The organism is Bacteroides caecigallinarum (genome assembly GCF_016901995.1).
In the GTDB taxonomy this organism is placed as follows: domain Bacteria; phylum Bacteroidota; class Bacteroidia; order Bacteroidales; family Bacteroidaceae; genus Phocaeicola; species Phocaeicola cellulolyticus.
Genome location: NZ_JACJLE010000013.1, coordinates 1 through 57,671 on the forward strand (window position 1 = coordinate 1; position 57,671 = coordinate 57,671).

47 protein-coding genes (1 of these 47 running past the window's edge) are annotated in these 57,671 nt (G+C 40.4%); 25 read left to right on the forward strand and 22 right to left on the reverse strand.

The features are described 5' to 3' along the window. Window positions 1-365: 365 nt before the first annotated feature. Both H6A61_RS04765 and H6A61_RS04770 read right to left on the reverse strand, forming a co-directional pair. The gene (locus tag H6A61_RS04765) at window positions 366-2,069 is read right to left on the reverse strand and encodes a DUF6377 domain-containing protein (protein ID WP_239469113.1); all 1,704 of its coding nucleotides are present in this window, start codon (window positions 2,067-2,069) and stop codon (window positions 366-368) included. A gap of 93 nt (window positions 2,070-2,162) precedes the next feature. Then, window positions 2,163-3,014, reverse strand: a complete 852-nt coding sequence (locus tag H6A61_RS04770) for a patatin-like phospholipase family protein (RefSeq protein ID WP_204391514.1) — start codon at window positions 3,012-3,014, stop codon at window positions 2,163-2,165. A gap of 139 nt (window positions 3,015-3,153) precedes the next feature. On the opposite strand from H6A61_RS04770, the gene H6A61_RS04775 reads away from it, so the two are divergent. From H6A61_RS04775 to dnaK, 7 genes are all read left to right on the forward strand, one after another. Beyond that, window positions 3,154-4,545 carry an aminopeptidase P family protein gene (locus H6A61_RS04775; RefSeq protein ID WP_204391516.1) on the forward strand — a complete coding sequence of 464 codons (1,392 nt, stop codon included), beginning with the start codon at window positions 3,154-3,156 and terminating at the stop codon, window positions 4,543-4,545. A 22-nt stretch (window positions 4,546-4,567) separates the two neighbouring features. Beyond that, entirely contained in the window at window positions 4,568-5,767 is a 1,200-nt protein-coding gene (locus H6A61_RS04780) for an aminopeptidase C (RefSeq protein ID WP_204391518.1), read from the forward strand. A gap of 194 nt (window positions 5,768-5,961) precedes the next feature. After that, entirely contained in the window at window positions 5,962-7,683 is a 1,722-nt protein-coding gene (gene recJ / locus H6A61_RS04785; protein ID WP_204391519.1) for a single-stranded-DNA-specific exonuclease RecJ, read from the forward strand. Beyond that, entirely contained in the window at window positions 7,684-9,591 is a 1,908-nt protein-coding gene (locus tag H6A61_RS04790) for a RecQ family ATP-dependent DNA helicase (protein WP_204391522.1), read from the forward strand. It abuts the gene before it with no gap. Window positions 9,592-9,697: 106 nt separating this feature from the next. Then, window positions 9,698-10,276 (forward strand): helix-turn-helix domain-containing protein, encoded by a 579-nt coding sequence (locus tag H6A61_RS04795; RefSeq protein ID WP_204391524.1) that lies wholly within the window; start codon window positions 9,698-9,700, stop codon window positions 10,274-10,276. A gap of 16 nt (window positions 10,277-10,292) precedes the next feature. After that, entirely contained in the window at window positions 10,293-11,945 is a 1,653-nt protein-coding gene (locus tag H6A61_RS04800) for an AMP-binding protein (RefSeq protein ID WP_204391526.1), read from the forward strand. A gap of 394 nt (window positions 11,946-12,339) precedes the next feature. After that, a complete protein-coding gene (gene dnaK / locus H6A61_RS04805; protein WP_204391528.1) occupies window positions 12,340-14,253 on the forward strand; it encodes a molecular chaperone DnaK in 1,914 nt (637 codons plus the stop codon). Between the two features lie 857 nt (window positions 14,254-15,110). On the opposite strand, the gene H6A61_RS04810 is transcribed toward dnaK, so the two are convergent. The 3 genes from H6A61_RS04810 to H6A61_RS04820 all read right to left on the reverse strand — a co-directional run bounded on the left by H6A61_RS04810 (window position 15,111) and on the right by H6A61_RS04820 (window position 18,014). After that, window positions 15,111-15,656, reverse strand: a complete 546-nt coding sequence (locus H6A61_RS04810; protein ID WP_117694957.1) for a Panacea domain-containing protein — start codon at window positions 15,654-15,656, stop codon at window positions 15,111-15,113. A gap of 534 nt (window positions 15,657-16,190) precedes the next feature. After that, a complete protein-coding gene (locus tag H6A61_RS04815; protein WP_117694942.1) occupies window positions 16,191-16,841 on the reverse strand; it encodes a hypothetical protein in 651 nt (216 codons plus the stop codon). 3 nt (window positions 16,842-16,844) lie between these two features. After that, on the reverse strand, window positions 16,845-18,014 hold the full coding sequence (locus H6A61_RS04820) for an ATP-binding protein (protein ID WP_204391530.1): 1,170 nt from the start codon (window positions 18,012-18,014) through the stop codon (window positions 16,845-16,847). A gap of 218 nt (window positions 18,015-18,232) precedes the next feature. Here H6A61_RS04820 and H6A61_RS04825 point away from each other — a divergent pair, with 218 nt between their 5' ends. Next, a complete protein-coding gene (locus H6A61_RS04825; protein ID WP_154045024.1) occupies window positions 18,233-18,823 on the forward strand; it encodes a Panacea domain-containing protein in 591 nt (196 codons plus the stop codon). Window positions 18,824-19,075: 252 nt separating this feature from the next. On the opposite strand, the gene H6A61_RS04830 is transcribed toward H6A61_RS04825, so the two are convergent. Beyond that, entirely contained in the window at window positions 19,076-20,293 is a 1,218-nt protein-coding gene (locus H6A61_RS04830; RefSeq protein WP_204391539.1) for a transposase, read from the reverse strand. A 345-nt stretch (window positions 20,294-20,638) separates the two neighbouring features. On the opposite strand from H6A61_RS04830, the gene H6A61_RS04835 reads away from it, so the two are divergent. From H6A61_RS04835 to H6A61_RS04845, 3 genes are all read left to right on the forward strand, one after another. Continuing rightward, on the forward strand, window positions 20,639-20,797 hold the full coding sequence (locus H6A61_RS04835; protein ID WP_204391542.1) for a hypothetical protein: 159 nt from the start codon (window positions 20,639-20,641) through the stop codon (window positions 20,795-20,797). Window positions 20,798-21,471: 674 nt separating this feature from the next. Beyond that, window positions 21,472-21,609, forward strand: a complete 138-nt coding sequence (locus tag H6A61_RS04840) for a hypothetical protein (protein WP_204391544.1) — start codon at window positions 21,472-21,474, stop codon at window positions 21,607-21,609. Between the two features lie 29 nt (window positions 21,610-21,638). Continuing rightward, entirely contained in the window at window positions 21,639-22,577 is a 939-nt protein-coding gene (locus H6A61_RS04845) for a hypothetical protein (RefSeq protein WP_154045025.1), read from the forward strand. A 289-nt stretch (window positions 22,578-22,866) separates the two neighbouring features. Here H6A61_RS04845 and H6A61_RS04850 read toward each other — a convergent pair whose 3' ends face one another. From H6A61_RS04850 to H6A61_RS04860, 3 genes are read right to left on the reverse strand one after another with little or no spacing between them, the layout of a single operon-like run. Continuing rightward, entirely contained in the window at window positions 22,867-23,142 is a 276-nt protein-coding gene (locus tag H6A61_RS04850; RefSeq protein WP_204391546.1) for a hypothetical protein, read from the reverse strand. A gap of 5 nt (window positions 23,143-23,147) precedes the next feature. Next, on the reverse strand, window positions 23,148-25,448 hold the full coding sequence (locus H6A61_RS04855) for a hypothetical protein (protein ID WP_154045027.1): 2,301 nt from the start codon (window positions 25,446-25,448) through the stop codon (window positions 23,148-23,150). A gap of 18 nt (window positions 25,449-25,466) precedes the next feature. Next, window positions 25,467-26,765, reverse strand: coding sequence for an AAA family ATPase (locus H6A61_RS04860; RefSeq protein ID WP_154045028.1), 1,299 nt, complete (start codon window positions 26,763-26,765; stop codon window positions 25,467-25,469). A gap of 368 nt (window positions 26,766-27,133) precedes the next feature. Here H6A61_RS04860 and H6A61_RS04865 point away from each other — a divergent pair, with 368 nt between their 5' ends. Next, entirely contained in the window at window positions 27,134-27,412 is a 279-nt protein-coding gene (locus H6A61_RS04865; protein ID WP_204391548.1) for a hypothetical protein, read from the forward strand. Between the two features lie 13 nt (window positions 27,413-27,425). Next, on the forward strand, window positions 27,426-27,737 hold the full coding sequence (locus tag H6A61_RS04870) for a DUF2188 domain-containing protein (RefSeq protein WP_021970564.1): 312 nt from the start codon (window positions 27,426-27,428) through the stop codon (window positions 27,735-27,737). A gap of 1,501 nt (window positions 27,738-29,238) precedes the next feature. Here the strand turns inward: H6A61_RS04870 and H6A61_RS04875 are convergent. From H6A61_RS04875 to H6A61_RS04890, 4 genes are all read right to left on the reverse strand, one after another. Next, window positions 29,239-31,335, reverse strand: coding sequence for an Eco57I restriction-modification methylase domain-containing protein (locus H6A61_RS04875; protein WP_204391557.1), 2,097 nt, complete (start codon window positions 31,333-31,335; stop codon window positions 29,239-29,241). Window positions 31,336-31,337: 2 nt separating this feature from the next. After that, complete coding sequence (locus H6A61_RS04880; RefSeq protein ID WP_204391567.1) at window positions 31,338-32,429, reverse strand: AccI family restriction endonuclease; 1,092 nt, start codon at window positions 32,427-32,429, stop codon at window positions 31,338-31,340. 231 nt (window positions 32,430-32,660) lie between these two features. Next, complete coding sequence (gene yaaA / locus H6A61_RS04885; protein ID WP_204391569.1) at window positions 32,661-33,425, reverse strand: peroxide stress protein YaaA; 765 nt, start codon at window positions 33,423-33,425, stop codon at window positions 32,661-32,663. Window positions 33,426-33,532: 107 nt separating this feature from the next. Beyond that, window positions 33,533-33,895 carry a hypothetical protein gene (locus H6A61_RS04890; RefSeq protein ID WP_204391571.1) on the reverse strand — a complete coding sequence of 121 codons (363 nt, stop codon included), beginning with the start codon at window positions 33,893-33,895 and terminating at the stop codon, window positions 33,533-33,535. Between the two features lie 260 nt (window positions 33,896-34,155). Between H6A61_RS04890 and H6A61_RS04895 the strand changes: the two genes are divergently transcribed. The 5 genes from H6A61_RS04895 (at window position 34,156) to H6A61_RS04915 (ending at window position 39,313) form a co-directional block, all read left to right on the forward strand. Further along, window positions 34,156-34,905 carry a polyprenol monophosphomannose synthase gene (locus H6A61_RS04895; RefSeq protein ID WP_204391573.1) on the forward strand — a complete coding sequence of 250 codons (750 nt, stop codon included), beginning with the start codon at window positions 34,156-34,158 and terminating at the stop codon, window positions 34,903-34,905. 70 nt (window positions 34,906-34,975) lie between these two features. After that, the gene (locus H6A61_RS04900; protein WP_204391575.1) at window positions 34,976-36,316 is read left to right on the forward strand and encodes a dihydroorotase; all 1,341 of its coding nucleotides are present in this window, start codon (window positions 34,976-34,978) and stop codon (window positions 36,314-36,316) included. Window positions 36,317-36,437: 121 nt separating this feature from the next. Then, window positions 36,438-37,340 (forward strand): vitamin B12 dependent-methionine synthase activation domain-containing protein, encoded by a 903-nt coding sequence (locus H6A61_RS04905; RefSeq protein ID WP_204391577.1) that lies wholly within the window; start codon window positions 36,438-36,440, stop codon window positions 37,338-37,340. A 45-nt stretch (window positions 37,341-37,385) separates the two neighbouring features. After that, entirely contained in the window at window positions 37,386-38,537 is a 1,152-nt protein-coding gene (locus tag H6A61_RS04910) for a metallophosphoesterase (RefSeq protein ID WP_204391579.1), read from the forward strand. 23 nt (window positions 38,538-38,560) lie between these two features. Then, window positions 38,561-39,313 (forward strand): lysophospholipid acyltransferase family protein, encoded by a 753-nt coding sequence (locus H6A61_RS04915; protein WP_204391581.1) that lies wholly within the window; start codon window positions 38,561-38,563, stop codon window positions 39,311-39,313. Window positions 39,314-39,402: 89 nt separating this feature from the next. Here H6A61_RS04915 and H6A61_RS04920 read toward each other — a convergent pair whose 3' ends face one another. After that, entirely contained in the window at window positions 39,403-40,782 is a 1,380-nt protein-coding gene (locus H6A61_RS04920; protein ID WP_204391584.1) for a threonine/serine ThrE exporter family protein, read from the reverse strand. 285 nt (window positions 40,783-41,067) lie between these two features. Here H6A61_RS04920 and H6A61_RS04925 point away from each other — a divergent pair, with 285 nt between their 5' ends. From H6A61_RS04925 to H6A61_RS04935, 3 genes are read left to right on the forward strand one after another with little or no spacing between them, the layout of a single operon-like run. Next, window positions 41,068-42,282: an efflux RND transporter periplasmic adaptor subunit gene (locus tag H6A61_RS04925; protein WP_204391586.1), complete on the forward strand. Its 1,215-nt coding sequence runs from the start codon at window positions 41,068-41,070 to the stop codon at window positions 42,280-42,282. Between the two features lie 37 nt (window positions 42,283-42,319). Continuing rightward, on the forward strand, window positions 42,320-45,445 hold the full coding sequence (locus H6A61_RS04930; protein ID WP_204391587.1) for an efflux RND transporter permease subunit: 3,126 nt from the start codon (window positions 42,320-42,322) through the stop codon (window positions 45,443-45,445). A gap of 21 nt (window positions 45,446-45,466) precedes the next feature. After that, window positions 45,467-46,843: an efflux transporter outer membrane subunit gene (locus H6A61_RS04935; protein ID WP_430746779.1), complete on the forward strand. Its 1,377-nt coding sequence runs from the start codon at window positions 45,467-45,469 to the stop codon at window positions 46,841-46,843. 96 nt (window positions 46,844-46,939) lie between these two features. Here the strand turns inward: H6A61_RS04935 and H6A61_RS04940 are convergent, their stop codons facing one another. Then, window positions 46,940-49,261 carry a TonB-dependent receptor gene (locus H6A61_RS04940; protein WP_154044003.1) on the reverse strand — a complete coding sequence of 774 codons (2,322 nt, stop codon included), beginning with the start codon at window positions 49,259-49,261 and terminating at the stop codon, window positions 46,940-46,942. Window positions 49,262-49,363: 102 nt separating this feature from the next. After that, window positions 49,364-49,723: a hypothetical protein gene (locus tag H6A61_RS04945; RefSeq protein ID WP_204391591.1), complete on the reverse strand. Its 360-nt coding sequence runs from the start codon at window positions 49,721-49,723 to the stop codon at window positions 49,364-49,366. A gap of 257 nt (window positions 49,724-49,980) precedes the next feature. Between H6A61_RS04945 and H6A61_RS04950 the strand changes: the two genes are divergently transcribed. Both H6A61_RS04950 and H6A61_RS04955 read left to right on the forward strand, forming a co-directional pair. Then, the gene (locus tag H6A61_RS04950) at window positions 49,981-50,466 is read left to right on the forward strand and encodes a GNAT family N-acetyltransferase (RefSeq protein ID WP_154044007.1); all 486 of its coding nucleotides are present in this window, start codon (window positions 49,981-49,983) and stop codon (window positions 50,464-50,466) included. Window positions 50,467-50,494: 28 nt separating this feature from the next. After that, a complete protein-coding gene (locus H6A61_RS04955) occupies window positions 50,495-51,085 on the forward strand; it encodes a YqgE/AlgH family protein (protein ID WP_204391593.1) in 591 nt (196 codons plus the stop codon). 10 nt (window positions 51,086-51,095) lie between these two features. Here the strand turns inward: H6A61_RS04955 and H6A61_RS04960 are convergent, their stop codons facing one another. The 3 genes from H6A61_RS04960 to recR are packed head-to-tail and all read right to left on the reverse strand — an operon-like array spanning window position 51,096 to window position 52,704. Further along, the gene (locus H6A61_RS04960) at window positions 51,096-51,611 is read right to left on the reverse strand and encodes a GNAT family N-acetyltransferase (RefSeq protein ID WP_204391595.1); all 516 of its coding nucleotides are present in this window, start codon (window positions 51,609-51,611) and stop codon (window positions 51,096-51,098) included. Next, complete coding sequence (locus H6A61_RS04965; RefSeq protein WP_204391597.1) at window positions 51,608-52,072, reverse strand: hypothetical protein; 465 nt, start codon at window positions 52,070-52,072, stop codon at window positions 51,608-51,610. Before H6A61_RS04965 ends, H6A61_RS04960 begins: the two co-directional genes overlap by 4 nt. A gap of 14 nt (window positions 52,073-52,086) precedes the next feature. Beyond that, window positions 52,087-52,704, reverse strand: a complete 618-nt coding sequence (recR, locus tag H6A61_RS04970) for a recombination mediator RecR (RefSeq protein WP_154044011.1) — start codon at window positions 52,702-52,704, stop codon at window positions 52,087-52,089. 87 nt (window positions 52,705-52,791) lie between these two features. Between recR and H6A61_RS04975 the strand changes: the two genes are divergently transcribed. Both H6A61_RS04975 and yihA read left to right on the forward strand, forming a co-directional pair. Then, window positions 52,792-54,252: a sodium:solute symporter gene (locus H6A61_RS04975; protein WP_204391599.1), complete on the forward strand. Its 1,461-nt coding sequence runs from the start codon at window positions 52,792-52,794 to the stop codon at window positions 54,250-54,252. A gap of 36 nt (window positions 54,253-54,288) precedes the next feature. Continuing rightward, window positions 54,289-54,894: a ribosome biogenesis GTP-binding protein YihA/YsxC gene (gene yihA / locus H6A61_RS04980; RefSeq protein WP_154044013.1), complete on the forward strand. Its 606-nt coding sequence runs from the start codon at window positions 54,289-54,291 to the stop codon at window positions 54,892-54,894. Between the two features lie 90 nt (window positions 54,895-54,984). Here yihA and H6A61_RS04985 read toward each other — a convergent pair whose 3' ends face one another. The 3 genes from H6A61_RS04985 to H6A61_RS04995 all read right to left on the reverse strand — a co-directional run. Beyond that, window positions 54,985-55,524 carry a hypothetical protein gene (locus H6A61_RS04985; protein WP_204391601.1) on the reverse strand — a complete coding sequence of 180 codons (540 nt, stop codon included), beginning with the start codon at window positions 55,522-55,524 and terminating at the stop codon, window positions 54,985-54,987. A 3-nt stretch (window positions 55,525-55,527) separates the two neighbouring features. Further along, window positions 55,528-57,393, reverse strand: coding sequence for a ribosomal protection-like ABC-F family protein (gene abc-f / locus H6A61_RS04990; protein ID WP_204391603.1), 1,866 nt, complete (start codon window positions 57,391-57,393; stop codon window positions 55,528-55,530). A 111-nt stretch (window positions 57,394-57,504) separates the two neighbouring features. After that, window positions 57,505-57,671 carry the end of a DUF3805 domain-containing protein gene (locus H6A61_RS04995; RefSeq protein WP_204391606.1) on the reverse strand. 658 nt of this gene lie beyond the right edge of the window, so the window shows 167 of its 825 coding nt (coding positions 659-825); its start codon lies beyond the right edge, outside the window; the stop codon is at window positions 57,505-57,507.

The window sequence follows — 57,671 nt, forward strand, 5'->3', positions numbered from 1 at the left end:
GTCCTTTAATCTGATTGATTTGACTTTGCCCATAGAGGTAGCTTTGAGGATTATGAGGCAAAGGTAGCAAATCTATATGATATAAACTAATTATGAACATCTACTTAATAATAAGTATATTCCAATATACATTTCTATATTTACATTTTCATACATCTAAGTTTTCATAAATAAAATTTTTATTTCAAAGTTAACATTAAACAGTTTTTTTCTCTCTGGTTGCAAAAGTAACAAGTAATAATATACAATATAACACTCAGTAAAAACTGCAAGTAAACAAAAAAGATGTTATACTATTGAATATCAATAATATAACATCTCTACAAAGTAAACTTTTTAAAGTCTTCCATTGAAAACAAGAAGGTCTATTTCTGCATTTTACCCAATGAACGGACAGTTTCGGCAAACTCTTCTTTAGGTATAATGGCTTTGTTGCGTGTCCTCAAACGATTATTATAAACTGTCTGAGGAGAACAATGCAAGAATTCGGCTATCTTCACGCTATCGCTTATACCTAACCGTACAAGTGCATATATTCTAAGTTCAGTATTGAGCAATTCTCCTTCTTTAAGCACCACTCTTTCTTCCGGTCGCAATAGTGAATTGAAATCTTCAACGAAATCCGGATATACATGAAGGAAAATTGCATCGAAACTGTGATAGAATTCTTTAAGTTCACTCTGAACTATTGTTGTACTTGAAGTCAGTGATTTTATATCATCTATCTGTCCAGCCTTTAACTTTCTGTTAATGCTCTTTCTGTATTCTTCCAGTTTACTTATATAGCTTGAGCATATTGAAAATACGTAACCTATATATTCCTCTTTCACATAATTGGATTCCTGAAGCTTACTGTTACTTATCTTCAATTTCTCGTTTACTTCGCTCAGCTCTTTGTTTACATCTGCAAGCATCTGATGTGCTTCGGAAAGTTCATCTACATTACGGTTAAGCAAACGATTGCTTTCATCCAATTCTTTTCGTGACTTGACAAGCCTTCTATACTGGACATATATAAACAATATAGAAATCAGCAAAACTACCGACATTATACTCATTGCATAAAGCGATGAACGAAGTTTGCTTTCCTGCTCGGCATTCCTTTGTTGGTAAGCATATCGTAATTTATCCATAACTGATGAAATGTTTGCAAACCTTACCCTATTTGGATATAATAATGCTGTCTTAAGACAATATCCGATATATGTATATCCCCTGTCTATATCGTTATATGAATATAGTATGTTTGATAATTCTTCCAAAGAAGCTATATCTCGATTGCTTATCTTTATATCTGCAATTGCCGAATAAACCAGATATTTTATATAATTGTATTCATCACCTTCATTAAAAAACATAATAGCCAGATGGTATGAATTAATTGCATCGGTTCGCGACGACAGTCTTGATTTTTCCACTATTTTCTGAAGTTTAACCTTAATACTGTCTCCAAATGCAGACCTCGGATAGTCTTTATGTAATGAAGCATAAAAGCTATAATACGACGGATTGTCAGGAGTTATAAATTCCTGTGCTTCGCGTTTTAATTCCGCTACGCGCTCATAATAGGCTCTGGTAAGTTCCGGACGTTCTCCTATATATTGTCCCAAATGAGAATACAGATATATTTTACTGTCATAATATCTGAACATCAAGTCTTTATTCAAGTTTTTAATATCTATATCTTCAATAACTCCTTCTGCCTCACTAAGCAAACCTGTAGCAGCAAGTAAGAAAACTTTATTCAGAAGCCATTCCTGCTCCCAGTCTTTTCTTCCAAGTTCTTGGGAAATACTGATGTTATCAGTTACATAGACCATTGCAGAATCTACATTATAAACATAATATTCATCATAGAACATCTTGTTAAGCCACAATCTTTCCTCCGGTTTTAAAGCCGAAGACTTCCTTTTCCTCAGTTCCTCTAATCTGGCTTCTTTCTCCGCTACAAATTTATCACTGCATGCCAATACAGAATCAAGCCTTAATAACAATTGTTCCAATTCAGAATTAATAGAATAGGCTTCCACCGAAACCAATAACAATAGCAACATCAAGATATTTCTCATCACTTATCTTAAATCTTAAAAGTTAGCAAACTCGGTATATAATCAGACAGCACCATATAGTGCTGTCTATTCTAAGCTCATTTCACATATGAATTAATCCTGCATCAAAGGTTTAAGTACCTTTTCTGCACAAAGATATCCTTCCTCATAAAGTTCCATCAGTTTCTTTATATCCTTCTCGATACGGTTTACAACGACTTTCTTTTCCGGACGGATTGCTATAATCTTTCCATCATCTTCCATTTTTTCTACCATCTCCAGCTGTTCATTATATACACGGCAACGGTTACTCAATAGTACACGCAAACGAGGATATCTGGTATATATGAAATGAGGAACCTTTATGTCTTTCTCCGTCTTACGGTAACCACGATTACGGGTAAGAACGACAACATTCTTCTCATATCCCTGCTCTATGGCTCTCAACACAGGAATGGAATCTATTATTCCTCCATCAAGCATTGGACGTCCATCCACATAAACTATCGGACATACATAAGGCAAACTACTTGAGGCCTTAGCTATACGCAACAATCGTTCCTTATCATGCTTTTCTTCAAGATAACAAGCCCTACCGGTTACACAATTCGTTGTGACCATCTCAAACCGGTTAGGATTCTTCATATAAGCATCGTAATCGTACGGAAGAATTTCTTCAGGAAACAGTTCGTACAGAAGCTTCTGATTTAAAATACTGCGCTGATGAAAAAGATATTTAAAGCTTATATAGTTATACTTTTCAAGCATATCTATATTACTGTATTTGGCACGACCTCGCTGATGCGACATATACGAAAGTCCGTTGCAAGCACCGGCAGACACTCCTACCGCATAAGGGAATTCGATATTGTTATCCATCATAAAATCAAGCACGCCACAGGTAAATACACCACGCATGCCACCGCCTTCAAGCACTAAGCCCATTTTACTAAAATCTACTTTCATAACATATTTCTTTTAAAACAGACACGCCAAATGCAAATATATGTTTTTTAAATACATTCAGATAGAAAATAAGACATTTTTTTCTTACTTTTGCAACATAAATAACATATTCTATAAATTACTGTATAATATTACTGTTATGTTTGAAACCTTAACATATCAAAAAAGACGCCAAGCCTTGAGGGAAAGAATGAGCAACGGTCTTATCCTTATCCTTGGAAACAACGAGGCTCCGGCAAACTATCCTGACAATACATACAAATTCAGACAGGACAGTTCGTTCCTATATTTTTTCGGACATTCCCACCCGGGATATGCCGGAGTTATTGACATAGACAATAACGAAGAGTATTTTTTCGGCAATGATGTCGATATGGACGACATTATATGGATGGGACCTCAGCCTAGCATAAAAGAACTGGCTGCAAGAGTAGGTGTAAGCAAAAGCTTCCCATTCGACAAACTGAAGGATGTTATAGGAAAAGCTTTATCACAACGCAGAAAAATCCATTTCCTGCCTCCATACCGTTATGACAACATGATGCTTCTGGAAGACCTGACAGGTATTAAGGCATCTATGGTTAAAACTCATGCCTCTGTAGAATTAATCAAGGCCGTCGTGTCATTAAGGGCTGTAAAGGAGCAATGCGAGATTGAAGAAATTGACAAAGCGTGCAACATTGGTTATGAAATGCACACCACAGCTATACGTCTGTGCAAGCCTGGAGTATCGGAACAATACATAGCAGGTATCCTGGAAGGTATCGCAGCTTCATACGGAAGCATGACTTCATTCGCCACTATCCTCACTCAGAACGGACAGACATTGCATAACCACGACCACAGCCACATTCTGCAGGAAGGAAGACTGATGCTTACAGATGCCGGTGCAGAGAATATAAACAACTATTGCTCTGACCACACGCGTACTGTCCCTGTAGGAGGAAAATTCACCCAGCGCCAGAAAGATATTTATAACATTGTTTATGCATGTCATGAGAAAGCCCTGGAACTGGCAAAACCTGGAATAACATACAAGTCTGTACATCTTGACGTATGCAAGGTTCTGGCTCAGGGACTCAAAGATCTTGGACTGATGAAGGGCGATGTGAACGAAGCTGTTGCAGCAGGTGCACATGCTCTGTTCATGCCTCACGGACTTGGACATATGATGGGACTTGACGTTCACGACATGGAAGACCTGGGACAGATATATGTGGGATATGATGATGAAGTACGTCCATCCGACCAGTTCGGTCTGGCATCTCTGCGTATGGGACGCCGTCTGCAACCGGGATTTGTCATGACCGATGAGCCGGGATGCTATTTCATTCCAGCGCTGATTGACAAATGGAAAGCAGAAGGAATGCATACCGACTTCCTAAACTACGATGTTATAGAAAAGTATAAAGACTTTGGCGGTATCCGTCTGGAAGACGATATACTCATCACTCCTGACGGTTCAAGATTTACAGGAGAAAAGCGTATTCCTATCAAGGTGGAAGACGTAGAGGAAATCATGAAGAATTAATACTATAAATCCAATTAATAACATGAACAAATTTATCACACTGGCTGCACTTGGACTTTGTTTCAGCAGCATCAACGCTCAGGAAGCGAAAGAGGAGAAAAAAGCTGAAGAAGGCTTTGTGTTTACAACTATCAAGGAAAACCCTATCACATCTATCAAGAACCAGAACCGTTCAAGCACTTGCTGGTCGTTCTCGTCTGTAGCATTCCTTGAATCTGAATTGCTACGTCAAGGTAAAGGCGAATTCGACCTTTCTGAAATGTTCATCGTTCACCACACAATGGAAGATCGTGCCGTAAACTACGTACGTTATCACGGTGATGCTTCGTTCTCTCCTGGCGGTAGCTTTGAAGATATGGTAGTTTGCTACGAAAAATATGGTATGGTACCACAGGATGCAATGCCTGGTATCATGTACGGCGACTCACTTCCTGTACACAACGAACTTGACGCTGTAGCAGGAGCATATGTTGAGGCAATCGGTAAAGGCAAGTTCTCAAAACTTACTCCGGTATGGAAGAACGGTCTGCGCTCTATTTATGACACATATCTTGGTGAATGTCCGAAAGAATTTAATTACAACGGCAAGACTTACACTCCAAGAACATTTGCCGACGAAGTTCTGAAACTGAACATGAACGACTATATCTCTTTGACTTCTTATACTCACCATCCTTTCTACATTCAGTTCAACGTAGAGGTACAGGACAACTGGCGTAATGCTCTTTCATACAACCTGCCTGTAGAAGAGTTGATGGAAGTTATGGACAATGCCGTAAGAAAAGGATATACATTCGCATGGGGTTCTGACGTAAGCGAACAGGGATTCACCCGCGACGGTATCGCCGTATTCCCGGATGCTTCCAAGGGTGCAGAACTTACTGGTTCAGATATGGCTCACTGGTTGGGACTTAGCGCAGCCGACAAGCGTAAGGAACTTACAAGCAAACCTCTTCCTGAAGTAACTGTAACACAGGAAATGCGTCAGACAGCTTTCGACAACTGGGAAACTACTGACGACCACGGTATGCTTATCTACGGTTTGGCTAAAGACCAGAACGGAAAAGAATACTTCATGGTAAAGAACTCTTGGGGTGAAGCTGGAAAATACAAAGGTATATGGTATGCTTCAAAGGCATTCGTTGCTTACAAAACTATGAACATCCTTGTACACAAAGATGCAATCCCTTCAAAAATTGCCAAGAAATTAGGCCTGAAATAATCGTAATATAGACTGATTACAAATAATATGATGCCGGTTTAGTTAATTTTTATACTAAACCGGCATTTTTATTCTTTCTTTTTCCTAACTTTACAAATTGAATTGAACAGGCATACCAAGTAATGCCACACAAAAAGACAGGAACATTATGTTCCACCCCATCATACTCAGGAAAAAAGAAAAAAAATAATATAATGAGATACAAATGGAATTATCAACCTCCTACTCTAGAGCAAAGAGAAGAAGCCAGGGCTCTGGCAAAGGAAATAGGTATTAGTCCGATCCTTTGCCACTTATTGCGACAGAGGGGCATAAAAACAGCCGATGCGGTAAAGAAGTTTTTCCGTCCGCAACTGCACGACCTGCACGATCCGTTCCTTATGAACGACATGGATGCGGCTGTGAAAAGGCTCAACAGCGCAATGGGCAGGAAAGAGCGTATCCTGATATATGGCGATTACGATGTTGACGGCACTACAGCCGTGGCATTAGTCTATAAATTTTTACAGCAGTTCTACTCAAACATTGATTATTACATTCCTGACAGATACAACGAAGGATATGGAGTAACGACAAAAGGAGTTGACTATGCATACGAAACAGGAGTAAAACTTGTGATTGTGCTCGACTGCGGAATAAAAGCCGTAGAAGAAATTGCGTATGCCAAAGAAAAAGGTATTGACTTCATAATTTGTGACCATCACGTACCCGACGATGTACTGCCTGATGCTGTAGCCATACTCAACCCCAAAAGAGCAGACTCTACATATCCATACGAACACCTTTCAGGATGCGGCGTGGGATTCAAGTTCATGCAGGCATTTGCATTGAACAACGGTATAGAATTTCACCAACTCACCCCATTGCTCGACCTTGTAGCAGTAAGTATCGCTTCGGACATCGTTCCTATCATGGGCGAAAACAGAATACTGGCATACCACGGACTGAGACAGCTCAATGCCAATCCTTGCATGGGACTGAAAGCCATAATAGACGTGTGCGGACTCACTGACAAGGAAATAAACATGAGCGACATAGTGTTCAAGATCGGTCCGAGAATAAACGCCTCGGGAAGAATACAAAAAGGAAAGGAAGCTGTTGACCTGCTCATTGAGAAGGACTATAAACAGGCACACGAGAAAGGCAATCTGATAAACGGATATAACGAACAGCGCAAGGATCTGGACAAGACTATGACCGAAGAGGCAAACAAGATTGTCGATTCTCTTGAAAACCTTTCGGAAAGAAGAAGCATTGTGATATACAACGAGGAATGGCACAAAGGGGTAATAGGTATTGTAGCTTCAAGACTTACAGAAATTTACTATCGCCCAGCAGTGGTGCTCACCCGTACCGAAGGTCTTGCCACAGGCTCGGCACGTTCAGTCTCAGGATTCGACGTTTATAGTGCAATTGAGCATTGCCGCGACCTGCTTGAAAACTTCGGCGGACACACATATGCTGCCGGACTGTCCATGAAAGTGGAGAATGTGGAAGAATTCACAAGACGATTCGAGGAATATGTGACAAACCATATATTACCTGAACAGACAAGCGCTACAATCGATATTGACGCACAACTGGACTTCCGCGACATAACTCCTAAATTCTTCTTCGACCTGAAGAAATTCAACCCATTCGGACCGGAAAACCACAAACCGGTGTTTGCCACACTTAATGTTTACGACTATGGCACAAGTAAAGTGGTGGGACGCGAACAGGAGCATATAAAACTTGAACTAGTTGACAACAAATCGAACAATGTGATGAACGGAATTGCTTTCGGACAAAGCTCACAGGTGAGATACATCAAGACAAAGCAATCGTTCAACATCTGCTACACGATAGAAGAGAACTCACACAAGCGCGGTGACATTCAGTTACAGATAGAAGACATTAAGCCAAGCGGATTTTAAATGACAGACGATTACCGTAAAATACTGAAAGACTATTGGGGATATGACAATTTCCGTGGAATACAGGAGGATATTATCCGAAGCATAGGAAGCGGACGCGACACACTTGGACTGATGCCTACGGGAGGTGGAAAATCCATTACATTCCAGGTTCCAGCCATGGCGAAAGACGGACTGTGTATTGTCATAACTCCACTGATAGCCTTGATGAAAGACCAGGTGAGAAACCTTCGCGACCGCGGCATAAAAGCCATTGCCATATATTCCGGCATGACTCGCGAAGAAATCATCATAGCTCTTGAGAACTGTATTTTCGGCAATTACAAATTCCTTTATATCTCGCCTGAAAGACTTGACACGGAGATTTTCCGCATCAAACTCCGCAGCATGAAAGTCAGCTTGATAACTGTTGACGAATCGCACTGTATCTCTCAATGGGGTTATGACTTCCGCCCCGCATATCTCAAAATTTCAGAAATAAGAAACCTGCTGCCAGGCGTTCCCGTTCTGGCACTGACAGCCACAGCCACTCCCGAAGTGGTTAAGGACATACAGCAGCGTCTTGCCTTTAAAGAGGAGAATGTGTTCCGCATGAGTTTCGAACGCAAGAACCTTGCATACATTGTCCGCAGAACAGAGAGCAAGCAGGAAGAACTCCTTCATATTCTGAAACACGTAGATGGCTCAGCCATAGTATATGCCCACAACCGCAAACGTACAAAAGAGTACGCCCAGCTATTGAACGAAAACGGAATTACGGCTACTTTCTATCATGCCGGACTCAACAACGAAACAAAAGACCAGCGACAGAAATCGTGGGTGAAAGGAGAAACCAGAGTTATGGTTGCCACCAACGCATTCGGTATGGGTATAGACAAGCCTGATGTAAGACTAGTAGTGCACGTTGATATACCGGATTCTCCGGAAGCATATTTCCAAGAGGCAGGTCGTGGCGGACGAGACGGTAAAAAAGCTTATGCAGTATTGCTTTATGCAAGAAGTGACAAAGCCACCCTGAAGAAAAGAATAACAGACACATTTCCCGAAAAAGACTATATCCGTACAGTTTACGAGCATCTGAACTATTATTACCAGATGGCAATGGGCGACGGACTTAGTTGCACCAGAGAGTTCAACATTGATGAGTTCTGCCGTAACTTCAAGCACTTCCCTATCCAGGTAGATAGCGCATTGAAAATACTTACCCGTGCGGGATATCTGGAATACACAGACGAGCAGGACAACAATTCTCGTCTGATGTTTACTCTGACAAAGGAGGAGCTTTACCGCATACATGAGACAAGCCCCGAAACCGAAAAGCTGATAAACATCATACTCCGTTCATACACAGGAGTATTCACCGAATATGCCTATATAAACGAAGAGACTCTGTCACTGCGCACCGGCATGACACGCCAGCAGGTATATGACACACTTATCTCACTCACCCGCCGACGCATTCTCCATTATATACCGGGAAAGAAAACTCCTTATATTATATATACGCGCGAAAGGCAGGAAGCCGACCGTCTGATATTCACAAAAGAAGTATATGAAGACAGAAAGAAAAGCTTCATCCGCCGCATTGAGGCCATGACTGAATATGCCGAAACTGAAGACAAATGCCGAAGCCGTATGCTCTTGCTATATTTTGGAGAGAAAAACGAACATAACTGCGGACAGTGCGACGTATGCCTTTCGTCACATTCATCAGGAATCAAGCAGGGAGTGTTCGACGAGATATCAAGAGCCATAGAAGAAACTCTCAAAGAAAAGGACATGACAACATCCGCACTCATGGAAAAACTTGAATCATACGACAAAGAGAATGTTACAAAAGTATTGTCATACCTTCTTGCTGAAGAAATCATACATCAGAAAAACGGTATGCTTTCATTGCCAAAATAATCTTATCTAACATATTCAAGCTACAAAAAGTAAGAAAAAACCATTGTGTTATAAAATTTTGACTATATTTGCGCTTACAAACATATAAATCAAAACTTTTTTTACCATGGATTACACTAATATCATCGGCGAAAAAATCAAATCGCTCAGAAACATAAAAGAGATCAGTATAGAAGAATTGGCAGAAAATACAGGTTTGACTACTGAACAAATCACACGCATTGAAGAAAATATCGATATTCCGTCGCTGGCACCGCTAATCAAGATAGCACGTGCCCTTGGTGTACGCTTGGGTACATTCCTTGACGACCAGGACAGCGAATCCGGTCCGGTGGTATGCCGCAAAGGTGAAGCTGACGACACTATAAGTTTCTCAAACAATGCTACTGACTCACGCCAGCACATGCACTATCACTCACTTTCACGCAGTAAGACCGACCGCCACATGGAGCCTTTCATCATAGACATTGATGAGAACGATGAAACCGTGTTCAACCAGTCGGCTCACGAGGGCGAAGAATTCATAATGGTAGTGAAAGGTATGGTGGAAATCACTTACGGAAAGAACGCTTACGTTCTTGAAGAAGGCGACACAATTTATTACGACTCTATCGTGCCTCATCATGTTCATGCCTACGAAGGTCAGGCAGCACGTATTCTTGCAGTTATCTATACACCAATCTAATCAAAAGCCGGAAACCATGTTACAGTTATCAGAAAGAACACTTGGCGACTGGCTCGAACATTGGGCCGAAGTCACCCCCGACAAAGAATATATAGTCTATTCCGACCGCAACCTGCGCTTCACATGGAGCCAGTTCAACAAGCGCGTGGACAATATGGCAAAGGGTCTGCTCGCCATCGGAGTGAAAAAAGGAACTCACGTAGGTATATGGGCAGGAAATGTGCCAGACTGGCTGACATTCCTGTATGCATGTGCCAAGATTGGTGCAGTGGCAGTCACAGTAAACACCAACTACAAACAGGCAGAGCTTGAATATCTGTGCCAGAACTCTGACATGCACACCCTATGTATCGTAAACGGAGAGAAAGACAGCGATTTCGTCCAGATGACATACAATATGCTCCCGGAACTGAAAACCTTCAGTCGCGGACACATGAAGAGCAAACGTTTCCCATGTATGCGTAATGTTGTCTATATCGGTCAGGAAAAATTCAGAGGAATGTATAACACTCCGGAAATTCTTCTTCTAGGAAACAACATAGACGATGAGGTTCTTGAAAACGCAAAAAAGCAAGTAAGCTGTCACGACACAGTAAATATGCAATACACATCAGGTACAACAGGATTCCCGAAAGGAGTAATGTTGAGCCACTATAACATCACAAACAACGGCTACCTGACAGGTGAACACATGAAGTTTACATCAGACGACAAACTATGTGTATGTGTACCGCTGTTCCACTGCTTCGGTGTAGTGCTTGCCACAATGAACTGCCTCACACACGGATGTACACAGGTAATGCTGGAACGCTTCGACCCGCTGCTCGTCCTTGCATCAGTGCATAAAGAACGCTGTACGGCACTATACGGTGTACCTACAATGTTCATCGCCGAACTCCACCACCCTATGTTCGATATGTTCGACCTCAGCAGTCTGCGCACCGGTATCATGGCAGGTTCTCTCTGCCCTGTGGAACTGATGCGTCAGGTTGAAGAAAAGATGTTTATGCGCGTCACCAGCGTTTACGGTCTGACAGAAGCATCGCCGGGTATGACACACACTCGCATAGACGACCCGTTTGAAGTGCGCTGTACAACAGTAGGACGTGATTTCGAATTCACCGAAGTGAAAGTTCTTGACCCGGAAACAGGTGAAGAATGTCCTGTAGGCGTGCAGGGAGAAATGTGTAACCGCGGATATAATACCATGCAGGGTTACTACAAGAACCCTGAAGCTACAGCTGAAGTCATCGACAAGAATGGTTTCCTTCATTCAGGCGATCTTGGTGTGAAAGACGAAAACGGCAACTACCGCATAACAGGACGTATCAAAGATATGATTATCCGTGGAGGTGAGAATATCTATCCGCGCGAAATCGAAGAATTCCTCTATCAGATGCCTGGCATAAAGGACGTGCAGGTAGCTGGAATTCCGTCGAAGAAATATGGAGAGGCAGTAGGCGCATTCATCATCCTGCACGAAGGATGCGAAATGAACGAATTCGACGTTCGCGAATTCTGTCAGGGCAAGATTGCAAGATACAAAATACCGAAATATATCTTCTTCGTAGATGGTTTCCCTCTGACAGGAAGCGGAAAGATTCAGAAATTCAAGCTGAAAGACATAGGTTTGGAACTCTGCAAACAGAAAGGTATAGAAATAATCTGACATTATATATTATTATATAGATAGTATATGGAGCCACAGTGGCATAGTTACCACAGTGGCTCCATTTTTTTGTTTCTACCGAAACAATACCTCGTTCTTCCACATAAAAACATGTTTTCGTGCTGACATTTTCTATAAATATAACAGATAAAATACTTTTATCTCCAGCAAAAGAGCCTCTTCTACCCTATATATTTTATCAATGTATATAGTTTAAAAGATGACAGGAATCATGTTTTGTCAGTAATATTAAGATAAATTTCAGCCAAAATGTCAGTTTTTGTCTGTGCCAAAACATTTTTATGCCGTGGCACACGGTTTGTTTATAATACAGCGTAACGCAAAAGTTACAGAAATAACTTAATTAGATAATAATAAAAAAACAGATAAAATTATGGGAAAGATTATTGGTATTGACTTAGGTACAACAAACTCATGTGTAGCAGTGTTCGAAGGTAACGAACCAGTTGTAATCGCTAACAGCGAAGGTAAGCGTACTACTCCATCAGTAGTAGGTTTCGTTGACGGCGGCGAACGTAAAATCGGTGACCCTGCAAAACGTCAGGCTATCACAAACCCAACTCGTACAGTTTACTCAATCAAACGTTTCATGGGTGAAACTTACGAACAGGTAGCAAAAGAAATAGAACGTGTTCCATATAAAGTAGTTCGTGGCGAAAACAATACTCCACGTGTTGACATCGACGGACGTCTTTACACTCCACAGGAAATCTCAGCTATGATTCTTCAGAAAATGAAGAAAACTGCTGAAGACTATCTTGGACAGGAAGTTACAGAAGCTGTTATCACAGTTCCGGCATACTTCTCAGACTCACAGCGTCAGGCTACAAAAGAAGCTGGTCAGATTGCAGGTCTTGAAGTAAAACGTATTGTAAACGAACCGACAGCAGCAGCACTTGCATACGGTGTTGACAAATCAAACAAGGATATGAAGGTTGCAGTGTTCGACCTTGGTGGTGGTACATTCGATATCTCAATCCTTGAATTCGGTGGCGGTGTGTTCGAAGTACTTTCTACAAACGGTGATACTCACCTTGGAGGTGATGACTTCGACCAGGTAATCATCGACTGGTTGGTTCAGGAATTCAAGAACGACGAAGGTGCTGACTTGACTCAGGACCCAATGGCAATGCAGCGTTTGAAAGAAGCAGCAGAAAAGGCAAAAATAGAATTGTCTTCTTCTACTTCTACAGAAATCAACTTGCCTTACATCATGCCTGTAGCTGGTGTTCCAAAGCACTTGGTTAAGACATTGAGCCGTGCTAAATTCGAACAGTTGGCACACAACTTGATCCAGGCTTGTCTTGAACCATGTAAGAAAGCTATGAGCGATGCAGGTTTGAGCAACTCAGATATCGACGAAGTAATCCTTGTAGGTGGTTCTTCACGTATCCCTGCAGTTCAGAAACTTGTAGAAGACTTCTTCGGTAAAGTTCCTTCTAAGGGTGTTAACCCAGACGAAGTAGTTGCAGTAGGTGCAGCAGTTCAGGGTGCCGTATTGACAGACGAAATCAAGGGTGTTGTTCTTCTTGACGTAACTCCATTGTCAATGGGTATCGAAACAATGGGTGGTGTGATGACAAAACTTATCGACGCCAACACTACTATCCCTTGCAAGAAGAGTGAAGTGTTCTCTACAGCAGCCGACAACCAGACAGAAGTAACAATCCACGTACTTCAGGGTGAACGTCCTATGGCAGCACAGAACAAATCAATCGGTCAGTTCAACCTGACAGGTATCGCTCCAGCTCGTCGTGGTGTTCCTCAGATTGAAGTAACATTCGATATCGATGCCAACGGTATCTTGAAAGTATCTGCTAAGGATAAGGCTACAGGTAAGGAACAGGCTATCCGTATCGAAGCTTCATCAGGTTTGAGCAAGGAAGAAATCGAACGTATGAAGGCTGAAGCTGAAGCAAACGCAGAAGCTGATAAGAAAGAAAAGGAACGTATCGACAAATTGAACCAGGCTGACAGCTTGATCTTCTCTACAGAAAATCAGTTGAAAGACCTTGGCGATAAGATCCCTGCAGACAAGAAAGCTCCTATCGAAGCTTCTCTTCAGAAACTGAAAGACGCTCACAAGGCTCAGGATTTGGCTGGTATCGACGCTGCAAGTGCAGAACTCCAGTCAGCTTTCCAGGCAGCAAGCGCTGAAATGTATGCTCAGTCAGGCGCACAGGGCGGTGCTCAGGCAGGTCCTAACGCAGGTCAGGCAAACAATGGTGGTGCTAATGACAAGCATGGCGACAATGTTCAAGATGCTGATTTTGAGGAAGTCAAGTAAGTAACGATAAATAAACAATAAACATCCATAAGAAAAGGTGTGGAAATCAGACGATTCCACACCTTTTTTTGTTTTTATATTTGGTGTTTTTCTATCTATGTTTATTGTTTTTTATGGAATAAATGTACCATATTTGTACCGTAACTTAATGGTAGATAATGTGACACTTAAAAAATCTATAGTCTGAAAATCAAGGATATACACAAGTGGTTTTTCCTTTATCAATATTGAAAAAGAATATTGGGATACATTTTTGATTCATTGTTCCTAAAATATATGTAATTCACTTATTAGTACCATATTTGTACCGCAACAAATTAGTAGATAATGTGCAACAAATGAATATATAAATACTTAAATAACAGTAAGTTATAAGTTTTCATATTTTCTCATCAAAGAATTGCTGAAATAAAATCAGATTGTTCTCTAATTCTAATCAAATATTACTTATTTTCTAGCTTAATAGCTTCATATATGCATCTGATAAGTCTTTGTTGTTTATCGATTTTTATCTGTAATTATTTATGTTTAATTAGCTATCGCGTGTCTTTACATTTTACGCTGCGGATTGAGTATTTTAACTGGTGAATTTGTGATTGCTTTTCTGTGCATTTTCGCAGTCAGCTATGAAGGAGATAAAATATCTGACAGAATTGCGACTAGATTCTTGATTTGAGACTCGAAGCTTTTGGTACGGTGCAGATCCAAGACCAAAGTGGTGTGGCAAGACAGCAACTGCTGAATCTCGGGCTGCAAGTGTTATAAAGTTGAGACGGAAGATTTATCTAGTACTGAAAGGACAAAGCCATCGCTATTGCTTAAAGGCACTACCTCAGTCTAATTTACGTCTTCAGATTTTAGGATAAAGCATTTTTTACTATCTGTTTTTCACGGATATAGTCTACCATTTCCTTTGTTGCCTTTCCTGCTCTTGCTATGTCTATAATAGTAATACAATTTTTTTGAGGAGCATCCGGAATGCACGTCATGACTTCCTCCCATGCTGAGTCATGTAGCATGTCGGAAGTTATGTCCTTATATTGGGCAATAGCGTCATCTAGACAACGCCTGTTTGAGCCTGAAATGTAGTCCATATTAGGTGTGGCAGAAGTATAAACCTTCTTGTCATGCACTTTTATGTTGATAAGAAATTCATCAAAATTACCCTCCAGCTGCATTCTCTCTGCTATTTGTAGTGCCTTGTAAATGTAGGTAGGAACAGGGCCATGCTTCAATGCCTTAAAAGAGTCTTCTATAAGCACTTTCCCATATTTGAGAAGATGATCCTGCTGAGCAAAATAAAGTATTTTAAATAACTTTATAAACTCTACTCCATGAGGGAAACTTTGCATGATATATAGTAATACCGCTCTCATTTTAGCTATTTGTATCTTTTCTTTCATCTTAATCAAATCTATAATTGGCAAAATGTAACTAATATTTCTGTTTAGATGATAATTCATTGGAATAGACTGCCAACCTTTTATTATTTCTTCTCTTTTTTCCTTCCAAATTAAATGTTTTGTTATGCAGATATTTGAGCAGGGCGCAACCATACTAGCCGACAATCAGGAGATATAGAATGCTTTTATAACATATTCATTATAATCACTTTCTGTTTCAACTGCTCAAAGTCTTTCCTGTTTCATTACTGGTATCTTTATTAGATTGGACTTTTCCTATGATTTAATTCATTCATTTATCAGAGAAGAATATAATGCTTTCGGCAATTCATAAACCGCCATAAACGCAAGAATGATGTCCTTAGTTTTTACATAAGCGATACTTTCCAAACTGATAAGTCCTTTTATTAGTGGGTGGTCTCAGTTACAGATAGGCAATACACTTTAGAATCTGGATATTCTTGTCTTTTCTCCATCCATTGTTCCTGTATATATGGTTTACTCTGATAACTATCAGAGTATTTCTTGTTATTTTTAGCAAACTTTGTACTCGTTATCGTATATTCTCTGTTCAAAGACAAAGTCATGTATCAGTAGCTCATGAGCCCGGATATTGGCGAATATTTTCTGTGGTTTTCGGAAAGCCCGTAATGATTTTGACATGATTCCATTAGGTCTCGTATCTGTCAGTCGGCATGAAAAAAGAGCCACTTTTTTTTCATAGTCGTCCAAAAAGTTGTTTACGCTATAGAATTTTTCAATGGAGATTTCTAGTTGTTTTTTTGCGTATGCCAGTTTTCCTTCCTTTTCTTCCCCTGTTTTGGGAGAAGTGAAAGGCATGATGTATTGTTTTTCGCTTTCAGTCAACTCATTGAATATGATGAAATCATATCCGGCTATCGGATTGATGATAAAGTCACATTTACGTCCCATACCGGCATCTGTATCGCGAAAGATGTTTATATAGTGTTCGAAATCTATGATTTCTACATCTGTTTCCGAATTGTTGTTAATGACGGATACGCCATTACCTGTATATTGTACAATTTGCAGTTGTCCGTCTCGTATTTCGAATTTGCCTTTAGGCCGTTGTTCTCTTCGGACTTGCATGGTGTCTTCTTTCCATTCCTGTCCGAAATGTGCGGGATAGTCCTTTTTGAGGAAGTCAATCAGTGCGCTGTCCATACATTATTCCTCCATGCTTTCGTATTCGTCAAAGATTCTTTCCATCGTGTCGGACATGTCGTAGGTATTGATTACATACTCTTCCGTTTCGTTATCCGTTGCCATCAGAGATGTCAGAGTGCCTTCATGTACACGATATACGGCAATATTATCCTTTTCCAGGAATGGATAGTTTTCCCTTGCCTTTTCAAAGTATCCGGCACGAAGCAGTACGTTCAGATGGTTTACGATATAAGGGCTGTGTGTGGCTATCATCAGCCCCAGCTTGCGGTCTTCATTGTTTTTGTGGAACGCTTCATCAATAAGATTGCTTATGAGGGCCCTCTGTGCCTCTGGATCAAGACTCAGTTCAGCTTCTTCTATATGGATATGCACATACTTCTCCAAATCGCTTTGGTTGATTTGGGGAGTGAATTTTTCAAGTCTGTCTTGTTTGTACAGATAGTCCAGCACAGAGCGCTTGAAAGCATCCTTGAATGAGAATTCTTTTGCAAAATAGCGAACAATGGTGACCAATGGAGCAGATGTCTGAATACCGGAAGAAGCATATCTCAGTTCCATAGGTTTGGTGCCTTCCTGTAATGACTCTATCATAAACTGTTTAGGCTTATTGCCGGACTTCTGGACTTTCATCTTCAGATTCAGATAGTCCAGTTGCTGTTCTTTGATGACATCTGTCGCGTTGTTGAAGTCGTTGAATGTCTCGTGAAAGAAGAAGCCGAGGCTTGCCCCTTTAAGCGTAGCCACTTTGGATGCCCATGTAGGAATTACGCTTCGTGTTTCTGATATATACGATTCCTTGAAGAATACCAGGTCGTTGTTTGGAATGTTGATGTCCGACTGCAAAGTCTTGTTGGTATAGGACAGGGTATATTGATTCCCGTTTATTTCTACGGTATAATATATCTCGGTTTCTACCGTTATCATGCTTTCCAGGCCGTCCTGAAGCAGAGAGTTGAAACGTAGTTTGAATGGCGAACGGGTAATCTTCGCATTTTTCAGATACGACCGGATGTTTATCATTTTATAGATATATCTCATAAGTACAATAATTTTCATGATTGTACTCTTACCACTGGCAGACTTACCGATAAATACGGTCAGTGGCTTGATATCTCTTATTTCCACTTCTTTAAGCGGGCCTAAGTTCTTTATGATTATAGATTCTTTCATGATTTTGAAGTTGCTTTCTAATAGGCAAAGATACGGATAATTAATGGATTACGGGTGTGTGAAGGCTGATTTTTCAATATTTATTTTGTTCGCTTCTATCTAAAACTTTTTTATTGTTTATTTGACCACATGTGTCGACGTACATTTGTACAGTTAATTGCTTGTTTTCTTGTCCGTTTTAAGGTTAAAGCTATCTTTGTAACCAAAATACATTGATTATGTGTAAATTCTCTGAATATACTAAACAGAAGCTTGGTAATACGATTGTGTATATAGCGCGTAAAAAATCTAATCTCAGCAAGACACAACTACTGATACTTTTGTATTTGATGGAGGAACGTATGGCACTGAAATATCATATCCCGTTCATAGGCATACCGTTTGAAGTATGGCAGATCGGTCCTGTAGCAAAGGATGTGTTCGTCGATCTTTCTGACAGTCCGTATCTTCTGAAAAATTTCGTAAAAACTGATTTTAAGGATGGAGGTACTTTCATTGAAGCAATAGCCGATTTTGATGACAATGAATTCTCAGAATGTGAAATCGAGATGATGGACGAGATATTGGCAAAATATGGAAATATGACTGCATCTGATTTGGTTTCGGAAACCCATAAGGAAGGTACTCTTTGGTATCGGACAGCAGTACGTACTGGATTATTGGAGGCATTCAATAAATATGAATGCAACAATTCCGACCAGCAAATTGACTTTACAGAAGAAATGACTGATTGTGCAGCAGAGGATTATCGTGAGAGTTTGAATATACGACAGACGGCTAATCTCTTAAATACTGAATCTCATATTTGAGGAAAGTGATTTGTTGTTTTTTCGTCCTTTTTTGTTCAGAAAGCAAGATTGCGTTCTTCAAAGTATGTAAAGCTATTTAGATATAATTTTTTAATAATGATTACTGCAGATTAATCCCAGTGGAATACCATTTGTGAACTTAAGAAATTCTTTGTATATGCCCGATTTTTTCACTTTTTATGACGATATTTATTGCTTCATCATTTTACCTGTGTTCATATTTAACAATAGTTCGTTAAAAATTAGCCTAGCCTAAGCGGCTCTGGCAGTAAATAAAATGAGTTCTTTGAAAAGTTTGTCAATTAATTGCGTGTTTGGTTCAATCCCAGACACGCAAATAAATCGTTCAAGCATGTAAGCATTGTGTATGACTGACTTGCATGATGATATGGAATATTTTATTCCCATCTTCTTACATGCAGCCTTGGCGAGGTTTATCGCTGCAAGTGATGCATTAAAGTGGAATGCCAGTTTCCTGAAGTCTGTAGACTGACAGTTTGTTATTCCTGCATGTTGCTTGGCATCCCGAAAGCAGAATTCGAGTTGGAAACGTGTCCTGTAAAAGTCCAGTACATCCTGTGCGTTCTGTATTTCGTTTGTAGAGAAATACAGCTGCCATTTGTCCGTTCTTCCATCCATGGGATACCATACAGCTAGGCTCACAAAGCGTTTGAGTGCTTTGGAGTATGCTTTCAGTCCGTAAAGTTTATCCTTGTTTACTTTGTATTCGGTACATCTTGTAATGTCCAGATATTCAAAGTCAATCTTTCCGTCATACAATTTTGGACGTCCGCGTTTTCCTGTCCCATTTTCTAAGGTGGGATAAAACAACGCTGCATCATTTCTGAAACGGCTTATAACGTGGAATCCGTTCTCGCATAATGGTTTGATGAAAGTTGCCTTTGAAAAGAACGCATCACATACGACAGTGTCGGAAATCCGTTTCAGATGTTCCTGTATGCTGATAAGGTAAGAACTGTACCAGTCTACAAGATTCTTCCCGCGGCTTTCCAGCATTGTGTTGTCAGGTGTCTGTACAGAGGCCAAAGTCATACATTCATGGTTGTCAACGTCTATAACTCCAATACCGGTTATCTCCAGTCCGCGTTTGTATTCGCCGGCATAACCGGACCAGAAATAGCCAATCCACGGTGTTTTGCTGCCGGATTTTGGAATGAAAGACGGATCAATGGCTATTGCCTTGCGACAGCCTTTAAGGTGTTCTCTGATGATGGCTTCATTGAAGGAAAACCAGTCAAAGTCATCATTCTCAAAATTGTTGCGGTATGTCTGTTCCGAGAAACATCCATATCGTCCCATTTGCAGGAAATTGATGCGGTCAGGTATAGCCATGAATAATTTCATTGCATCCATGAATACTTTCTGAAAAGATTTGCTTATATTTACAGCTGATTCGAGAGCGTTTCTGCACTCGGATTGGTATTGCATAAGGAGTGATTCTTTAGTCATAATTAAAAGTGGTGAAGTACTTCTAATTTACTAAAAATCAGTGAATTATGCAATACTTTTCCTCTTTGTCTTCAGCTGTTTAGCATATATTTTCATCCCTTTTCTTACTCCTTAACGATTCATTCTTGACAGTATTTCAATGATCTCTTTAATGTAATTTTGAACTGGCTAACACCGATTCTATTGTTTTATTTTTATTTATCGGTAAAAATTTACCGAAGTATTGATTTAATGAATACGTCCGGACAAATGAACTGCATGGCCATAAACTTATAAAAATAATTTTCTATAAAAATATTTTTTTATTAATTAGATATTTATCTTTGCGGATAAATCTGAAAAACTATGTGTAGATCAGATAAGATTGGTCTATTGGCAGAATATGGTGACTTCTTCGGAAGAGAAAAGGAAATCCGCAAGGTAAACAGACAGCTTGATAGTAGCCATTCTTTTTACTGTCTGTACCTCGCCGCATTAGCAAGTCTTCATAGGCGAAATTTCTGATAGAAGAGAAAAAGAATCAGAGGTGGAAATGTGTTTATATCGACCTGGAGGAAACAATCACAGAAGATGGTTTTCTTAACCTTGTAATTGAAGCCTTCTGTAAAAATGGTATTTGGAAACAGGTAGCTAAAGGAATGTCCAAAGGGTTGACTTCAGTACTGGAAAGAATAGAGAAGATTTCTCTCGGTCCTGTTCAATTTGATTTTTTGGAAAAAGAAGACCTGGAAAATTTCTTGAAGGAGCTAATTAGGCACGATGAAAACACATTTATTGTCGTTGATGAATAGACTCTTTTCCTAACGATTCTCAGCATGGGGAAAACAGAATTGAAAAAGTGGACTTTATCCTCAACTGGCTTAAAAGCCTGCTACGGGTTAGCAAGACTAAAGTCCGTTGGCTGTACTGCGGTTTTGTAGGTCTGAAAATATTGAAATGAGCGATTAGTTTGTTGAGTATTCGCTGAACAAGTTGTATTGGAACATCCCTTATTCTATTTCTCAAAATAGGTAGAAGACTATGAGGACAAGATGACTTGGGAAGATATAGACATAGCTTATCGTAAATTATATTCAGAGAATTATTTGAGTACCTGGTCTGAGAGACTAGTCGAATATGGTGAATACGAGCTTCCTGCCCGGTAGATTCTAAAGCTACTTGCCACTCTACGAAAAGGTATGCTCAACAATTTGATGACTGGTCAGGATGCCTCAAAGATTGAGGCTGTTGATTATACTTTAAGCAAGGGTCTTGAATACATTATGAAGAAAGACGCTTTGCGTATGTTCTGCTCACCGCTTTTGAGGGATTATTGATTTGACAGATTTGTTTAATGATTAAATAGATGAATACAAGTACCAGCATATTGCATCAGCCTCCTTTATCTATTGGCAATGGGATAAAGGAAGAGACTGTTGTCATAAACAATGATATTTTTACGTCCATCTTCAGCTATTTGTTAAAGGAGGACAGGGATAAGATCGCACAGCCCAATTTGATTATTGGTGAAAAAGGGAGTGGAAAGACCTCATTACTCAAAAGGATGTATTTCAGTATAGAGAACAGTACCAAATGGCTTAAGCCGGTTTTTATAGATGGAAAAAGCCTTTTCTCAACTGATGATATATGGAAGTTTTGTTCACAGCAGGATGATTCTTGCAGGACTGTCTTGTTGATTGACAATGTCCAGTACTATTTCGAGAGGATTGATAATACTGAGCAGTATAATTTGAGGGGAAAGCTCAATAAAGCCGGTGCACCTATTCTGATAGCGACAGCCGACAAGGTGCTGCCAGCATTCACCTGTTATGAGTCTGCTTTCTTCGAAGGATTTAAGATCTCTTATATACGGCCTCTTGTCGTCACTGATTATAGTATATTCGTAGGGTATGAGGCGGATATGACACGTTTGGAAAACCTGATGTCTTACTTGCCTAAGACACCCCGTTCTGTGCAGATTGCCGCAAAGATTATTGAAGATTCTGCAAGTCCCGAAATGGATATAATGCTTCTTTTAGACTATTTCTCTTTCTATTATCAGGCAAAGTATGATAGCTATGTAGTGCAGATTCAAAGAATTTTATCGGCTATTGCAAGGCCTGAAAATGGAGTCAGTCTGCAGGAGATCCGTCAGATGACAGGTCAAGATAACGGGAAGATATCCCCATATCTCAAACTGATGGCTGACCGGAAAATTATAGATAGAACATCTCAAACCCAACGGGGAGGTATATATACCATTACAGACCCGCTGTTTAAATTATGGTTGCAAACTAATGTATAATTCTTTTTAGATAATAAGAATAAAATTTGTATATATTTGGCTATCAATACTTTTCAACTAAACGATAGAAAAGTGATAAGGGAAAATTCAAGGATTATTGAAAGGATTAAAATTTAATGTTTTTAACATTAAAAACAATAAAAAGTATGACAGTGCGTAGATTATAATCTATCATGATCACTTACAAGTAAAAACTTTAAATGTTATGTGTATTGGACGTTTCCTTTGGTCACAAGAACAATTTATAAATTTTGTATTTCATTATTATAATCATCCTTGGTATGTTGCTTCAAAACGGTAAGTTCTCATCGCTCTCCGTTTTGTCAGGTTCAATATCCGTGTTCTCTGCCATGGTTTCTATTGCTGTATGTTCTATCTCTTTCAACACGTTGTTTATTTGCGTCTGTTCTTCCTTAGAGATGCTTTCATCATAATCACGGTCAAGTGCTTCACCAGCCAAGAGTGCCTTGATCATCTCGATATACGAGAATTGCGCCTCTGCGGTGCCCTTGAACATGGTCACCGACACATCGCCATTTTCGTTCTTCTTGAATACCAGTTTCATATCGCTTAATTGAATTTTTTCAGGTTATACTTCTTTACTCTTTTCTTGATCGATGCCTTGCCACCGTCGGTCTGATCTGCTATCAGGTCCAGCACCTTCTCTTTTCCAATCTGACCTTCCAGCGATGCTGAACGGATTGTAATTTTCTTTCCGTCGTTCTTGCATAGCACAATAGTCTGAGCATCAGCCATCATCGGAATGGTGGCGTTGTGGCTCACCAGTATCACTTGCTTCCTGTACTTCACCTTTTTGATGGTCTGCACCAGCGCCTCGTTGATATACTTCACAGCCAGGTTGTCTTCCGGCTGATCAATGATGATAGGTGAATTGCCGCCATCATAGCCAAGTATCAAGTCCAGCAGGATAGCCGACTTCCAGCCAGGACTCATCTCGTAAAAATTCCTGCCATCCGAAGACACGATTTTATACGATGTATGGTCGTTTTTCCGAAGGTATTCATAGATAAAGTCACCTAATTCCCTATATGAGCTCACCTTCGGACGCTGTTTGAATTTTGTCTGGTACATATTCTTCGGCACCACATCGTCCATATTCCTGAAGTGGTGGTTCAGATACTTGTTCAGCACCTCCATCAACACTCCTTCGTTAAATTTGAACGTGTTTTCTATGTACAGTGTGTGCCCAGTAGCCTTCACTTCCTTAGTGGTAAACGACCTGTTCATCTCGGTCAGTTTCACTTTCTGTTCAGCAAAACTGCGGCTGTATTTCACGTAGTCACGAAGGTGCTGTATCAGTTTCCTGCGGTTTTGTAAGTTGCTCTGGTTCTGACCCTGCCTTGTTTGCAGTTCTTCGTCCTTCTCATCCTTACGCGTCGCTATCAGTGCGGCCACATTTTCAAATAGCACAGCACCCCTTCTAGCTTTAGCGAGCTCCTTCAGTATAACCTCTACCTCCTTGCTGATATTGTTTGTAAACGGATTTTCGTTTACAAACTTTTCCAGATCCACCATATTTTCAACGTTGGCATTGTACTCTTCCTCCGGATAGGCGCATTTCTCCTCTTCATCATTCTTTGGCATCAGCGGCTGGAAAATGTTTCCCTCCACTTTACCCTTCGTAATCAGTTTGCCGGGATGTGGAATATCCTTCAGCCAACGCTCTATCTTCTCAATGTTTTCCACGCAAAGTAGCATCTCATCCACTATGCGTTTCAGATCTGCCAGCGTTTTGCTGATTTGTCGCTTCACGTTGTCATCGCTCGGAAATGCTTTCTTCAGGATGGGAATCTCGTCTATCGAGGCCTCATCATTCCTGTTCACCAAATCTGCTATAAAGTTCTGATGAATGTAGTAGGGGTGAATTTCCGACGGGTTCTTTACGTCTATGTTCTCCACCTTGAACTTAGCATATTCCGAATGATGCAAATCCTGTTCAAAGAATTTGTTCACCGAGTCCACAAACAGCGTTTTGCCCGAGGACGAGCCACCTATCACCACATTAAGTCCTTCTGTCAGTTCTACGTCAATGTCTATTAGCTCGTTTGACAACTTCACCTTACCTATGTGGTCACATTGTATCTGCGGCTTCTCCTTTTGGTAGAACAGTCTCGAACTCTCCGAGAGTGACAACCTCACGCCGTCGTATGTCGGTTCAGCCATCATCCACGTAGGCACGAAAGGCGAAGCCTCGCTCGATTTCGGTTCCGGGTAGCGGCTAGGAATATAGTTGTCTGAGCAGGTCAGCAGGTTCACAAACTCCGCTATGCCCAATTTGGCAAAATACTCTCGTGTGGTTTCCAGTCCCTTGTCCTCACGCGCAGTAAAGCCGTCAAACTGGTTGTAGTAGATACTGCGGCTGATGGCGTTATCTACCTGTTCCCCCTCATGCAGTGAGTAGTTGAACTGTCCGTGCTTCTGACCCGCGTGTGGCAGTAGCATAAACTCAAATGGATCGAAGGCATTAATTACCTTCTGTATGTCGGGTATTGACTGGTCGGTTTTGCATGGCAGTTTGTTTGTATACAGTTTGTCCAAGATCTCGTTCAGCGCTTTAATGTTTTCCTCTGTCACATCCATGTTGAAATAAATATGGCAGTGGAACGCCTCTACGTCATCGTGGTTCTTGATGTGCAGTTCTGCACCCAACAGTAGGTTAACTCCGATAGCCTTGGCTGCTAGGTATGCTTTCTTGTTAATGGTGTTGTGGTCGGTAAAGCTTATTAGGAATGGTTCATCATTGTTGTACTCCTCAATCTTCTTCACCAGCGTCACAACATCATAGTCCGTCGAACGGTCGTTCGCATTGGGATAGGTGTGGATATGTAAGTCAATATACACTGGCTGCATGGTATTCGCCTCCTTTCTCTATTCGTTACAACCTTTAAATTCATCCTCAAAGTATGGAATTGCACCATACTTGCCTTCCAAATAATTCTTCTCGTAGTTGCTATCTGTCCTAGGCTTTGCCCCGTTGTCCAGCGTTATACTCATCATCGGTGTAAGTTTTGTAGAATAGCTCGTTTTTGCCGTCTTTTCTACGAAGACCACCTGATCCCGTCTCAGCAATTTCTTTGACAGCATGTTAGTATCATGAGTCGTAAAAATCAGCTGGGCTCCGTGAGGGTTCGTTTCTGCATAGTTAAAGAGTTTTACAATACGTCGCGACAACAGCGGGTGCAACTGTGCATCCAGTTCATCCACAAACAGCGATTTCCCTTGCCGTAAGGTGTCAACAATAGGCCCGGCAAGATTAAACAGTTTCCTCGTACCATCCGACTCCCTTTCTTCTATGTCAAAATCAACCATCCCAACAACCTCACCATCTGCGTTTATTTTGCTATGCTTGGCATAGGCAACAATGGGTGGATGCTCTTTTAGGGATGCCACAATTTCTGCGGGCAGACCTTTGGGCAGCATCTTTTCGTCAATATACTCTTGTTCGGTGGTCACTTCACGGAACCCCACATCCATACTGCTGATAAAGTCCAAAATTTCATCTTTATAATCAGTCCTGGTATGAAGTATCTCCTTAGTATAGCGCGAAAAGTCATTATCTCGCAAACCGGAAATCACGCTAGGCTTTGTTCTGAACCATTCTATCACTCGTTTCGATATCTCGCCTCCCAATTGTGCGGCTAACGAAATGAACAACCTGTTATTGTTCAGTGGAATGGTGCCTTCTTTTATTGACAAACCTTCCGAGTAGTTCTGCTCATCAATCTCAATTGTATTTTGGGTGCGTCTTAATAGTGTCTTAAGTGATCGCTTGGGGAATTTTGCTACCAGCCATTCTTCTTCTATCCGTTTCGCAGTGTAGCTGAAACCGTATGTAAACTTGTCGGTGCCATCCACAAATGACATTTCAAACCGTGTTGGTCTCGCCTCCTTATCCGAAAGGAGAAAAGCATCATACGGTAACGTTTCGTTATCGTTCAGCCTCACTGAATGAATAATGATACCCCTCATCATTCCAACAGCCTTGAACACATTTGATTTACCGCAAGAGTTGGCTCCATAGAAAGCCTTGGCGTTAAGAACGCGAGTGTTTGCAACAGTGGTATATCCCCTGTTGTCCATGTCCTTAATGCCTGTATCAGCCATGAACGACAATCTGATTTCTCCGTCTATCGAACGGTAATTCTCTACGATAAAGTTTGTTATCATAACTTCATTTTGTGGTTTTTACTCAAATTCGGCTTGTAAATATATGCATTTTAGTTTGTACGCACAAAAAAATTTGCATTTTCTTCAAAAAGAAGACAAATTGTCAGAAAATAACACACCAACCTGACAGTAGCAGTTTTGGCTGACAGTATGACATAATTATGCGGATTTGGCGTAATATCAACGATTTATCTACTTATTTTCGATAAAATTGTTGTAATTTATGAGGTTTTTACTCAAATTTTAAGATTTGGCATTCTTGTTGCTTATAATCAGGATGTGGACTCGTTCCTGAGCATCGAAACCACTCCAAGGTGTAAAGCTCTGCTGTACTGTTCAGATTACAGGATATAAACCATAATTGCTCTATGACATACGTCAAAAACGCAAGTGGTACTTCCAGATGGTCAAGCCCCTCAACGGGTGAATCATCGTGGTTGGAGTATTGGGAAAAACATACGGGTAAAAAGGCTATCCGTTGTGGTGCTACCGATTGCCATTCCACAAGCACACTCGTTGGCGGGCACGTCCAGAAGGTTTTCGGGGGTAATGAAATCTACATCACCCCTCTGTGCAAAGGCTGCAACAATCGCACAGACAACTTCTGGGTTGACACCGAACTGGTTAGAGTACCAAACGGATTGTAAACCGTTGCATGGTATGCAACGCCTCAAGTGCTCCGTAGCGGAATCGGAAGGCCACCGCATTGTTTTTCACAATTTAAACCTTACTGTTATGAGGAAAGAGATACACATTGTTTCTAATCCAAACAGAGGAGGTTGGGATGCGAAAAGACCTAACGCAGACAGGGCTTCAAAGCATTTTGATACGAAAAAAGAAGCAATGGAGTGGAGTCGCGATCTGGCAAAGAGGGAAGGACTAGAACTTATTCCTCATGGAGCAGATGGTAAGATTCAAAATCCCAACAGCTATGGAAATGACCCATGTCCTCCCAAGGACTCCAGGCATTAAGCATCGCTTTTCATGGAGGTAGCAGGCCGTTTCAAAGGCCTGCTATTTTTATTCTAGATAGGCACTGTCCGGAATTTTGTGTAAATTGAAACAGGATTCAGCTGCAAGTTTGTTTTTATATCTGGATTCTGTTCTCAAATTGGTTCATAATCAAACTCTAGTTATGAATAGACTGTATCCATTTCTTCTCAATTTCCAGTACTATAGTTTCTAATCAATATTACTCATTCTCTTGCTTAATTGCTTCATATATGCATCTTATAAGTCTTTTTAACTTATTGATTTTTGTATGTAATTATTTAATGTTCATTTAGTTATTGTGTATCTCTACATTTTACGCAGTGGATTGAGTATTTTTACAATACAATGTATCATTCATAATTAATATCAGTTCATGAGTTTTGAACAGTAACGACATCGTGAACGTATAAAAGCAAGAATTTTATCTTGTTCTATGAAAGTATCATCAACAATCTTCCTTCGTTATATAGGAAATTAGTTTGGACTGCCTGATATTTCCTTTAGCAAAAAAACATAAGAACAAAAAAGCCATAAGAACGATGTTGTATCTCTTCATTTATACATTAATAATATGCTTGCATATCTGCATGTCTAATAAATGAGACAAGATCTTGTTTTCACTTTTCGAGCAACTTAAAAACAGTTTAGTTTGGTTTATTTCCTTTATTTATAGATACTAAATTAAACTGATTAATATATAGGGCCGCACATGGAGTTATTTTTTACTACAAAGACTTGCCCGATCGGTAATGTATAAGAGTAAAATATTATTTTTCCGTATGATGGTAAATCCATTATTTGCCAAATAAGATTGTTGCGAGTATTAGCCAGCCCCTGCGTAATTTGATGACGATAAGCCTTGCTGCAGAAACATCCACAACAGTTTGACGGTGTTGTACTTTTGCGACATCAGTCCCCCAAGCCTCTCAACGATGCTCAAAACTGGGTCGTTTATTTTTATCCATCTATGAGCATTCAATTTGACACTAATGTAGTGAGAATAATTCCTATTATCAATGGGATGGCAAGCTGGTTTATGCACAACACATCAAATATCTCAATGGAGATAACTGATAGCAGCAGGATCGTTATAACCTGTATTATCAGTACAAAGAATACAATCTTTATACTCCACTTAACACCTAAAAATCAATTATTTACAGTTCTATATTCCTCAATTTTGTATATATGGATATTTACGGTATAAAATTACCATATTTGTACCATGATATTTGTAACATTCTGATAATCAGCTAAAGTTGTTTTAGAGGAAGTCAAGTAAATTTAAAACTATATTATACAAAAGGCGTGCAGTCCAATGGATTGTACGCCTTTTACATTATTAAGTTACATAAATTCTTATTGATATTTATTGCCGTTTTCAACTTAAACCTGTTTTAATATACCTTTTATTTTAATATAAGCCATCATTTACTTATAATACTTTACTTATTGATATGGTCTTCATATCACATTCATTTCATTGCAGAATTTGGCCGAGTGTTGTATCAGTGAAAGTTCTCCAGATTTTCAAGTCTAAATGCTTATAATCATCAAAGATTTGTTTGATATACTCAATTTCAAATACAAGTCGAATATCATTCTTATCCTCATCTGCTTGACCTTCCTTAAAACAACCAAGACGAACTATTTTTATCAGATATAAATCTCTAATACCCTTTTTCTTTATGTATGGCACGAAATAATAGAGTTTATTCAGGGCTATTGTTGAAGGAAATCGTTTTCCAGTATAATAAATATTGGCAGAACAATCTATATAATGCTCCATATTATTTGCCTTTACAAGTGAAATGAGAACATTCTTCGACAGATCAAGTTCTATCTTTATAGGTCGTTTATTGTCATAAACAACAGTTTTCTCACGAAGCTCCAAATTCTCTACAATATTACTATCTGCATATTGTTCAAACAAATTCAATAAATTAAGTTGCTTAACTCTTGGCTTAGACTCTTTTATAACTTTTTTGACTTTAATTTTGGGATTTCCATTTTTAAGAGCATTAAATTCCTCTGCCAGTTTATCAATACTATAATACCCATTAGTATATTTCAACTTAAAGAAATTATTGAGTAATCCTACCCCCAATATCTCATCCATTGTATTGTGGATAAATGCATAAACATCTTTGATGTAGTTACGTTCATCATCAGAAAGTAATGATAAATCTACAACTTTTCCCTTATTTAAGTCATTGGGCTCAAATTTTACAAGTCCATTGCCGTATTGGCGAGAGTTGTCTAGAAAAATTTCTTTGGCAACGTCTGTAATTAAATATGAGAACAGAATATCATGATCAACAGTATTTTCCTTTGGATAGACACAATGGAAAGTAGTTAGATTATATACACCTGCCTCGTTGCGAATAAAGCGCAATCCACTCCTGTTAAAAACAGAGACCCAAATAGGTGAAGGAGGTCTATTCTCTATAGAATACCATGGCGATCTACTTGCAGTCAAATAACGTCTATTAATACCCAGACTTTCACCTAAACTTATGTACCTTACTACATTGTTGTTTTTTGGATTTGAACAACCGTTAAAAATATAAACCGTCTTATCATTATTTACTAAATTTTCAAAATCATCCTTTGTAAAAAATATATGTGGAGCATCGACTGATTTACATATACAAGGCATCAAACTGTTTTTGGGTATATTATAGTCATCTGATTTTGAAGGCTTAAATGTAAAGTACTCATTTGCACCGGTTGCAATACCTCTAGAGACCTTGGCGAAATTAGAAAATGGGACAAGATTTTGATATTTGTCCCCATTACATTCTTCATAGTATGCTTTCCATTTTTTATCAGCCTGAAGATAGTCTGCATCGTACTCCAAGTACGAAGAAAGACTGTTATTTAGCTCTTCTATCTTCGTTACTGTTGAAAAACGGACTTTACCCGAATCTGTTTTCTTTTCGCAAAGCAAAATACAAGCGGTTGTAAGAGCATCATCAAAAGCACACTCTGTAAAATCAACAACAATGATATGCTGTAATGAATTACTCTTTATCAATGCCCGTTTTACCTCTACCCCATAGTCTGAATTGAGAAATTCTGATGGTACAATATATGCCAAACGTCCATTCTCTTTTAATTGTGCTATTGATTTTAGGAGAAACAATGTATATAGATTTGTGAACCCATTGAGTTTTGTCCCCAAATGCTTGTTTACATCCAGTATATAAGAGGCATTATCATAGTCATGAAACTTTAAATATGGTGGATTACAAATTATTACATCATATATTGCGTCCCATTCACTTTTAAAATAATCCTCATTCCGTAAATTCACCTCTTTTGGCGTAACTCTTTTAGCATATTCAAATAATTTATTGTCAATTTCATATGCATCTACAGGTAAAGAAACTTTTCTAGATAGTACACGAGAAAATACGCCTAGTCCATATGCCGGTTCAAGTACTCTTGTCTTGATTTTTCCTTCAAGTACCCAATTGCACATAAACTCGGCAATATTCTCAGGAGTAAAAAACTGAGCATACTTTTTACGATGTTCAAGTGTAGTATTTGCAATATAATTCTGTTCAATAGTCATTTTTATAGTGATATTCCGAAAAGAGATTGGAAATTAGCAGCATCAAGACAAGCTTCACCTCCATCAAATTTTACATAGAACAACAATCTTCCTTTATTTAATTCTTTTCTAACGCTATAATGATCTGGTTCAGTCACAGACTGTGCCAGGCAAATTCCATCTTGTGATGGAATTTTTATTGTAGTCTTATTCTGGTTCTTTGTATCTTGCTCAATAAAATACTTGTCATCTTCCAGGTCCGGATTAGATATAAGTTCAAGTATGTTTTGAAATGAAATTCCATAAATTTTATCAAAGAAAACCTGAACATAGAAATGAGGAACATCATATGTCATAATCCACTTATGGACTACCTTTAAATCTTCCACTTTAGGAGTAATAGACAGTGAATTTCTTTTCTGAATATTCTTCAAACACTTCTTTATTTCTGAGAGCATTGCCGACAGTTCTTGGAGACGTTGCGAGGAACGCCAACTTGAACAACGAAAATCAAGTGTTCGTATAGAAATCTCGTTAAGTTGCTGTAATATCAGAATAAGTTCCGGACGCTTTTGCTCGAGCAAATCCCGATATTCACTTATTATGACATTCTTCAGTTGAATTACCTTATCTGTGTTCTCCCGAATTATTCGATTTGCTTCCTCCGTATATTTATTAATGAGAAATGCACTTGAACGTACTTCTATACCTGCAATTGCTTTAGACACATATTCAGAAATCTCTGAACTTGCTTTAGAACTTATATCATACCCAAGAGTTTCGTCAAAATCATCTTTATTAAACAGAAGTATGTCAGGACGTTTGCCAATTGTGTCAAGCTCTGTCTGATAGTCATTGAAAAACTTTTCAAATCCGGCATCTCCTGCTACAAGGTCATCAGACTTTCCGTATCTCACAGCCACAATATTGCTTGAATTTTCATTTATAGCCCTGAATAATACATCTTCCGCCCAGTCTCCTTGTTGTTTGTTGGTAATAAATTCCGATGAAGCCTGCGTTGGCATAGAAGCTTCATTCCTTGGTTCTGAAAAGTCGATTAAACCTATATGAATTTTATTACATATTTGATTAATTATATCTTTATATGTTACCATAATCACATAATTTCTTTTTATACTCCAGTCATCCTAACAATTTCGTAAATAATACAACCTTTATCCGAAACATTAGCCTTTTTCCCATTTGATATATATTTCCAGATACAAAAATAGTGATAAATAATTAATCTAAATGGAAACTACTTTATATATTAGTTTTCCATATTAATAATCTGATATCTATAAAAACTGCACTGCCATGCATTTGAGTTTACATATAAGAAATGACTATCCCATAGTAAACACCGGATTATCACCGGTACTTTCATGCTCATTATAACAAAATCCTTCCCATTCGAAAAGTTTAAGATGTTCAGGGTCTTCTATCCTGTTTTTCAAGATATAACGCGTCATTTCGCCGCGACACATCTTAGCATAGACAACCACTGTAGAAAGCTTACCATTTTTGTAAACATGAAAATCAGGAGTTATTACTCTGACTTCACTGCACACACGTTTCCAGTCGAAAAGATCCTTCATCTCGCTACTAGCGAGATTTATAAGAATTCCTCCCTTTTTCTTAATTTCATCAATAAAGAAATCAGTCAAAACAGGTTTCCAATAATCAAACATTGTCACGTTACCCCTTTCCGGAAGTCTCACATCTCCTTCCAGACGATAATTTTTTATAACATCAAGCGGACGGAGTAACCCATAAAGAAAGGAAGTGATTAACAGATGTTCCTGTGCATATTTCAAATCATCATTTGAGAAATCCTTTACGGCAAGACGTTTGAACACCATCCCGGTGTACGACAAAATGGCAGAAAGACCATTATTATCTTCCGAAAAGAAATTATGATATCTGAAGTAATTCTCGGCAGCAAGTTTGGAGTTTACTTTCAGCATTCGTCCTAATTCCTCTTTATTAAATTGCGACATGTACATAGCGTTCTGCACAGCCTCATTATGAAATACCGGTTCTGTAGTTAACGGTACTTTTTGCTTACTTTGCGCTGTCATTGTCTTAGCGCAAGATATATAAACCAACATAATCAGAAATAGTGTTTAATCAATATTATCTTTTTAGAACAATCAAGACTTCAGCAGCCCAGAGAACACCCACTGAACGGCTGCTGAATTTCTGTCATACCGGTACATCAATCTTCATTAAGTTCCTCAAAGAAACCTTCCACACCGCCTTCAATCTGTTTACCCAAATCCTCAATCTGTTTTGAAAAATCTTTCAAGGCGTTCTTGGTCATTTTGGCATAAATCCTGCCCTTGAGTTTTCCTATTTCTTTCAGCTCATCATCGGTATATTCATATTTTGAAAGATCTTCTTCTATTTTTTCATACTCGGATAATATTTTTTCCCAGTCATCTTCTGTAAATTCATCATATTTGTCTTCTACCTGTTCAACCAGTGATGACAGATGTTCTATAGGAGTTTTAGATGTTTCACATGAAGAGAAACCTAATGAAAAAGTAATAGCTGCTAGAAATACATTTAATTTATTCATAATCCTTTTTATTTATAATTTAGGAGTTTATATTTATATAAAAATTCTTAGCAATATTCATAAATAGCATACGATGATAAAAATGATAAGATTTTTCGAGAAAATAAAGTTAACGCATAATAAATGGAAAACGACGATTAATAATTAACAATTAATAACGAATAGTGTATTACTTATGATATAAAAACACACCTGACCTTCTATATTCATTCTATTTTTTTTCATACCTTTGTTCTTAAGTCTAAATATACATTTTTTTTATGCAAAACAGTGACAGCATCATCATAATTCCTACTTACAACGAGAAGGAAAACATTGAGAATATAATCCGTGCCGTGTTCGGACTGGAAAAGTTTTTCCACATCCTTATTATAGAAGATAACTCGCCGGACGGAACAGCAGACATAGTGAGAAGGCTGCAGAAAGAATTTCCGGAAAGGCTTTTCATGATTGAAAGAAAAGGTAAACTGGGACTAGGAACTGCATATATCACAGGATTCAAATGGGCTATAGAAAAGAAGTATGACTATATTTTCGAAATGGATGCCGACTTCAGCCATAACCCTAACGACTTGCCAAGACTCTACAAGGCTTGCCATGAAGACGGCGGAGATGTGGCTATCGGTTCAAGATACATCAGCGGAGTGAACGTGGTTAACTGGCCTATGGGCAGAGTTTTGATGTCGTACTTCGCATCCAAATATGTGAGATTTATCACCGGAATACCTGTACACGACACTACTGCCGGATTCAAGTGCTATAGACGTGAAGTACTTGAGACCATCGATCTGGATAAAATCCGCTTCAAGGGATATGCTTTCCAGATTGAAATGAAATTCACTGCCTACAAGTGCGGATTCAAGATTATAGAAGTGCCGGTTATATTCATCAACCGTGAACTCGGAACTTCTAAGATGAACAGCAGCATATTCGGTGAGGCTGTGTTCGGAGTAATGAAACTGAAATGGGATAGTTGGTTCAAAAAATATCCTAAAAGAAAATGTTGTTAGTTTTCAGACATTGGTTATTAGTTTTTAGAATTAGAAATCTAATCAATTAGTCAATTCTTAATATATAAAGATGAAAAGAATTTGGATAAAGAATGCTGTCATCGTGAACGAAGGCAGACAGTTTAAAGGCTCGGTTGTTACTGAGTATGAAACAATATACAGAATTATCGAAGGCAATGCTACGCCTGAATGTGATATAAACGAGACCATTGACGCAGAAGGTTGCTTCCTGCTTCCTGGAGTGATTGACGACCATGTGCATTTCCGCGACCCTGGACTTACACACAAGGCTGATATGGCTACAGAAACCGCTGCAGCTGCTGCCGGAGGTGTGACTTCGTTCATGGATATGCCTAACTGCAATCCGCAGACCACTACCATCGAGGCTCTGGAAAACAAGTTTGCCGATGCCGCTACCAAGTGCGTGGTGAACTATTCTTTCTATTTCGGGGCAACGAACAATAATGCCGACCAGCTTAAAAATCTTGACAAGACTCACGTTTGCGGCGTGAAACTGTTTATGGGCGCAAGTACAGGCAACATGCTTGTGGACCGCATGGAAGCTCTGAAGAAAATATTCTCCGAAGCAGGAATGCTGATTGCCACTCACTGTGAGGACCAGACCGTAATTAGCCGCAACACTGCCGAAGTAAAAGAAAAGTATGGCGAAGAGGCTGACATTTCTCTTCATCCGATAATCCGCAGCGAGGAAGCCTGCTATAACTCATCATCGCTTGCAGTGAAATTGGCTAAGGAAACTGGAGCACGTCTTCATATCCTTCATGTAAGTACCGCCAAGGAACTGGAATTGTTCGAAGACAAACCTCTTTCTGAAAAGAAAATAACTTCGGAGGCTTGTGTTTCTCACCTTATGTTCTGCGATGAGGACTACAAGATTCTTGGCGGACGCATAAAATGTAATCCGAGCATCAAAACACGTGCTGATCGTGACGCTCTGAGAAAAGCACTAAGCAGTAATCTGATTGATGTGATAGGCACCGACCACGCCCCTCACCTTCTCTCTGAAAAACAGGGCGGTGCACTGAAGGCTGTATCGGGTATGCCTAGCCTGCAATTCTCATTGGTAAGTATTTACGAGCTTGTCAAGGAAGGCGTGCTGTCAGTGGAACAGCTTGTACAGAAAATGTGTCATGCTCCTGCCAAACTGTATCAGATTAAGGAAAGAGGATTTATCCGCGAAGGATATAAAGCAGATTTGGTGATACTAAATCCTAATCATGAATGGACTGTCACAACTGACTGTATAAAGAGCCGCTGCGGATGGAGCCCTATGGAGGGAAGAAACTTCCATGCCAAGGTTGAGAAAACTCTGGTAAACGGAACTGTGGTTTACGAAAATGATACCGTAAATACTGCCCACAGAGGTCAGGCACTGGTATTCGACAGATGATTGTAAAATTAGTTTTTAGTTCTTAGTTGTTGGTTATTAGTTCCATCCGAATGGCTCTAACAACTAAAAACTAATATCTAATAACTTATTAATTATTAATTTTTAATTATTAATTTCCCAAATGCATACAGACATCACCGTAAAAGAATACGACATACACGAACTGGCTGATTACATAAACTGGATTTACTTTTTCCACGCATGGGGATTTCAACCAAAATATTCGTCAATAGCCGATATTCATGGTTGTGACGGCTGCCGTGCAATGTGGCTCGTATCTTTCAAAGAAGATGAAAGACCAAAGGCTTCCGAGGCGATGCAACTGCACAAGGAGGCACAGAGAATGCTAAACAGTCTGGACGGACGCTTCAAAGTTTATGCCATGTACCGCCTGATGGATGCCAATTCGGACGGCGACAATCTGATAATGGAAGGGACAAGATTTCCGCTGTTAAGGCAACAATCAAGAGTTAAAGACTCTGACCCGTTTCTGTGTCTTAGCGACTTCGTCAAACCTGCATCCTATGGTATGACTGATACTGTGGGATGTTTTGCCACCACAATTGACCCGGAAATGGAAAAGGAATTCGAAGACGATGACTACAAGCATATGCTATGCAAGACTTTAGCTGAAAGACTGGCTGAAGCGGCAGCAGAAAAGATTCATGAAACAATCAGAAAATCGGTCTGGGGATATGCTCCAGACGAAAACCTGAGTGTGAAAGAGCTGTTGGATGAAAAGTATTGTGGAATACGTCCTGCTGTAGGCTATCCCTCACTTCCAGACATCTCGGTGAACTTTCTGCTTGATGATTTGTTGGATATGAAGCGCATAGGAATAACTCTGACTGAAAACGGAATGATGCATCCTCATGCTTCAGTGAGTGGACTGATGTTCGCACATCCGCAGTCAAGGTACTTCAGTGTCGGAAAAATAGACGAAATGCAACTTGCCGACTATGCTGAGAGACGTGGCAAGACTGCCGATGAGATGAGAAAGTATCTAAGGGCAAATGTTGGGTAATCAGTTTTTAGTTGTTAGTTATTAATTTTTAATTATTAATTCTAAATGATCTTACTTAGAGTTGCAATATTTTTTCTGCTGATGCTGTTGTTACCGGACTGGTACATACACCGTGTATATATAAGGTGTAAGAAAAACAAGCTTTACAGCAGGCTTCTTTGGTGGCCTACTATAGGTCTGCTACTGCTGCTGGCTATCTTCATAGCCTTACACGACAGTCTGCACGACTATTTCGGCATATACCTTATCGTAACTTTATGTTTCTGCATTCCAAAACTGACGTTTGTCTTATTCAGCCTTATACTGAGGGGTATCAATAAGATTTCTGGATTGAAAATACCTCACGCAGCCATATCTGCCCTACCTGCTCTGGCCATGCTGGGATACATTCTTTTCGGAGCAATAAAGGGAAAAGAAAACTTCAAGGTAAGGGAAGTAACATTCACATCGGCAAACCTGCCTGAAGTATTCGACGGCTACAGGGTTATGCAACTCTCGGACATACATTCCGGAAGCTGGAAAGGAAATCCGGAAGCCTTGAAAAAAGCCATAGACTTATGCAACAAACAAAACGCAGATTTGGCTTTGTTCACAGGCGATCTTGTAAACAGCCGTTCCGACGAACTTTTAGAGTTCACAGAAATTTTCTCTGAACTGAAAGCGAAAGATGGTGTTTACTCCGTATTGGGAAACCATGATTACGGGACATACGTCAAGTGGAATTCCGAAGCAGACAGGATTGCAAATATAGATTCTCTCATTGCCCGTGAAAACAGAATGGGATGGAGAATGCTGAACAACAGTCATACCATCATCAGAAGAGGTAATGACTCTATAGCAGTGATAGGAGTAGAGAATAGCGGACGCCCTCCCTTCCCAGACTATGCCCGTCTGAAAGAGGCCTCAGCAGGCACCGAAGGTATGTTCCAGATACTGATGAGCCACGACCCTACCCACTGGCGCAGGCAAATTCTACCGGAATCGGATATTGAACTCACACTGTCGGGGCATACACACGATATGCAGATTACGTTCTTTGGGTTGTCTGTATCATCGTTCATTTATCCTGAACACAACGGCATGTATATGGAAGGAGAAAGAGGACTTTACGTAAACATAGGACTAGGACACGTACTGTTCCCGATGCGACTTGGAGCATGGCCGGAAATAACAGTAATCACACTAAAGAAAAAATAACAGAAACTCAAAAACTCATAAATATGAAATTATTGTACATTATCTATCAGATTTGCATTGGTTTGCCGATATTCCTTGTAACAACAATTCTTACGGCACTGACAACAATGATCGGATGCCATCTTGGCAACGGACATTTCTGGGGGTATTATCCCGGAAAACTCTGGTCACAAATAACATGTTACACTTTACTTCTGCCTATAAAAGTAAAAGGACATGAAAATATAGACCAGAAACAATCATATGTGTTTGTAGCAAATCATCAGGGTTCGTTCGACATCTTCCTGATATACGGTTTTCTGGGAAGAAACTTCAAATGGATGATGAAGAAAAGCCTTAGAAAAATACCATTTGTGGGTAAGGCATGCGAATCGGCAGGATTTATCTTTGTTGACAAATCTGGACCTAGAAAAATACACGAAACCATAGAACAGGCATTCCATGTGCTGAAAGACGGAACTTCGCTGGTGGTTTTCCCTGAGGGAGCTAGAACATTCACCGGACACATGGGCATTTTCAAGAAAGGAGCGTTCCAGCTGGCAGACGAACTTCAGTTACCGGTCGTTCCTTTGACGATAGACGGCTCGTTCAATATACTTCCGCGTACTGGAAAACTGTTGTCATGGCATCCTATGAAACTTACTATCCACAAGCCTATTTTCCCGAAATGCAAAGGTCCTGAAAACATCAAGGAGCTTATGGAAGAATCGTATAAGGTAATAGAAAGTGCGTTACCTGACGAATATAAAGGAAAAGTTGATAATCCTGACCAATAAATCTATAGCATAAAAAACAGCTCCGGCATATTGGAATTTGTTTCCTTATGCCGGAGCTGTTTTTTTTATATAAAATCAATATGAATTGATTACCATTCTACGAATTTGCCACGAGCTCTGCGTTCTGCAAGAATTTCTTTCAGACGTTTGTTCTTTTCTTTAGCGATGTATTTACGTCCGAAGATGTTAGGGATGGCAACTCCAAGAGAAATACATAATATCACCATACCGGAAGTAATACCACTCTGTATAGCCTTCATCAAGATTGAAATCTGTTCAGGTGATTCCACATTCATATTGATGATACCGAAAAGCATACGATACATAAGCACTCCAGGAATCATAGGAATGACAGAAGGGATAGTCAAAACGTGGTTTGGACAGTGGAACCAGTGTACAGCCTTGATAGCTATAAGGCTTACCAATACAGAACCGGCAAACGATCCTATCACTAGTCCCATATCAAGACCTATATTGTCTGTACTTGGACCGAGGTTCACAAAGTTACGTGTACAAACAGCTATTATACCTCCTATGGCAACAACCCACAACAGACGGCGTGGTATATTGAATATCATAGAGAATCCCATTGCTGAGATGGCAGCCGCTATGGCATATTCAATATAATTGTGGTGAGGAACCATACTGATGGTCGGGAAGAAATTTTCAATATGACATATCTTAACGGCAAATGCTATACCGAAAGCCATGGCAGAAACCATAAGCAATGTATTGACCGCACGTACTATACCGACCTGAATATAATTGTCCAGCATATCATCAACAAAGTTTATCAACGGCACTCCCGGTACAATGAACAATGCACATGCCAAAAGCGGATGCCATGGAGTGGTTGTCCACGAAGCAGGCAATAATGTAGATGCCCATGCCAACATTGTAGAAATAAAAGCAGCTATAGCAATACCCATGTAATGATTTAGACCTGACTCATTACATTTGGCACGTACTCTCATACCGATAATGGCAGCTATTGACGCATAAAGGAAAGCAACCCAGTCGCAACCGAACTGGATACAGAATCCACCGCAGGCAAAACCGGCACCGATAGCAACCTGCCAAGGAGTATAGTTACGCTTGCGTTTACGAATTTCTTCCAGCTCCTCTTCATATTGGTCAAGGGTGTAGTCATTCTCGATTGCACGCCATGACAATTTGCTCACAGCCGATATGGCAGTCATGTTCACTCCATGACCCTCTATCCTCTGGAATTTTGTGAATGAATAGTCACCATCACTCACATTCACCATAAGCATGGTAAAGCTGACGTTGATGTGAAGTTTTTCTTCCGGAATACCTAGGAAAGCGGCAGTACGCTTCATATTCCTTACCACACGGTTAGTATCGGCAAGGCTCTCAACCAAAAGTTTTCCAGTGCGTAGAAGTAAATCTACTCGTCGATGAAGCAGCAGTTCATCATGTACTTTTTCTGTCGTCTGAAGATGTTCCATATAGTAAATTTTGTTTTCGGGTGCAAAGGTATTAATTATTCCTATTTTATGTGTATCTTTGTAGCGCAATATTATACAAAAAAAATATCCGGATTTGGTAAGAAACAGAAAAATCACATATCGTTTCCACAGTTTTGTGGAAAAATTACACACCTTTTAATAATAAAAACTACTTGACAATACATTTTAAACAGTTTATTTTCAGTAAATTAGATTCTCCGTCTCAATTATGGCATATGGATTGCCATTAATTTAACGGCATCTAAAATATTAACAGATTTGTATATGAAACGATTTTTGACAAGAAAGGACTTGAAATTCAAGAAGAAACAAGCCATTTACTCATGCATCTGCATTATCTTAGTAGTAGGTCTTTATCTTATCTTCAACAGAAAAGAAAAACCTGTTGTTGAAAGACCTATTGTATGTGTGCAACCTGTTGTACAGGAGAATGTTGAAATCTATGGAGACTATGTAGGACGAATCAGGGCACAACTTTTCGTTGAAGTAAGAGCCAGAGTGGAAGGCTTCCTTGAAAGAATGCACTTCGAAGAAGGTAGTTACGTTAAAAAAGATCAGATACTTTTTGTCATCAATCAGGACCAATACCGCGCAAAAGCAGACAAGGCCAGAGCCCAGTTGAAGAAAGACGAAGCTACGGCTCTGAAAGCCAAACGTGATTTGGACCGTATCCGTCCGCTTTATGAGCAGAACGCTGCCAGCCAGTTGGACCTGGACAATGCCATTGCAGCATACGAAACGGCAGAGGCAAGTGTAGGTATGAGTAAGGCTGACCTGGAACAGGCTGAGCAGGAATTGGGATATACCATCGTACGCTCCCCTATTTCAGGACATATCAGTGAAAGACTTGTTGACCCGGGAACACTGGTAGGAACAGGAGGCAAATCACTGCTTGCCACAATTGTAAAGAGTGACACCGTAAACGTGGATTTCAGCATGACAGCCCTTGACTATCTTAAAAGCAAGGAAAGAAACGTTACATTCGGTCAGAAAGATACTACACGTACATGGAAACAAACTGTAACGGTTACACTGCCGGACAATACCGTATATGAGCATAAAGGTCTGGTGGATTTCGCGGCTCCGCAGGTTAATCCAAAGACAGGTACATTCCAGGTAAGAGCTGAACTTCCAAATCCCGAACATGTACTTCTTCCGGGACAGTTTACAAGCGTAAAAGTACTTCTCGACGTAAGAGAGAATGCTACAGTTATTCCAAAGAAATCACTTATCATCGAAAAAGGCGGATCATACGTATTCGTGATGCGACGTGACTCCGTAGCAGAAAGACGCTTCATCGAGATAGGTCCGGAATTCAAGAACGATGTTGTAGTGGAAAGAGGTCTGGCACCGGGAGAAATGATTGTGACAGAAGGTTACCACAAGCTCACACCGGGAGTGAAAGTACAGGTTGCTCCTGAAGATATAAGCCAGGAGGAAAACAAGGCTGACAATGACAGCAGCACTACAAGCAAGTGAAATTAACACAGAGGTAAACTAACCAAGCTACACATTTATGAAAGTAAGTTTCTTTATAGACAGGCCGGTCTTTTCGGCTGTCATCTCAATACTTATTGTCATAGTAGGTATCATAGGATTGATGATGCTTCCTATCGACCAATACCCACAGATAACTCCGCCTGTGGTTAAAATCAGCGCCTCATATCCGGGTGCGAGTGCCGTAACCGTTTCTCAGGCGGTGGCAACTCCTATCGAGCAGGAACTCAACGGTACTCCGGGTATGCTTTATATGGAATCAAACAGTTCGAATACAGGTAGTTTCTCGGCTACTGTCACTTTCGACATTTCCGCCGACCCTGATATGGCATCCGTTGAAATACAGAACCGTGTGAAACTGGCTGAATCAAGACTTCCGGCGGAAGTTGTTCAGAACGGTATCGAAGTGGAGAAACAGGCTGCCAGCCAGCTTATGACTCTGACTCTGATGTCTGATGACCCAAAATTCGATGAGATTTATCTTAGTAACTTTGCTACTCTATATGTACTCGACCTTCTTCGCCGTATCCCTGGTGTAGGCCGTGTATCGAATATCGGTAGCCGCTATTATGCAATGCAGATTTGGGTTGATCCGGCAAAACTTGCCAATTACGGACTGACAGTGCAGGATTTGCAGAGTGCACTTAAAGACCAGAACCGTGAATCGGCAGCCGGAGTACTCGGTCAACAGCCTATGTCAAACGGTATCGACATAACTATCCCTATCACAGCCCAGGGACGTCTTTCTTCTGCATCCCAGTTTGAAGAAATAGTGCTTAGAGCAAATCCCGACGGTTCACTTATCAGAATGAAGGATGTGGCAAGAGTTTCGCTCGAGGCATCATCATACAGTACCGAGAGTGGAATCAATGGTGGTAACGCAGCTGTGCTTGGCATATACATGCTCCCGGGAGCCAACGCAATGGAAGTGGCACAAAGAGTAAAAGATACAATGGAGGAAATCAGCCAGACATTCCCTGAAGGTCTGGAATACAATTTCCCGTTCGATATGACAAACTACATCTCGCAGTCTATCCATGAGGTGTATAAGACTTTGTTCGAAGCCCTGTTCCTGGTGATTGTGGTGGTGTTCCTGTCTCTTCAGAGCTGGAGAGCAACACTCATACCTGTGGTTGCAGTACCTATATCGCTTATCGGAACATTCGGTTTCATGCTGATATTCGGGTTCTCACTCAATATGCTTACACTTTTGGGACTTGTACTTGCAATCGGTATAGTAGTGGACGATGCCATCGTGGTGGTGGAAAATGTGGAACGAATAATGGAGGAGGAAAAACTCAGTCCTTACGAGGCCACAAAGAAAGCTATGGAAGGTCTTGCCGGAGCCGTAATCGCAACATCACTGGTGCTGGCTGCGGTGTTCGTTCCTGTAAGTTTCCTTTCCGGTATCACAGGTCAGTTGTACCGCCAGTTTACTGTAACAATCGTAGTGTCAGTACTTCTTTCCACTGTTGTGGCATTGACATTAAGTCCGGTGATGTGTTCTCTAATATTGAAACCTACAGATCCGAACAAGCCTAAAAACAGGGTGTTCAACTGGATAAACAAATGGCTGGGTATCGGTAATAACCAGTACGTGAAATATATAAAACGTATAATCAAGAATCCTCGCCGGGTAATGGCAGGTTTCGGTATGGTTCTCGTATTCATATATGTATTCCACAGATTAGTACCAACCAGCTTCCTTCCGGTTGAGGACCAGGGATATTTCACCGTAGAGCTTGAATTACCAGAGACTGCCACACTCGAGCGTACACGCAAGGTTACCGACAGAGCCATTGACTTCATTATGAAAGACCCTGCTGTGGAATATGTACAGAACGTTACAGGTACCAGTCCACGTGTGGGAACAAGCCAAGCTAGAAGCCAGCTCACAGTCATCCTGAAAGAATGGAAAGAACGTGACAATACAACGATAGACGAGGTAATGGACCGAGTTCAGAAAGAACTTGAAACATATCCAGAGAGCAAGGTGTTCCTTTCTACTCCACCGGTAATTCCGGGACTTGGTACAGCCGGAGGTTTCGAAATGCAGCTTGAAGCCAGAGGTGAGGCTACATACGATGACCTGGTACGCGCTACAGACACTCTGATGCATTATGCTTCTATGCGTAAAGAAATTGCAGGTCTGTCATCATCACTGCAGGCTGAAATTCCTCAGTTATATTTCGATGTTGACCGCGACAAGGTAAAACTCTCAGGAGTACCAATGGCAGATGTATTCTCTACAATGAAGACTTACACTGGTTCGGTTTATGTGAACGACTTCAATATGTTCAACCGTATCTATCGTGTATATATCCAGGCTGAAGCTCCTTATCGCCAACAGCGCGAGAACATAGGTCTGTTCTTCGTAAAAGGTTCGTCAGGCGACATGATTCCGCTTACGGCACTTGGAACAACAGACTATACCACTGGACCGGGTAGTATCAAACGTTTCAACATGTTTAACACATCAGTTATACGTGGTACAACCGCCAATGGCGCCAGTTCAGGTCAGGTAATGGAGATATTGGAACAGATAGCACGCGAAAAACTTCCTGACAACATAGGTGTGGAATGGAGCGGTCTGTCATATCAGGAAAAACAGGCAGGCGGACAGACAGGTATTATATTATCACTTGTATTCCTGTTCGTATTCCTCTTCCTTGCGGCACTATATGAAAGCTGGACAGTACCTATCGCAGTATTGATTTCACTTCCTGTTGCAGTACTAGGAGCATACGCCGGAGTAACATTATGCGGACTTGAAAACGATACTTACTTCCAGATCGGTCTTGTAATGCTTATCGGTCTTGCTGCAAAGAATGCCATCCTTATCGTGGAATTTGCTAAAGACGAGGTAGATAAAGGCAGAGATGTGGTAGAATCAGCCATACATGCGGCACAATTACGTTTCCGCCCTATCCTTATGACATCACTGGCATTTATCCTTGGTATGCTTCCTATGGTATTGGCAACAGGTCCCGGTTCTGCAAGCCGACAGGCAATCGGTACCGGAGTATTCTTCGGAATGATCATAGCCGTTACAGTAGGTATAGTGCTTGTACCTTTCTTCTTCGTAATGATATACAAGGCTACAGGCAAAATAAAACAGAAACGTATCAACATAAAGAAAGCATAACATATGAAACATATAGCATCTATATTTAGAATGACATTCATATTCCTAATGGCTTCCACTATCTGTGGTTGCCAACTAGGAAAGCACTATACACGTCCTCAGATTGATATGCCAGAAGTGCTTGACAGCATGAGCATGGACAGTACATCAATGGGTGATTTCCCTTGGGAAGAACTTTACACGGACACTACACTGCAGGCTCTGATAAGAAAAACACTTGAATACAACAAGGATATGCTTATAGCTGGTGCACGTATCAAAGAGCTGGCAGCAATGAAGCGTATCGACTGGGCCAACATGTTTCCGGCTATAACAAACAAAATATATGCAGAGAACGAAAAAGAAAATTATGGTGGTAATAAACCATCACTTGACAATGAATTTGATATAAAATTAGGAGTATCATGGGAGCTTGATTTATGGGGAAACCTACGTTGGGCACGTGATAAGAGTATGGCTGATTTTATGGGATCTATAGAAAATCAGCGCGCTCTGAAAATGAGTCTTATCGCACAAATGGCACAATCATATTTCGAATTGGTGGCATTAGACAATGAGTTGTCTATAGTTCGAAAGACAGTTGATGCTCGACGTGAAAGTCTGTACCTTGCCAGAATCAGATATGAAGGTGGATTAACAAACGAAACAGCGTTCAGACAGGCTCAAGTGGAATTAGCCAGAACTGCAACGCTCATCCCTGATCTTGAAAAGAAAATATCATTAAAAGAAAATGAAATAGCTTTCCTAACAGGTGAATATCCACATCATATAAACCGTTCAGTGCTACCTGAAGATGTGTTGCTACCGGCTACCCTACCTGTTGGTTTACCATCAAGTCTTCTTGAGAGACGTCCTGATGTAAGACAAGCGGAACAGTCTCTCATAGCAGCTAATGCTGCAGTTGGAATGGCATTCACTAATATGTTTCCAAGACTGACTTTGACAGCATCATACGGAGCTGAGAGTGAAGAATTAAAAGACATTTTCAAATCTCCGCATCATCTTATTGCCGGTTCGCTCATTACCCCAATATTTAATTTCGGCAAGAACCGCGCAGCGCTTAAAGCCAAGAAAGCCGCATACGAACAGGCTACATATGCCTATGAGAAAGCAGTGCTAAACGCATTCAAGGATGCAAGAAACGCTATCGTAGAATTCAACAAGACACGTGATATATACGAAACCAGATTGAGACTGGAACAGGCTTCAAAAAGCGCTCTTGACCTTGCCGAACTGCAATATATCAACGGTGTTATCGGATATATCGACTTGCTGGATGCGCAGCGTGGTTATCTGGATGCACAGATTGGATTGAGTAATGCCATACGCGACAAGCAGATTACTCTTGTAAATCTATACAAGGCTCTTGGCGGCGGATGGTCACAAGACGAAAAATAAAATAAAAGAATCCATACCTAAAGTTTTCAGGCGGTGTTCAGTGATAATATCACAGAGCACCGCCTGAAATGTTTTTAAATGACTTTTAAACTGTATTTAATTGAAGAATTTTATTCCTATAAATATGGTTCTCGGCTGCGTAGGACCGTAAAAGTATTTTGAATCGCGTCCTATACCTTTATCCAAATCTTTCTGGAAAGCATTGAACATATTGTTCACACCACCGTTCAACTGAAGTTTCAGATGGTCGTTCAATACAAAAGTATAGTTAAGTTTCAGGTTAAGTTCCATAAAATCCGGAGTCTTTTCAAGAACATCTTTCTCTATATAACCGGCAAAGTGAGGTACCAGCATTCGTCCTGTATATACACCAGACAATGAGAAATCAAAATTCTTGTTCTTGAATGGAGCAGAAGTAAACGTAAAATAACCGTACAGGTCAGGAGTACGCGTCATCTTCTTTGTAGGTGCCACATCTGCATCCTCGCTCCAATAAACAGCCTCTGTATATCTGCTTTGCTGTGCAGTAAAACCTAACTGCAACTGGGCATCCCTGCCATGAGCAATCTTATAGTCGATATTGGCTCCATACACTCTGGCACCACGTCCGTTACAGCGCTCCTGTATGGTAGTTCCCTGCTGATCGCCTTCACCTATATTTTTAAGATAGAATACATCATTAAGCATTGTGTAGAAACCTTCAATCAAAAGGTTTGACTGGAAATGACCGAACGAAGCACTCCAATCTACCGAACCGCTGAAACTGTTTGAGCGTTCAGGTTTCAGCCCTTCCGCCAGACGTATAATCATAGCCTCACCACCTACCGCAGCTACGTGAAGATCCTCATCGTATGCCTGTGGAGCACGGAAACCTGTTGACCAAGTCAGACGTCCCTGTACCTTATCCGATGGTTTCCACAAGGCATTCACACGCGGACTGAATATCACATTATCCACAAGATTATGCTTGTCAAGACGGAATCCTGCCAACAAAGTGAACTTATCCATCTTCCATTCGTTCTGGGCGTATGCGCTGGCCACTTTCACATCCTGCTTCAAATCGCGGTTATATCCCGCCATGATGTCATGCAAGGCATTGTACTGATACTCCAGACCACCGGTAAAAGTAGCCGGAGAGAAGAGACACTTATCCATATTGCCCACATACATTGCTCCACCTACTGCAGTCAAATCGTCTGTAGTTCCGTATGCCTTACCCGGATCATCAAGTTCCTGCGTACCATAATAACTGTTGCGGTCTGTATGCTGAACAGAACCGTAAACAGAGAGTTTATGACGATATTCATTGAAGAAAACATCATATGTCAGACCTCCACTGTTTATTATATGTTTAGTCTGCTCACAAATATCTGCCTCATGAGGCTGCAGATTGAAATTGCTTCCTCCGCGTCTGAATTCATTTGTAGTATGATATTCCAGGCTGATACGGCTGAAATGAGTAGGACGGTAATAAGCTCTGAGTCCGAATGTATTCATATTCAGTTTTCCCAGTTCCGAGAAACCGTCGCCATCAGCGTCGTACGGATTTCTGTTTCTATAAGACTGATACAATGCTATACCGTATGTATTATCAGAAGATACGAGCGAGGCATTCGCTCCCATATACTGTTCCCAAGATTTTCCACCAAGGTTGGACATATTGGTAGAAACCTGAAATGAATTGTTTACAGGATCTTTTGTTATGATATTGATAGTACCACCTACAGCATTTGCACCGAAAAGAGCCGATCCACCGCCACGCACTACCTCTACCCTCTCTATCATATTCACAGGAATCTGCTCAAGACCATACACTCCAGACAATGCGCTCATCACCGGACGGCTATTGATAAGAATCTGCGAGTATGGCCCTTCCAGACCATTGATACGTACCTGAGGGAAGCCACAGTTCTGACAATTATTCTCCACGCGCAATCCTGACTGATAGTTAAGCGACTTTGCCAAATCAGTAGAATTTACCATTTCGAACAGTTTATTGTTCATCACATTTACCACCACAGGAGCAAGTTTCCTACTTGTTTCATTTCTGTTGGCAGACACCACGACTTCATCAGTCATGATAGTTTCTTCCGAGAGGACAAAATGCACATCTACAGTATATTCATCGCTCACACTCACCTCTTTAGTCTGTTGTGCATACCCAACAGAATTCACTTTCAACGTATATTTACCTGCAGGAACTTTTTTCAGCTTAAAATATCCGTCTGTATCAGTCACTGTTCCCTCACCCGTTTCAACAATAATGACTGTAGCATATGGGAGACTGTTTTCTGTACCTTTTTCTATTACATGACCTGTTATTACATTACCCTCTTTCACAGGGCTGTTATCGACCCCTGCTGCCATACTGACTATGGCGCACACAAGAGCCGAAATGAATATTGATAATTTCTTCATTTCTTTATTGATATAAATTTGATAAAAAGTTACAACGTATTTATTCCATGCCTATACAGAAATACAGGCACGAAAAACCAGGACACCATATATGGTGCCTTACTATACAAATAGAAATGAAGAATAAGGAGGTGCGCGCAGACCTATACCGGAATCAAATTCCGGCAACAGACATGTAGGAACATGTTCTGTATAATCAATAAGGAATACAGGTTGAAACGGTGTATCGACAATCAAAGGTTCCGAAGCTTCCAATGAATGGAAATCCGTAAGAAAATGAAGAACCAGAGTCTGTCCGGCTGTATGTGAATGCTGATCCGAGAATGGATGCGAATGCACTACCATTACGCCGTTCACCACGTGTACATGGGCATAAGCAGAGACTATGGCATAATATGCCACAAACACAGTAAGAAACAGCGAGGCCGTTATTCTAATCCATGCTCCAGTGCTTTTTGTCATAACTCTATTTATACTCATTATAAATTGCGCAGCAAAGATAAGCAAAATATTAAAGCATTCAATGTAATGGGATTAATTTTATGCTCAAAAAAAGGATAATGCAGCATAATATAATTCATTTCTATTACAATGTTTTATAGCCATATCAATCACAGCATACAGCATCATAACCAGAATAATAATATCAATAACGATAATTTTATATGACTATCTATAAAAAATTATCGTATATTTGATGAATATAACAAACGAGACCGATGATAACAAAAGTAACAGAAAACGATGCAGCCGAAATAGCTGCCATCTATAACTACTATATACGCGAAAGCGTAGCCACTTTCGATACAGAAGAATGGCAAACAGAAAAGATGGAACAACGTATAATTACATTGTCCTCATCTTATCCATATATTGTTTACCGAACAGAAGATGGAAAAATTGCCGGTTTTTGCTATGCCCACCCATGGAAAGAAAAAGATGCATACAGCCGTACACTTGAAACCACAGTATATGTATCTCCAGAACATACTGGACGCGGAATAGGACAGAAACTAATGGAAGAACTGATTGATATTTGCCGTAAAAAAGGTTTTATGACACTCATAGCATGTATCACAGAAGGAAATGAAAACAGTTTCAGGCTACACCGAAAATTAGGATTTAAGCAAGTATCACATTTCAAGAAAGTAGGAATGAAATTCAACCGGTTTCTTGATGTGATAGATTATGAGTTAATTCTTTGAATAAAATAATTTATAAGAAGATACAAATATGTACGAAGATTTATTCCAAGTAAGATCAAACGACCTCACTCCTACGACAGGCAGAATTCTCATAGCATCGCCACTCATAAACGATTATCATTTTCAAAGATCCGTAGTAATGCTGATAAATAGCGAAAAGAAAGGTAATCTTGGGATAGTTCTGAACAAAGAACTAAAGGTTCAGATGTCGCTCAATGAACTTGTACACGAACTGGATGATGTCCCAAGAATTCCTCTATACAAAGGAGGTCCCGTGAACCGATACAATTTATCTTTCATCCATGACATTCAGGAGATAGACCAGTCCATACCTTTAGGAAACGGCCTGTTCTTGAACGGAAGTTTCAACCTGATGCTTAAATATATAAAGCAGGGAAATCCTATAGAAGGCAGGGTACGCTTCTATATGGGACTTGCAGGATGGAATGAAGGACAGCTACTGACTGAAATAGATAATGACACATGGATTATAAGTAATCCACGAAAAGATATAATTATGGGAGAAGATATCGGTAATATGTGGAAAAATAGCCTGGCTATAATGGGTGAGCCGTATAGTACATGGTCCAAATATCCGTTGATACCATCGATGAACTGATATCTTATAATTACAAGGCAGCTATCTTCTGATATAAGCACACATCATAATATTTGTTACCTCTTCTGATCCACGATTTGAGTACGGCAACTTCTGTAAACCCACACGAATCAAACACAGAACGTGCCGCAACATTATCATTTCGGACATAAGAATACAACTGATTTATCCCAATAAATCCGAAACAATGTGCTTCCATTCCGGAGATTGCCGCCTTTGCTATACCCCTTCCTCGAAACTCCGGCAACACGACAATGCCAATCTCTGCCTTATTATTTCTGACATCGAAATCGAACACATCAACCATTCCTGCTATTCTTCCGTCCTGAAGCTCTATCATCATCCTCAATTGCCTGTCTGTAAATATATCATTAGTATTCTCGGCAATATACTGCTTCATCTGGTAGCGGGTATATGGTCCTGTATTTTCGCTACTATGCTCCCACAGCAAAGGATCATTCTCCACAGCCAGCATTATTTCCAGATCCTCAGGCTCCGGTGCACGAAGAATAATGTCGCTCATCATAAATCCTCCCCTTCTGTTTTCTGCAAGTCAAGTTCAGAAAGCATACGTCTTCTGCCCGGTATGCATAACATAGTTGCCAAGACTGCCATGCCACCACAAAGAAGACCGGTAGTATCCATTGTCCAATAATAAAGCGATATATTGAACACTGCTACTACAAGCAGAAGTATAATTCTAACCTCGCTCCATCGGCGATAACTCTTCAAGGCTTTTTCTATATTCAGATTCTTTATATACTTTGTCAGAGACAGATTGAAAATACGAAGCGACATAGGAATAAGACATATGGCCAACAAGACTCCGGTCAGCTGTGCCACATATTCCGCATTGGCATTACCCACAAGAGCACCCTCTTCCAATACCTCACATTCATATCCTGCAATAAGAGCAATAATAACAACCCATGCCAATATAAATTCAATCTTTAATAATCTTAATAATCCTTCTATTTTCTGTTCCATCACAATTCCTTTTATTACATTTTTCCCGTAAACTCAATTCTGTTTACTATAGAACGTCCCAAAGTAACCTCATCTGTGTATTGCAGTTCGTCGCCTATCGAAATACCGCGCGAAATCACGGACACCTTCACATCAAGTCCGCTCAGTTTGCGGAAGATATAAAAGTTTGTACTGTCACCCTCCATAGTAGAGCTCAATGCCAGAATTATCTCTTTCACTCCACCAGCCTTTACACGATCCACAAGACTGTCTATCTGCAAATCATTCGGTCCCACACCATCCATAGGAGAAATCACACCGCCCAGCACATGATACAATCCGTTAAACTGCTGGGTATTCTCAACAGCCATCACATCGCGGATATTTTCAACCACGCAAACGATTGAAGAATCGCGCGACGGTGTGGAACATATCCGGCAGACATCCGTATCCGAAATATTATGGCATACCTTACAGTATTTCACCTCATGCTTTAATGTGACTATCGCATTGCCGAACGCCTCTACAGCCTCGGTGTCCTGACGCAAAAGATGCAGTACAAGACGCATCGCTGTCTTTCTTCCTATACCCGGCAATCGTGAAAACTCGTCAACAGCCTTTTCCAAAAGTACCGATGGATATTGTTGGTTCATTGTGTCTTTTTTTGAGTTTGTTAGTTTACTTCAAGCCGCAAAAATACAAAAAATCTGATTATCTTTGTGCTTTAATTTACTATTAACATGAACGGCATATTCATTCTAATCACAATAATAATCTATTTCGGAATATTACTTGGCATATCGCGTATAACAGCCCGCAGACATTCGGACAACGATGCATTCTTCCGGGGCAACCGCCAGTCACCATGGTATATAGTATCATTCGGAATGATAGGCGCATCACTGTCCGGAGTAACATTCGTTTCTGTACCAGGCATGGTGAAAAATATAGACATGACCTACATGCAGACATGTATGGGCTTCTTTGTGGGCTATCTGATAATAGCTCACGTACTCCTCCCCCTATACTATAAGCTGAACCTTACGTCAATCTACACATATCTGGGGCAAAGGATAGGCAGATATTCATACAAGACGGGGGCTTCATTCTTCCTCATATCAAAAATGTTGGGAGCAGCTGCCAGGCTCTACCTGGTATGCATTATCCTGCAACACTACGTATTTGATGACTATAACATACCGTTTGCCGTGACAGCTATAGGAACCGTATTGCTGATATGGCTATATACACACAAGAGCGGCATACGTACGATTGTATGGACAGACAGCCTGCAGACACTGTGTCTCCTGCTTGCCTTGGGACTGATACTATATAATGTGGCAGACAAGCTGAACCTGAATGTAGGCGGAGTGATAGACACCATAAAGAACAGCAGTGAAAGCCGTATCTTCGTTTTCGATGACTGGCAGTCTAAACAAAACTTCTTCAAGCAGTTCTTCAGCGGTATATTCATAACCATAGTAATGACAGGACTTGACCAGGACATGATGCAGAAGAACCTCTCCTGCCGTAATCTTAAAGAAGCACAAAAAAATATGTACTGCTACGGAATATCTTTCGTGCCGGTAAATCTGCTTTTCCTTTCATTGGGTATCCTGCTCATGGTAGCAGCCACACAGATGAACGTAGCCATTCCGGCTAAGGGAGACGACCTCCTTCCGATGTTTGCAGCAGGCGGTCATCTGGGATATGCAGTACTGGTTTTCTTTACCATAGGAATAATAGCGGCAGCATTCTCAAGTGCCGATTCCGCTCTAGCAGCCCTGACGACAAGCTTCTGTATAGACATTCTGAATACGGACAGATACAGTGAAAAGAAAGCCGAGAGAGTAAGAAAAATCACTCATCTTGGCATAAGCATAGTGTTCGTGGCATGTATTCTGATATTCGAAGCCATAGACAGCCAAAGCGTGATAGACACTATATATACGCTTGCATCATATACCTACGGTCCTCTGCTGGGACTTTTCTGCTTCGGACTTTTCACCAAATTAAGGCCACGCGACAAATATGTACCTTATATAGCAATTTTATCACCTGCCATATGCTACATAATAGACATTCTCACATTCAATGCCACAGGATACAAGTTCGGTTACGAAATGCTGATGTTCAACGGTTTTCTCACATTCATGGGACTTGCCACATTGAGTTTGGGAAAGAAAAGGGTAAATTGTTAGTTTTTAATTGTTAGAAAATTTATAAAAGACATATATATGGAAATAAAAAGTGCAGAATTCACAATAAGCAGCTCAAGAGCTGATATGTGTCCAAAATCGGATATACCGGAATATGCTTTCATAGGCCGTTCCAATGTGGGAAAATCCAGCCTTATCAATATGTTGACAAAGAAGCCGAAGCTCGCCATGACTTCATCCACTCCAGGTAAGACTCTGCTTATCAACCATTTCCTGATCAACAAAGAATGGTATCTTGTCGATCTTCCTGGATATGGATTTGCATTGAGAGGCAAGAAGATGATGGAAAAGATCAAGAACCTAATAGAATACTACGTTCTTGAGCGCGAACAGCTTACCTGCCTTTTTGTATTAATAGACAGCCGTCATGAGCCTCAGAAAATCGACCTTGAATTCATAGAATGGCTTGGCGAAAACGGTGTTCCGTTTGCAATTATATTTACAAAAGCCGACAAACAGACTGTAGGCAAGACAAGACAGAACGTAAACAACTACCTGAACAAACTGAAAGAGCAGTGGGAAGAATTGCCTCCTCATTTCATTTCCTCATCTGAAAACGGTACTGGCAGACAGGAGATACTTGACTATATAGACGGCATCAACAAATCACTGAAAGAACAATAAAAAATTAATCCGCTATATACTTCTTTGATAGATGTATAAAGCGGATTAATTTTTATAATCGTTTTCTGAGCAAGAAATACAAAACATTACCTACACAAAACGTACATCTTTCAATATCTTCTTCATCACATTACGTCTGGCCGTCTTCAGTCCTGAAGATAAAGACTCAGCAGATATTAATTCAAGACAATTGCTTAATTCAGACAGAAGTTCAGGAAAGAACCTGCACTGCTCGTATGCCAGCTTCATACACAAAGCACGATTAGAACACGATTCGTGAGACGATTGTATAGTTTCAAAACAGAAATCGATAAAATCGGTACGCAAAGTGTCACATTCAAACGGCTGCCTCAACAGAAGAGTGAGAAGCAAACGTTTCTTTCCCTCATGCTTTTCAGATATAACCTTATCAATCAATTCGTCATGCTTTGCATACAGCCATTTATTGTTCGACAGGTCAAAATAGGTAAACACCCACAAGGCATTATACGAAACCCTGACATCCTCATCAGATATCAGGGTATATAGTTCTTCTTTCAGACTGTCGTTGTCCGTACCTTGAGTGAGAAAACACATCTCGTGTATGTCGTCCTGACTCAAACGCTGAAGGAATCTCTTACGGAAATCCATATCCTATCCCTCAATTTCGCTGAGTTCCATCCAGCGCATGGTCTTCTCGTCAATCTCGTCAGTAAGTATCGGCAGACGCTTCGATTTCTCAGTCAGCTCGTCCACACTCAATGTACCACTGCAAAGAGCATCTTCTATAGCCTTCTTCTCCTCTTCCAGTTCAGCTATTTCTTTTTCCAGTTGCTCAAACTCCTTCTTTTCCTTGAAGGTCATGCGGCGCTTGTCGTTCAGGCGTACTTTCTGTGTCTTCTCCTCCTTTGGTTTGGCAGCTTCCTTTTCACAATCCTGTTTTGCAAGTTTCCAGTCGCGATAATCAGAATAATTACCCGGGAAGTCACGGATATCACCCTGACCGTTGAACACAAGGATATGATCTACCACCTTATCCATAAAGTAACGGTCGTGGCTTACCACAATTACACACCCCTTGAAGTTCTGAAGATATTCTTCCAATACCTGCAAAGTCACAATGTCGAGGTCATTCGTCGGCTCGTCCAGAACAAGGAAATTAGGATTACGCATAAGTACAGTACAGAGATACAGGCGTCGTCTTTCGCCACCACTCAACTTATACACGTAACTGTGCTGAGTCTCCGGAGTGAAAAGGAAATGCTGCAGGAACTGCGATGCCGTAAGTCTCTTGCCGTTACCCAGCTCTATCACCTCGGCAATATCAGTTATCACGTCTATCACTTTCATCTGCTCGTCAAACTGAAGTCCTTCCTGCGAATAGTAACCGAAACGTACTGTCTCACCAATATCCAAACGTCCGCTGTCAGGCTTTTGCAATCCCATAAGGATTTTTATAAAGGTTGACTTTCCTGTACCGTTGTTTCCCACGATACCCATCTTTTCATATCGCGCAAAGATATATGAGAAATCGTCAAGAATCTTCAGGTCACCGAAACTCTTATAAAGATGATCAGCCTCGAATATCTTAGAACCGATGTATGAAGCCTTCACATCCAGCTTCACGTTCGAATCGTTCATTCGTCTTTTAGCCACCTTCTCCAGCTCATAGAAAGCCTCCTCCCTATATCTCGCCTTGTGTCCGCGTGCCTGCGGCATACGACGCATCCATTCCAGCTCGGTACGGTAGAGGTTGTTAGCCCTCGCTATTTCCGCATTTGAGGCATCTATCCTCTCCTGGCGTTTCTGGAGATAGTAACTGTAATTTCCTGTATATGAATATACCTGCTTGTTGTCAAGTTCGATAATCTCGGAGCATACACGGTCAAGGAAATATCTGTCATGAGTCACCATAAGCAGGCTCAGAGTACCACGTTTGAGATATTCCTCCAGCCATTCTGTCATATCGAGGTCCAGATGGTTGGTTGGCTCATCAAGTATAATCAAGTCCGGCTCTGTGATAAGCACATTGGCAAGAGCCACACGTTTGAGCTGACCTCCGGACAATTGTTTTATTTTCTGATTGAAATCCCTGATTTTCAACTGCGAAAGAATCTGTTTTGCCTTTCTTTCATAGTCCCATGCCTTTTCGTGCTCCATGCGTACCAGCAAGTCCTCCAGTCCGGGATTTCCTTCGGTCTCCATACATTTCTCATATTCTTTTATGAGCTGCACCACAGGAGTACCATGATAGAAACATGCCTCAAGAACAGTTATATCGTCAGGATAATGTGGACTCTGTTCAAGATAGCCAACACGGAGGTCGCGACGGAAAGTTATCTTTCCATCGTCATAGCCTTCCTTTCCGGCAAGAATGTTAAGCAAAGTAGTTTTTCCGGAGCCGTTCTTCGCTATCAGACCAATACGCTGTCCCTCGGCCACTCCGAAAGATATTGAATTGAATAGAACCAAATCACCGAACGATTTGGTAAGATTTTCTACCTGTAAATATGGAGTCATTTGAGTTTTGTTTATAGTTGACAAGGATACAAGTTGACGAGTTGACAAGTTGACGAAGTTTGCATCCGGACGGAGAGCCTTGTCAACTTGTAACTATAGCCTTGTAATCTTTTAATTATTTATCGCCTTCTCCACCTCTTCCTTTATCTTTTCGAATTCAGCTTTCAGGCTACATGACTTACCGTTCTTAACCCTGCTCCATATCAACTGCTGCGGATACACCATAACATCAGTTTCAGCAAACTTCAGTGCAGGGTACTCTTTCTGTCCGTCAATCA

Bases quoted from the DNA above. Each gene is read 5' to 3' on its own strand.
- H6A61_RS04820 (WP_204391530.1), bottom strand. From the start codon at position 18,014: ATGAAAGAATCTATAATCATAAAGAACTTAGGCCCGCTTAAAGAAGTG.
- H6A61_RS04790 (WP_204391522.1), top strand. From the start codon at position 7,684: ATGACAGACGATTACCGTAAAATACTGAAAGACTATTGGGGATATGAC.
- H6A61_RS04910 (WP_204391579.1), top strand. From the start codon at position 37,386: ATGATCTTACTTAGAGTTGCAATATTTTTTCTGCTGATGCTGTTGTTA.
- H6A61_RS04945 (WP_204391591.1), bottom strand. From the start codon at position 49,723: ATGACAAAAAGCACTGGAGCATGGATTAGAATAACGGCCTCGCTGTTT.
- H6A61_RS04855 (WP_154045027.1), bottom strand. From the start codon at position 25,448: ATGCAGCCAGTGTATATTGACTTACATATCCACACCTATCCCAATGCG.
- H6A61_RS04950 (WP_154044007.1), top strand. From the start codon at position 49,981: ATGATAACAAAAGTAACAGAAAACGATGCAGCCGAAATAGCTGCCATC.
- H6A61_RS04890 (WP_204391571.1), bottom strand. From the start codon at position 33,895: ATGAATAAATTAAATGTATTTCTAGCAGCTATTACTTTTTCATTAGGT.
- H6A61_RS04770 (WP_204391514.1), bottom strand. From the start codon at position 3,014: ATGAAAGTAGATTTTAGTAAAATGGGCTTAGTGCTTGAAGGCGGTGGC.
- H6A61_RS04850 (WP_204391546.1), bottom strand. From the start codon at position 23,142: ATGAAACTGGTATTCAAGAAGAACGAAAATGGCGATGTGTCGGTGACC.
- H6A61_RS04965 (WP_204391597.1), bottom strand. From the start codon at position 52,072: ATGGAACAGAAAATAGAAGGATTATTAAGATTATTAAAGATTGAATTT.
- H6A61_RS04865 (WP_204391548.1), top strand. From the start codon at position 27,134: ATGACATACGTCAAAAACGCAAGTGGTACTTCCAGATGGTCAAGCCCC.
- yaaA (WP_204391569.1), bottom strand. From the start codon at position 33,425: ATGTTGGTTTATATATCTTGCGCTAAGACAATGACAGCGCAAAGTAAG.
- H6A61_RS04810 (WP_117694957.1), bottom strand. From the start codon at position 15,656: ATGAAAGAAAAGATACAAATAGCTAAAATGAGAGCGGTATTACTATAT.
- H6A61_RS04825 (WP_154045024.1), top strand. From the start codon at position 18,233: ATGTGTAAATTCTCTGAATATACTAAACAGAAGCTTGGTAATACGATT.
- H6A61_RS04880 (WP_204391567.1), bottom strand. From the start codon at position 32,429: ATGGTAACATATAAAGATATAATTAATCAAATATGTAATAAAATTCAT.
- H6A61_RS04975 (WP_204391599.1), top strand. From the start codon at position 52,792: ATGAACGGCATATTCATTCTAATCACAATAATAATCTATTTCGGAATA.
- H6A61_RS04960 (WP_204391595.1), bottom strand. From the start codon at position 51,611: ATGATGAGCGACATTATTCTTCGTGCACCGGAGCCTGAGGATCTGGAA.
- recR (WP_154044011.1), bottom strand. From the start codon at position 52,704: ATGAACCAACAATATCCATCGGTACTTTTGGAAAAGGCTGTTGACGAG.
- H6A61_RS04765 (WP_239469113.1), bottom strand. From the start codon at position 2,069: ATGAGAAATATCTTGATGTTGCTATTGTTATTGGTTTCGGTGGAAGCC.
- yihA (WP_154044013.1), top strand. From the start codon at position 54,289: ATGGAAATAAAAAGTGCAGAATTCACAATAAGCAGCTCAAGAGCTGAT.
- H6A61_RS04930 (WP_204391587.1), top strand. From the start codon at position 42,320: ATGAAAGTAAGTTTCTTTATAGACAGGCCGGTCTTTTCGGCTGTCATC.
- H6A61_RS04955 (WP_204391593.1), top strand. From the start codon at position 50,495: ATGTACGAAGATTTATTCCAAGTAAGATCAAACGACCTCACTCCTACG.
- H6A61_RS04940 (WP_154044003.1), bottom strand. From the start codon at position 49,261: ATGAAGAAATTATCAATATTCATTTCGGCTCTTGTGTGCGCCATAGTC.
- abc-f (WP_204391603.1), bottom strand. From the start codon at position 57,393: ATGACTCCATATTTACAGGTAGAAAATCTTACCAAATCGTTCGGTGAT.
- H6A61_RS04860 (WP_154045028.1), bottom strand. From the start codon at position 26,765: ATGATAACAAACTTTATCGTAGAGAATTACCGTTCGATAGACGGAGAA.
- H6A61_RS04925 (WP_204391586.1), top strand. From the start codon at position 41,068: ATGAAACGATTTTTGACAAGAAAGGACTTGAAATTCAAGAAGAAACAA.
- H6A61_RS04900 (WP_204391575.1), top strand. From the start codon at position 34,976: ATGAAAAGAATTTGGATAAAGAATGCTGTCATCGTGAACGAAGGCAGA.
- H6A61_RS04800 (WP_204391526.1), top strand. From the start codon at position 10,293: ATGTTACAGTTATCAGAAAGAACACTTGGCGACTGGCTCGAACATTGG.
- H6A61_RS04920 (WP_204391584.1), bottom strand. From the start codon at position 40,782: ATGGAACATCTTCAGACGACAGAAAAAGTACATGATGAACTGCTGCTT.
- H6A61_RS04875 (WP_204391557.1), bottom strand. From the start codon at position 31,335: ATGACTATTGAACAGAATTATATTGCAAATACTACACTTGAACATCGT.
- dnaK (WP_204391528.1), top strand. From the start codon at position 12,340: ATGGGAAAGATTATTGGTATTGACTTAGGTACAACAAACTCATGTGTA.
- H6A61_RS04815 (WP_117694942.1), bottom strand. From the start codon at position 16,841: ATGGACAGCGCACTGATTGACTTCCTCAAAAAGGACTATCCCGCACAT.
- H6A61_RS04795 (WP_204391524.1), top strand. From the start codon at position 9,698: ATGGATTACACTAATATCATCGGCGAAAAAATCAAATCGCTCAGAAAC.
- H6A61_RS04870 (WP_021970564.1), top strand. From the start codon at position 27,426: ATGCAACGCCTCAAGTGCTCCGTAGCGGAATCGGAAGGCCACCGCATT.
- H6A61_RS04905 (WP_204391577.1), top strand. From the start codon at position 36,438: ATGCATACAGACATCACCGTAAAAGAATACGACATACACGAACTGGCT.
- recJ (WP_204391519.1), top strand. From the start codon at position 5,962: ATGAGATACAAATGGAATTATCAACCTCCTACTCTAGAGCAAAGAGAA.
- H6A61_RS04830 (WP_204391539.1), bottom strand. From the start codon at position 20,293: ATGACTAAAGAATCACTCCTTATGCAATACCAATCCGAGTGCAGAAAC.
- H6A61_RS04835 (WP_204391542.1), top strand. From the start codon at position 20,639: ATGTGTAGATCAGATAAGATTGGTCTATTGGCAGAATATGGTGACTTC.
- H6A61_RS04780 (WP_204391518.1), top strand. From the start codon at position 4,568: ATGAACAAATTTATCACACTGGCTGCACTTGGACTTTGTTTCAGCAGC.
- H6A61_RS04895 (WP_204391573.1), top strand. From the start codon at position 34,156: ATGCAAAACAGTGACAGCATCATCATAATTCCTACTTACAACGAGAAG.
- H6A61_RS04845 (WP_154045025.1), top strand. From the start codon at position 21,639: ATGAATACAAGTACCAGCATATTGCATCAGCCTCCTTTATCTATTGGC.
- H6A61_RS04915 (WP_204391581.1), top strand. From the start codon at position 38,561: ATGAAATTATTGTACATTATCTATCAGATTTGCATTGGTTTGCCGATA.
- H6A61_RS04775 (WP_204391516.1), top strand. From the start codon at position 3,154: ATGTTTGAAACCTTAACATATCAAAAAAGACGCCAAGCCTTGAGGGAA.
- H6A61_RS04985 (WP_204391601.1), bottom strand. From the start codon at position 55,524: ATGGATTTCCGTAAGAGATTCCTTCAGCGTTTGAGTCAGGACGACATA.
- H6A61_RS04840 (WP_204391544.1), top strand. From the start codon at position 21,472: ATGCTCAACAATTTGATGACTGGTCAGGATGCCTCAAAGATTGAGGCT.